The sequence below is a fragment of the Ferruginibacter yonginensis genome (assembly GCF_042651465.1).
Taxonomy (GTDB): Bacteria; Bacteroidota; Bacteroidia; order Chitinophagales; family Chitinophagaceae; genus Ferruginibacter; species Ferruginibacter yonginensis.
In genome coordinates this window covers 115,344-164,657 of record NZ_JBHSCZ010000003.1, presented here as the reverse complement: position 1 = coordinate 164,657, position 49,314 = coordinate 115,344, and the positions used below count along the sequence as shown (strand labels likewise).

Here is a 49,314-nt window from a genome sequence, read left to right as displayed (position 1 = left end):
CAACATAGCTATTGCTGCCATTGGGGCGGGACGGAATAACAATCATCGGCTGTACAAATCCAAGCAGCAGTTCGGGCGGACGGATTTCTCTTGAGCATCAGTTCTAATCATCAACTTAATTTTATAAATTTAACTTCATCACCAGGCAGGACGTCGGCAAACCCAACGACCAGCAATACCCGTCCGTTGCCTGCTATTTTAAATGACCAGTATTAATATGACAGAGAATAAAATCGAAATTTCACTAAGCAAAACCAAGCTGATAAAACTCTTAATTTTTAGTGTGTTGTTTTTACTTGGTGGACTTTGGATGATTATTACAAATCCTCAAACAAATAATTCTGTATTTAATAACTTAATTATAAAAACAATAGCTTCTTATGGCTCGACAATAATGGGACTTCTTGGAATTTATTTCTTTACCAAAAAATTGTTTGACAAAAAACCAGGACTTATTTTAAGTGAAGAAGGGATTTATGATAACACAAGTGCTTTCAATTTTGGACTTATTCCTTGGACTGACATTTCTGAAATTTACGAGAAATCAATACAAGCCTCTATTGCATCAAAGCAACATTTCGTGACTATTGGACTTGTAGACCCAGAAAAATATATCACAAGAGTGACAAACATTTTAAAGAGAAGATTATTAATGGTAAACTCAAAGAGTTATGGATCGCCTATTCATATTTCAACAAATGGCCTAAAGACAAACCACAAAGACTTATTCAAATTAGTGACAGAATATTTTAACAAGTATAAATCAGCGGTTTGACAAAACAGCAGGCAACAAAGCTATTGCTGCCATTGGGGTCGGACGGAATAACAATAATCGGCTGTACAAATCCAAGCAGCAGTTCAGGCGGAAGGATTTCTCTTGAGCATCAGTTCTAGTCATCAACATTATTCTATAAATTTAACTTCAGCACCGGGCAGGACGTCGGCAAACCCAACGGCCAGCAATACCCACCGTTGTACGGCATAATAGAACATCATGCTAAATCTAGTTTCTTTTGATAAATCCGATAGTAAGCGATTGGAAAACTCTTACAACGCACTTAATAAAAAAAACGAAATCTTAATAATTAATGAAGGAATAGAATTTGATACAATATATAGTCAAACCATAGAAAATATAAAAATACCAAATAACGCAATCTTCAAATTTCAAAATCTATTCAAACTAAAATCTGAAAGTGGATATTTTTATATTGCTCAATGCCTAGCAGATTTTGGATATCCACCAGGAACAAAAGGAGCCCAAACTTTTCAAAGAAAATATTCTTACCAGATTATTGGTATCGCAAATATTAAAATTGACTTAGGAATAACTCATCTTAGACCTAAAACTAAAATAGATAGATTAATTAATAAACTTCTAAAAAATTATATTGTTTTAAATGAACAAGAAAAATTCAATGAAAAGTATTACTTAAAATCAAACAAAGAAAATGAAGTAGTAAAATTCTTTGATAAAGTCTTCATAAATACAATTATGAAATATGACGATGTATTATTAAGAATTAATCAAAAACAAATCTATATATCAATTGCTCAAGAATTTAATACTAATCATACAAGAATTATTCAAGATATTTTGAGTCATATTAAATACTTACAAGATGAATAACGCCGTACAACATCGGTATTTGCTAAATCTGGGCTGGACGAATAGGTCATCGGCAGGAAAAGTGCTAATCAGCTGCGGTTCGGGCAGGACGTTATCTAATCAACATTATTTCTTAATTTCATCATCAACAAAAAATCAGCATCGGTCGGGCGGACGGAACTCCAAATTCCCAGTCTTCGCAAATACCCGGTCGTTAGCAGAAATTATATAGACAATGCGTATTCTAATAATATTATTATCATTTTCTTTTGCTGCGTGTGGACAACAACCAAAGAAATATGTAATGAAGCCGGAAGCCAAGATTTTAGCAGACAGTGCTTATAAATTTGTTGTACCAAAACAGGGAGACACTGTAAATTTTCAATCTGCCATCAATTTATTGAAGCAAGCCACTGAAATTGACAGCAACTATATTCTAGGGTTCCGAAACTTGTTATCTTATCAACAGGTAATGAAAGACTATAAAGGGGCTTTAGAAACAGCAAAAAGAATGTATGAATTAAGACCTCAAAATCCTGAATTTAGTTCCAGCCTGGGCATTATGTATGAACTCAATGCGGACACAATTTCTTCTAAACAGTATTTCCAGAAATCTCTTGATATTTATTCTAAGCTTCTTGACACTTTATCTGATCAAAATACAATTTTGCAAATTAAATCGGCTAAAGCTCTTAATTTGTTGTTCTTAAATCGTTATCAGGAGGGGCAGGAGATTTTAAATCAGATAATTAAAAGCAGCAATGACCCGATTGAAAAAGAAGGACTAAAAATCTATTTAAATAAAAGTGGACGAGAAATTATTATGATGATTTTAACTGGCGAGGAAAATCAAAGTGTTTCACCCTCACAACAATAACTTCTGCTAACAAAGCTATTGCTGCCATTGGAGCGGGACGGAATAACAATCAGCAGCTGTGCAAATCAAAGCAGCAGTTCGGGCGGACGGATTTCTCTTGAGCATCATCACTAATCATCAACTTTATTTTATAAATTTAACTTCAGCACCGGGCAGGACGTCGGCAAACCCAACGACCAGCAATACCCACCGTTAGCGGTTATTATACAAAGTCTCCGTAATCAGCATTCATCAGACATGATAAAAATATTATTCTTACTGCTTTTAATGGGACACGTTTCCTTTGGACAGACCACAATAAGAGGCATCACTACAATCTCGACAGACGGCTTCTCAGGTGACAGCTTGAATAAATCTCCAAACCTTGTTTTTAATGACAGAATAAGGCTTGATCAAATTGACAAATCTCCTGCAACGATTGACATAAGACTTTATCGACATCACTCTTTGAGCAACACAAAAACACTACACAGACTTTTTATGCTTGACACAACCTGGAATGCAGTTGAATATGAAGAAAGGAACAAGCCAATAAAAATTAAAAAATATAAATTGAGTGCTAAACCCAGCATTGACAGTATATTCCTGCGACTTCTTTCCTATAAAATTCTGACACTTCCAAATCAATCAGAATTGAAATGCAAAGTTCGTAAAGACGTTCAGTTGACTTCTGAAAGTGACACAAAGGGAAGAAAAATTCATATTATGGACGGAGAAATCTATACGATAGAAATTAAAATCGGAGATAAGTTCAGAGTTTATCAGTTTGACAATCCAGAGAGCTACTCAAAGCTTTGTGAGAGTATGACAGAATTAAAAGATTATTTAAATATTGTTCAAACCTTTGACAAACTATTATACCGAAAATAACAACCGCTAACAAAGCTATTGCTGGCATTGGGGCTGGACGGAATAACAATCAGCAGCTGTACAAATCCTAGCAGCAGCTCGGGCGGACGGATTTCTAATGAGCTGCATTTTTAATCATCAACAATATTTTATAAATTTAACTTTAGCACCAGGCTGGACGTCGGCAAACCCCAACGACCAGCAATACCCGGCCGTTAGCGACGATGATTAAATAATTCAAAAGTTTAAAATAACAATTTAAGAAAGTGCCATTCTTTAATCTGATAGCTTTTATTTATAGTACAGCGATTTTTTTCTGGATTAGGTACTTGTATAAATATTCACTAAAAAAAACGGTTGATAGAACTAACTTCTTTAAAAGTATTAAGGAAATCATTTTATTCATCCCTATAGGCCTTCAAGCCATCTTGTTATTTTGCTTTGCATTTGGACAAACCATTCCTCTTAGCGTTAAATTTTCAAATTTTATTGAGTTCATTTTCTTTGACCAAGGAGAAAGTGTTTTACCTGATTTTGAACCAATACGAATTATTTTTATAGGTTCTTTACTTGTTGTATTTCAATACTATTTACTAAAAAATAAATTATATTTAATAAAAGGAAGCAATAGGATATATCAGATTATCATATTTATAAGCAATATTTTCTTTTTAAATAATCTAATTTCAAACATTCGACATTCATTATTCTATTCGCTTCTTTCTAATTTGGTATTAAATTATAATAACTTTTACATTTGGATACTTTGCCTTTTATTAGTACTTATTTTTGGAAGCTTAAAAGGCAAATGGATACAAGAAAAACAGATAAATTCATTAAAATACTTATCAATTACTTCGAGAATACTACTTTTATACTCAATATTAATCATTATTGTAGCACTACCTTTAATTATTTTTAGTTTTTTATGATATGTTTAAAAGCACTATCGCTAATAAAGCTATTGCAGACATTGGTGCAGTTAAAATTACTTTGATCAATTTTACAAATCTAAGTAGCAGTTCAGAATACGGATTTCTAATGAGCTGCTGCTCTATTATTCAACTTTATTCTATAAATTTAACTTAAGCACCAAGTAGGACGTCGGCAAACCCTAACGACCATCAATACCTAGCCTTTATGCGATATTTTTTTCAACACCATCCTAAATGAAAGTCATTAAAAACAATTCAACTAATTTGAAGAATTCAAATAAACCAAACATCAATTTTCAAAAAAAGAAATTTATGGATTACTTTACTGAGGTAATTGGCTGGATTCAAATTGTTTTTGGTTGCCTTGTATCAGTTGCAATTATATCGCTTGTTTTATATCTTTTTATTCCGTCTACTTTAACTTTTATTATAGGTATAATTATTATTTTGATAAGCTTAGTAATAAGTATTTCGTACGCAATAAAATCATATCGAAACGAAGGAACAATGAATTTAGTAGGAAGATACAGGGCCTCTCCTGAGTTATATAACCTTGAACCACCAAACTAACATTGCACAACAAATCGATTACTAGCATTTGGGTACATAAGAATTTAAGTTTGTTCATTAGCAAGCAACAGTTTTGATAGACAAATTTCCATAGTGCAACTACTCAAATCCTAAATTTAATTTAATAAATTAATTTACTGCTTTAATGATAACTTCGGCAAACCGAATAATAAGCAATTAGCTGTCTTTTGATTGTAATTAAATAACGTCAGAGTATACGGCTTATTAAATAAATAAACATGAAAAGACTTTTTATATTAATATATATTTTGCCGATAACTTTTTCAAGTTTCGGACAAATAAATCATGATACAGAACTTTATGAAACTATACTTTTAAAAGACAGCTTACTTTTTAATAAAGGTTTCAATACTTGCGACATTAAACAATTCGAAAATTTATTAAGCGAAAAATTTGAGTTTTTCCACGACAAGGATAGTATTTCGAACAAAGCTACTTTTCTTTATAATATAAAAAATGGATTATGTGCTGCTCCCACAACGTATCAATCAAGAAGAGAACTTGTGAAGGAAAACACAGAAATTTATCCTTTATACAAAGGCAAAAATTTATATGGTGCTATTCAAATTGGCGTTCATAATTTTTATGAAACTATTGCAGGTAAGGCTGAACAATTTGCTGGTACAGCAAAGTTTACAGACGTTTGGCAGTTAGAAAATGGACAATGGAAATTAACCAAAAGTTTGAGTTTTGACCACCAAACTGAACGCAATAATAAATCTTCAATATTTGACAATGATGCAGCAATTGAAAATTGGTTAAAAGAAAACAAAGTACCAACACTTGGACTTGGCATAATAGAACAGGGAAAATTAAAGCAAATAAAAGTATTTGGTGAAATTGTAAATGGCATTTCAGCACCATACAATACAATTTTTAATGTAGCATCTTTAACCAAGCCCATTACCGCAATGGTAGCATTACGCTTAGTAAGTTTAGGGAAATGGAATATTGATGAGCCACTTTACAAATATTTTACAGACACAGACATTGCCAATGATCCAAGAAGTAAAAAAATAACTACAAGGCTAATTTTAAGCCACCAAACAGGTTTTCCTAATTGGCGGTGGATGAATGACAATAAAAAACTCAGTTTCTTATTTGACCCCGGGAAAGGTTATCAATATTCAGGTGAAGGGTTTGAATACTTACGAAAGGCTTTGGAACGAAAATATAAAAAATCGTTGCAACAATTAGCTAGCGAACTAATTTTTGTACCATTAAAAATGAATGACTCAAAATACATTTGGAACAACAATGTAGATACAACTAGGCTTGCATTAGGTTACAATTCTAACGGGGAAATTTATCAAACTGTAAAAAATAGAATACCAAACGCAGCTGATGATTTACTAACAACTATTGAAGATTATGGTAAATTTTTAGTGAGCGTAATCAATGGTGAGGGGCTTGCTAAAGATGTTTTTGAAGATATGACATCCAACCAAGTAGCAACTAAAAATGGAAAATATTTTGGACTTGGATTTGAAATTTACCGTTTCGCAGATGGTAATTTTGCATTGAGTCACGGTGGTGCAGACAAAGGAGTTCAAACAATTGTTTTCATTATTCCAAAAACAAAACAAGGGCTTTTAATTTTCACCAATGTAGACGATGGCTATAAAGTTTACGAAAAATTATTGTTGCATTACTTAGGTAATTACGGCAAACAAATTGTTGAAATTGAAACAAAATAAAAATAGGAACAATAAAGTTTCAAAAAATAATAACTACAAACATAACTACAGAGCAGTAAAAACAAAGAAAATTTTTTAATTATATAACAATACATTTTCAAGTATTGTTATAGTTACTATTGTAAATACAATATTGATAATAAAAATTAAAATTCCATACATTCATAATGAAACTACAATAGATATTGTATGCTCCATCTTATTATTGTTAAAGAATGTTTTTAAACTTAATTTTAGTGCTACATTTATTGTAATTTGTCACCATCAACATCATTTTCTGTGAAAGCTTTCACAAACACAATTGTTATTTTTCAAACTTAATTCACAAAATATTGCTCCCTTTATAAACTGCACTAAAAATCTTAACCTACAATAAAATAAATATTAAAATATTATCAGTTCTTATTTAATTAATTTCTAATATTTTTTAACAAAATTGTCTATTATTTTCAATGACTAATAATAGTAAAATGTAAAGCGTTTTCATATCAGATAAGGAAAATCAAGATATAATCACAATCTAAAAAATTTAAAAACCATAACATTTATCGGTATTTTTTCTTTATTTTTTTTAAATAGAAGAAAATCTTTTAAGTAGTTCTTATTGAATTTACGTACAGAAAAAATTAATATTATAAAAAAGGAAATTTAATATCAAGATGTATCTTATTTTTTAGCTAATCTGTTGTAAAAATTTATCCGATAACTTTTCAAAATACTATCATCACAAACCAACATTACAAAAACAAATCTAACAACACAAAAACAGCAAACACAACTGAGGCGATGCCATTTGCTGTCATAAATGCAATATTTACCCTGCTTAAATCATTGGGTTTTACAATGGCATGTTGATAAATAAGCATGCCTATAAATACTGCAACGCCCAACCAATACCACCAACCAAATGCACCATATACGCCAGCATACACTACAGCAGCTGCACTCACCACATGTAAAAAAGTAGATACTTGCAGAGCCTTTGCTTTACCCACCACAGCTGGTATAGAGTACAATGCTTGGCTCTTATCAAAAGCTTCATCTTGCAAAGCAAAAATAATATCGAAACCACTTACCCAACATACCACTGCAATTGAAAATAAAATGGGTAGCCAAGCAAATACACCTATAACGGCTAGGTACGCACCAATTGGTGCCAGGCTTAAGCCAATACCTAAAACCAAATGGCACAAATATGTAAACCGCTTAGTATAACTATAAAATAAAATAACAAACAAAGCTACTGGCGATAAATAAAAACAAATACGGTTGATAAAATAAGTACTCAACACAAACAACACACACATAGCTATTGTGAAATATAAAGCACTTTTTTCAGTGATGATACCAGCAGGTATTTCACGAATGGCCGTACGTGGATTTTTAGCATCAAAATGCCTATCGAGGTAGCGGTTAAAAGCCATAGCCGCCGATCGGGCTGTTATCATGCAAACCAATACTAATAAAAATATCCACCAATGCTCTTTAAAATATGATGCTGTGTTAGTAGTATAAGTTTCATTTGGTGATTGAACGTATCCGTATTGCTGCACTCCTAAAAAAAAGCCAATTATTGCAAAAGGCATTGCAAAAATGGTATGCGAAAACTTTATAAGCGATAAGTAATTTTTAACGGTAGACATAGCTAATATTTAATCGTTTACCCTTGTTCGTACAATTTCCCATAACACCACACCAGCTGCTGTAGCCACATTTAATGAATGTTTGGTGCCAAACTGTGGTATTTCAATGCAGCCATCGCATAGCTCAATGGTATTCACTTCTACCCCACTCACTTCATTACCCAATACCACCGCTACTTTTTCATCTTTTGCAAAACGTACTTCTTGTAACATCAAACTATCCACCACTTGCTCCACTGCATAAACTTTATAACCCTCAGCTTTTAAAGCAGCAATAGCCTCACCAGCTTGTGCAAAATGTTGCCAACGCACTGTTTCTTCAGCACCCAATGCAGTTTTCTTAATTTCTTTGTGTGGCGGTGTAGCCGTGTAACCTGTAATGTATATGGCTTCTAACAAAAAAGCATCGGCTGTTCTAAACGCACTACCTACATTGTAAGCGCTGCGAATATTTTCTAACACTACAATTACAGGCGTTTTTTGTGAACGCTTAAACTCTTCTTTGGTTTTGCGTTGCAACGCATCCATCGTTAACTTCTGCGTAGCCATATTAATTATTTGCAGTTTCTGCTTTGTGTTTTTGAAACGTTGCTTTTTCTTCCGCAAATGTTCGTGCTGCTTGTACAAAGCGTACAAATAACGGATGCGGATTTTCAACTGTACTCTTCAATTCAGGGTGGTATTGCACACCTATAAAATGTGGATGGTTATTAAGCTCAACAATTTCAACCAAACCTGTTGCAGGGTTTTTACCACTTGGTATTAAACCTGCTTTTTCAAAATCAGCTAAGTAATTATTATTAAACTCCCAACGATGGCGGTGGCGTTCGCTAATACTAGTAGCTTCATAAATTTTATGTGCCAATGAGCCGGGCACTATTTCACAAGGGTAAGCACCTAAACGCATGGTGCCGCCTTTTTTCTTTACTTTTTTCTGCTCTTCCATCAATGCAATTACGGGGTGTGAGGTAGCTGCATCCATTTCAGTAGAGTGTGCATTTTTCCAACCAATTACATTACGGGCATACTCAATAACTGCCATTTGCATACCCAAGCAAATACCGAAAAATGGCATTTTATTTTCCCTTGCATATTTCACCGCAGCAATTTTTCCTTCTACACCACGGGCACCAAAACCAGGCGCTACCAACAATCCATCTAAATCTTTTAACTTTTCTGCAATATTATCTTCTTGCAAAAACTCACTGTGCACATTTACAATTTGTACTTTACATTGGTTTACAGCACCAGCATGTATAAACGATTCTAGTATTGATTTATAAGCATCTTGCAACTCAATATACTTACCAATTAAGCCAATTTTAATGCGACTTTTGGGGTAATTTAATTTATCTAAAAAGCCCCTCCATTTATTCAACTCAGGTGCAGCATAGCCATTAATTTGTAACTGTTTCAACACAATTACATCTAACCCTTCTTGCAACATTTTTAATGGCACTTCGTATATGGTAGAGGCATCCATAGCCTCAATTACTGCATTGGGCTTTACGTTACAAAACAAACCAATTTTTCTTCTAATTTCATCAGACAATGGATGTTCTGTTCGGCATACAATTACATCGGGCTGCACTCCTTCTTGACTCAACAAACGTACACTGTGTTGCGTAGGTTTTGTTTTTAATTCTTTGGCTGCTTTTAAATAAGGTATCAATGTTAAATGCACTACCATACAATCTTCTTCTGGCATTTCCCATTGTAATTGACGTACCGCTTCTACAAAAGGTAAACTTTCAATATCACCCACAGTACCACCTAACTCAGTTATTACAATATCATAATTATCGCTTTCGCCCAATAACAACATACGGCGTTTAATTTCATCAGTAATATGAGGTACTACCTGTACCGTTTTACCAAGGTATTCGCCTTCTCTTTCTTTATTAATAACGGTTTGGTATATACGGCCCGTAGTTACGTTATTGGCTTGCGATGTTGGTATATTTAAAAAACGTTCGTAATGGCCTAAATCCAAATCAGTTTCTGCACCATCATCAGTAACATAACATTCGCCATGTTCATAAGGGTTAAGGGTGCCAGGGTCAACATTAATATATGGGTCAAACTTTTGAATGGTTACTTTTAAACCTCTACTTTGCAGCAATTTTGCCAGCGATGCTGCAATAATACCCTTTCCTAAGCTTGATGTAACACCACCGGTTACGAAAATAAATTTGGCCATTGTATGTATATTATAACAGTAAAAAACAACGTCTTAATTTAAACACTGTTTTCAACATGTATGTTTATGATAAAAATAAAAAAGTGTATTGTCCGAACTAAAACACAGCATTGAGCAACATCGTTGTGTCACTCACTTCAACAGTAAGTACTTTACTGAACTTTGTACATGTTTTACGGTAATACAGTTACGACCAGCAACCAATGTAGCGTAACTACAATTTAGAGGTCGTGCAAAGATAAAGCAAATGATTGGGAGGGTAAAATTAAGCTGCAAAAATATTTAATGCCTTCGTATTAATCGTCATCATCATCATCATCTTGCTTTGGATTCATTTTAATAAACGCTGCTCTTTTGGGGCCCGGAAAAGGCACCGCATCACCTTTAATAGCATACCAAAGTAATTGATTAAACTCTAAATCAGGTACAGCATCTTCCTTTGCAAAATTGTAACTGTCAGATAAGCGTTGCCATTGGTTTAGCACTGTATTTTTTTGGTTCAAATCAATGTTAGGTGTAATAGCAGTAAAATTTGCAGGCGTTGTTGTTGCTTGAAAACAACGCCACATAGGCATGGCAGCAGCATCATACTGCGTCATAGGTGGCATGCCTGTAATCAACTCAATAGTACGTAATACAGATGATGTTGAATACATAGTATGATCCACAAAATTTCTTTTCACCAACCCACCGGCAACGTAGGCAGTGCTTCTATGAGCATCCACATGGTCGGCTCCATTTTGTGCATCATCTTCTACAATAAAAACGGCTGTTTCGTTCCAAATAGGCGATTTACTAAGGTATTCAATAAACAACCCCACAGCATAATCATTATCAGCAATATGTGCAAATGGCGATGGTTTACCTTTTCGCAACCCTTCTGTATGGTCGTTACCAAATCGAACGGTACTGAGCTGTGGTACTTTATTTATGGCTAATAATGAATCAAAATCATGTTTCCATTGAGCAAAACGAGTTGTATCTTTTACATTCATATTATAACCTTCATATTGGGCACACATATTAAACTGCAACGCTGGTATGTTAGCTTTGCCATTATCAGCAAACTCACCATAAGTACGGTACGTAACATTATTACGTTTACAATGATCCCATATAAAACCTGCCTTATTGTTTGCGACTGATCGGTTACCTTCAGCATCGTAACGGCCGCCCCTGCCACCATAGTTGGTAGGCCATGTTTTTTCTAAATAATCGGTAGCGTAAGCACCCATACTCCAATTATGCCCATCAGCACTTACTTCAGCATCAACATAAAAATTATCAAGTAAAACAAAACTGGTAGCTAGTTGGTGTTGGTTAGGCGTATATTTTTCACCAAATAATACCAAACTACTATCGCCATTACCTTGTTTTAAATCGCCCAATATTTGGTCGTAGGTTCTATTTTCTTTGATAACATAAAACACATATTTGATGGGTGATGCTGCACCTACTTTCGTTGGTATAGGGTTACCGAACATACCATCAGCATTGGTTTCTTTCGCTTTACTGTACGGCGTATTTTCATACACGGCTTTGGAGTACGTAGCTAATTGAGCTGCATTGGGTGTATTAATAATACTCATGGTGCCTTTAAACAAACCAGCTATATACTGCACCCCAATTGGTTTTGCTGTATCGCCTTGCTGGTAAATAACTGCTTCTCTACTTCGTATAGGACTAGGACCATAAGGGTTAGCACTTGATGACAACCCTTTACCATTGGTAACCCATATTTTTTTACCTATTACTTTTACGTTGGTTGGGTACCAACCCACCGGTATAAACCCTTTCGAAAATGATTTACCAATTGTAGTAACATCAAACACTGCTAAACAATTATTATCAGCATTGGCAATGTACAATGTTTTTTCATCGGCACTTAATGCTACACCATTAGTAGTACTGCCACTCGGTGCATTAGGGTATAAAGCTGCGTTTAATACCTCTACAACTTTTTGTTGTTGTGTATTGATGATGGATACGCTGTTATCATTGGCATTTGCCACATACAACCATTTTCCGTTTTTTGATAGCAACATTTCATTAGGGTTATCACCAACGGGTATGGGTGATAATAATGTTTGTTGTTGCACATCAAATGGTAACACTTTATCGCAGCCCCAACAACTAATGTATAAAATAGTACGTTGTTTATTAAGCACACAAGCATAAGCTTCAGCAGGTAAACTTACCTTTTTAATAATTTGCTTAGTGGCAATGTTGATGATGTATAAACTATTATCTTCTTTGGTAACCACATACATGGTCTCCGACTTTTCATCAACCACCAAACCAGCAGGCGATACTAGTTCTTTTTTATTATTAGACAACAAAAAGCTGTCAGCCAATTGTAACTTGTTTTGAACAATCGCATATTTTAAAATACGATTATCATTACCAGCACTTACATACAACGATTGCTCATTTTGTGCAAACTGTAAACCATACCAACTTTTAGGAATCACTATTTCATCAATAACTTTTTGTTGCTGTACAGCAATTAATTGAATGGTTTGGGTGCTTTGCCCGTTATTAGTTACTGCCATTAATTTACCAGACTTACTCACTGCCATATTCAATGGCAAATCGCCCAAGGGTAATGATGTACCAACGGGTGTTAATGACCAGCCGTTTGGTAGTGTAATTCTACTTGCTTTTAAATCTGCTGCTGTTTGTGCCTGCGCTTTGCAACAAAAAAAAGTTATATAAAGTAAGATGATGTATTTCATTCAATATTTTTAAAAATTGGTATCAATAATAATTTTGCAAGGTAAATAACATGCAGGTGAACACTACATCAACAAAACGTTACTAAAGTAAAAACGCCTCTTTTAATGAGACGTTCTTTTACTAATTTAATTGATTGGTTATTTTGACATTAATGCTCCGATAGCATTGTTGTATTGTGTTTTCCAATCAGAAATATTACCCCAATCTTCATTTCCTATTTTAACGGCTTGGTCAACAACCGTTCCTAATTTTTCAAATGCTACACCTGCATGTTGTAAGGCATTTTCAACGGTGGCTTGTTGTGCCACAGTAACAGAAACCACTACCCTACTTTGTGCTTCGCCAAACCAATAAGCATCTGCCCTAATGCCTTCTTTTTGTTGCACCACCGTAAAACCTACATTATTTTGGAAACTACTTTCTAACAACGTAACAAATAACCCACCTTCACTTACATCATGTGCCGATTGTATGAGTGATTGCTTGATGAGTGTAGCAATGGTTTGTTGTAAATGAAATTCTTCTTCTAACTCAAAGTGTGGACATGGACTAAACGCTTCACCCACAATTTTATGTAAATATTCAGATGAGTTGATACAATTACGACTTTCACCAATCAAATAAATAACATCACCAGTTTGTTTAAAATTCATGGTCATTTTATCAGCCACACTATCTAACAAACCTACCATACCAATAGTTGGTGTAGGGTACACTGGCCCCTCAGGGGATTGATTGTAAAAACTTACATTGCCACCAGTTACAGGCGTATCAAATTTTACACAAGCTGCTCCCATACCCTTAATGGCATTGCTGAACTGCCAGTACACTTCTGGGTCGTAAGGGTTACCAAAATTTAAACAGTTGGTAACGCCCAATGGCGAACCACCGCTACATACTATATTTCTAGCAGCTTCTGCAACTGCGATCATTGCACCTTTATACGGGTCAGCAAATACATACCTGCTATTACAATCTGTAGTTAAAGCCAATGCTTTGTTGGTAGGCTTTGCAATAACCACTGCTGCATCTGAAACGCCATTGGTACTGGTATTACCTGCTCCTACCATGCTGTCATATTGCTCATACACCCAACGTTTGCTTGCAATGTTTGGTATGGTAATTAATTGTTGCGCTATCGCTTTTAAATCTGTAGGTACTGCTACGGTAGCTGCATTAAAGGATTGAATTTTTTGTATATAGGCAGGCTCTTTTATCTCACGGGTGTATTGTGGTGCACCACCACCTAATACCAATTCATCTGCAGGTAAAACTGCTTCTAATTGCCCATGCATAAAAAATTGTAACATACCATCATCCGTTACTTCGCCAATTTCGCTACATGGTAAATCCCATTTTTCAAATATTGAAAGTACGGCTGCCTCTTCACCTTTTTTTACCACCAATAACATGCGCTCTTGGCTTTCGCTTAATAACAATTCCCAAGCCTTCATGTTTTGTTGACGGGTAGGTACTTTCTCTAAATCAATACGCATACCGGCTTTGCCTTTAGCACTCATTTCGGCGGTAGAGCAAATGATACCTGCAGCGCCCATATCTTGCATACCAACTACAGCACCTGTTTGTATAACTTCTAAACAAGCTTCTAATAATTTTTTCTCTTGAAACGGATCACCTACTTGCACCGCTGGTAAATCAGCAGCACTATCTTCAGTTATTTCAGCACTGGCAAATGATGCACCGCCAATACCATCTTTACCTGTTGCACTTCCTACAAAAAATACAGGGTTACCCTTACCTTCAGCAGTAGCAGAAACAGTTTCACCATTTTTTAAAATACCAACACTCATAGCATTTACTAACGGGTTGGTGTGGTAACAATCTTCAAAATAAATTTCGCCGCCCACTGTAGGTACACCAAAACAATTTCCATAATGACCAATACCTTTTACAACACCTGCTAATAAATGTTGTGTTTTAGCATCTTTTAAATTACCAAAACGCAATGAATTAAGCGATGCAATTGGACGAGCACCCATGGTAAAAATATCTCTATTAATACCTCCTACTCCAGTTGCAGCCCCTTGAAAAGGCTCAATAGCACTTGGGTGGTTGTGCGATTCAATTTTAAATACCACACCATACCCATCGCCAATATCCATTAAACCGGCATTTTCTTCACCGGCTTTCACCAACATTTTTTTTCCTTCTCTTGGTAAGGTTTTTAATAATTTAATGGAGTTTTTATAACTACAATGTTCACTCCACATACCGCTAAAAGCACACAGTTCAGTAAAGTTGGGGGTGCGGCCTAATTTTGATTTTATTAATTCAAACTCCTCTGCAGTTATACGAAGTTGAGCGGCCGTGTGTGCTGTAATTTCCATAAAAATGTGTGTAGTATTTGTTGTAATGGTTGCAAATTTACCAATACAAACTGTTTATGCCACATAATTTAAAATCAATATTTTAACTATCTTCCCACATATTAAAAATTGGTACGTTGGCAATACTTTTATTTATAGTTTACTTTATACTATTGCTTTTTTGGGTTACAAAAATGCGTTTTGTAAAAAATAGTTTCCTACCCATACGCTTAATTGCTGGGTTATTTGCCGTTAAAATATTGGTAGGACTTTTAATTGGTTTCATTAATGGCTATTTTTTTAACCACCAAACCGATTACGATTCATATAACAATTTTGGTATTATTGAGTACGATAATTTACTACACCACCCCAACATTTTTTTTACTGATATTTTTAAATCAAACTATACTGAATACGGAGCGTTTTTTGGTTCAAAAGGTTCGTATTGGAATGATTTACGCACCAATATTTTATTCAAATTTTTAGGGTTTTGTAATATTTTAAGTGGTGGTAATTATTACATCAACAGTTTATTTTTTAATACCATTGCTTTTTTAGGACATGTAGCTTTATACAGGGTTTTCATACATGTGTACCCAACAAAAAGATGGTCGTGCTTGTTTGGTTGCTTTTTATTACCCTCAACTTTGTACTTTTCATCAGGTATACATAAAGATTTAATGGTATTTACTGCACTTGGTATTTTTTGCTATTGCTTGTATTTTATGGTGCAATACGGTATTTCAAACAAGAAGCTGATTTATTGTATAATATGCTTCCTTGGCATATTATTTATAAGAAATTTTATTGCTGTGTTAATTTTACCAATATCAATCGCCTACATTATTTCAATTAAAAAAAAATGGCAGCCTTGGTATGTTTTAGGTACATTAATAATAATGGCTTTTTTGCTGATTATATTTACACAACAATTCGTGCCATCGGCAAATCCTTTAGCAGTAGTAACATCAAAACAAGCAGCATTTTTAGATTTAGAAAGGGCCAATTCTCAATATAACGTTGCTTTGCTTAATGGCAGCTTAATGAGTTTTATTAAAGCAACACCAACAGCTGTAAGGCATGCTTTTTTTTCACCTTTACCCAATGAGTTTCCCGTAAAAATGTTAAATGGGTTTACCATTGAAATGATTATTTATTGGCTACTTATGCTTTTGTTAGTATGGCAAGGTAAAAAATACAACAACCCAAATACATTTGTGTTTTTTATGGTATGGTTTGCAGTTTTTGTGTTTTTATTTACTGGTTATATTAGTACAGCAGCAGGTGCTTTGGTGAGGTACCGGAGTATTTATTTGCCATTTTTTATAACGCCCATTTTATGTAATATTCAATGGCCAAATTTTTTGAATGATCATACCAATTTTTCAAGATAGCTTTTGAATAACTTACATATTATATTTTAAAATATATATTTTATTTTTAGATAAAATTCGATTTTTAACCATAAAATCATCGAAAATATTTGTTTTTAAAAATATAAAAGCGTTTTTTTGTGCTCAAATTAAAAAAAATGAGCTCAATAAGATTTAATGCCATTAACCAAATTGGCACACAAAATAACCCTTTAAAAGTTGAGGGTGCAGCTAGAATTACCGGAATTTTCAATGAAAACGTATTTACTTTAGCGGCAGCACGACAATATTTGAGTGATGATGCTTATAAAAGTTTACTAGCATCTACCCGTGGCGGTAAAAAAATTGACCGTGCCATGGGCAACCAAATTGCGAATGGCGTTAGGGCTTGGGCAGAAAGTAAAGGCGTTACGCATTTTACCCATTGGTTTCAACCATTAACGGGTTTATCTGCTGAAAAGCACGACTCATTTTTTACATTAAAAGGCGATGGTACTCCAATTGAAGAATTTGATGGCGGTGCTTTAATTCAACAAGAACCAGACGCATCATCATTCCCTAACGGTGGCTTAAGAGCTACTTTTGAAGCAAGAGGTTATACCGCATGGGACCCATCATCTCCTGCTTTTATTATGGAAATTGGTCAAGGTAAAACATTATGTATACCAACCATTTTCGTATCATACACAGGCGAATCATTAGATACAAAAACCCCTTTATTAAAAGCGTTGGTTGCTTTAGATAAAGCAGCGGTAGATGTTTGCCAATATTTCGACAAAAATATTTCAAAAGTAACGGCTACTTTAGGTTGGGAGCAAGAGTATTTTGTGGTTGATGCTGGCTTAGCCAATGCAAGACCCGATTTGTTATTAACTGGTAGAACCGTTTTTGGTCATGCCCCTGCAAAAGGCCAACAATTAGATGATCATTATTTTGGTGCTATACCTGAGCGTATTTATGCTTTTATGTTAGATTTTGAAAAAGAATCTTACAAATTAGGCATTCCTATCAGAACTCGTCATAATGAAGTAGCACCTTGTCAGTTTGAATGTGCACCTATTTTTGAAGAAACTAACTTAGCGGTTGATCACAATACTTTGTTGATGGATATTATGCTACGTGTAGCTAAACGCCATAACTTATTAGTATTGTTACACGAAAAACCATTTGCAGGCATTAATGGTAGCGGTAAGCATAACAACTGGAGTATGAGTACTGATACAGGCATTAATTTATTAGCACCAGGCAAAACACCCAAAACAAATTTGATGTTTTTAACCTTTTTTGTGAACACTATTAAAGCCGTTCATGATTATGCAGGGTTAATTAGAGCCTCTATTGCTAGCGCAGGTAATGATCACCGTTTAGGCGCTAACGAAGCACCGCCAGCTATCATTTCAATATTTATTGGTAAGTTTTTAACTGATGTATTAAAGCAAATTGAAGAAAGGGTTAGTGGTAATTTCGATGAAACAGACGAAGCTATTTTGAAGTTAGATATACATAAAAGTATACCTGAATTAATGTTGGATAATACGGATAGAAATCGTACTTCTCCATTTGCATTTACAGGTAACAAATTTGAGTTTAGAGCGGTAGGTTCATCAGCAAACTGTGCTGTACCAATGACCACTTTAAACACCGTTATGGCTGAAACCTTAAAAACTTTTAAAGTAGATGTTGATGCTTTAATTGAAAAAGGTGAAAAGAAAGAAGTGGCTTTATTACACACCATTAGAAAATACATTGTTGAAAGCAAAAAAGTATTATTTGAAGGTGATGGCTATAGTGAAGAGTGGGCTAACGAAGCAGCTAACAGAGGTTTAGAAAACGTAAAAACAACCCCATTAGCTTTAGATGCTTATACAACAGATAAAGCTCAAAAACTTTTTGCTAATAATAATATTTATACGCATTTAGAGTTAGAGGCACGCCACGAAATTATGTTAGAAGAGTACGTTAAAAAAGTACAAATTGAAGCAAGGGTTATGGGCGATTTAGCAAGTACCTACATTTTACCTGCTGCCATTAAATATCAAAATGTATTGTTACAAAATATTACACAATTGAAAGCTGCTGGCTTATCAAAAGATGCTTATGAAAGTCAATTAAGTATTGTAGAACAAATTAGCAATCATATCAACATCATCAGCAAAAAAACAGCTGAAATGATTGAAGCAAGAAAAAAAGCCAATGAATTAAGCAGCAGTAGAGATAAAGCCATAGCTTACTGCGATGAAGTAAAAGGTAAATACTTTGATGAAATTCGTTATCATGTTGATAAATTAGAATTAATGGTAGATGATAGCCATTGGTTATTACCTAAATACAGAGAAATTTTATTTTTAAGATAACAAACCAAAAGCCTCGTTTTATAACGGGGCTTTTTTATGCAATACAATATTGCACACCAGGCATTTCGTTGATAACGTATTTAAAATGTATGGCTTGCTTTCCTAATAAATCTGCAGCTGGCATTAATTGAAAACCAAGTGTTATGGCTGCATTATTGAGCGTTAAAATTTCATTAGCAAATACATGAATATGGGTCTGAAGTTGAAGTTGATAAGGTGCTTTCAAATAAGCTACATCATGTAAATGAATAGATGTTTCATAAATGTTTTTACTATGCTGTGCCCTCAATGCATTTTCCTTATTAAGCGTAATTATAGGGGCATGTGCATACGAATCTACATTGCTATCATAATCATCATTTCCCATTAATGCGGCTATACGTTTACTTGTATTTTCAAAAACAGGATATACATCTATTTGAGTGGGTAATAAAAAACCTGTTGGTTTTATAAAATGTACTAAGTGATGTGTAATTGCAACTTGTGGCTCTTTTTTTAGCGCCTGTTGCATAGTTTCTGTAAGTAGTATGTCAAATGTTTGTGTAGGAATATATTGGGTTGCATCTGCCACTATAAAATTTTTGAAAAAACTCCCAACGCCCAAAGCTTCAACAATTTTTTTTACTGATTGAATTGATGAATCAAAAATATCAATTAATGTAAACTGAACATCGGCTTCAGTTAAATAAGGTATTACCAATAATGACAATAAACCGTAAGGACCGCAACCTGCATACAACACTTCAATTGGTTGGTTTACCTGTAATGCTTTTTGTTGTTGAATGGCTTGTAATAAGCCCCTAGCGAATGTTCTTGTTCGAGCAATATCAAATAAACACAAAGCACCTTCTTGCGGACTCAACGCTTCGCCATTTGTAAGCAGTTTACGATTTATTGGTTGTTCATATGCATTAATAGCACCAATTTCAATAAACAGTTGGTGCAATTTTTCAGTAGCAGTTTTCAATGTACCATAGTTTAATGAATCATCAAAAATTGGTTTACAATATGCAGTAAATTGTTGAAAAAGCAGTTGTTGATTCATTTAGTTATTCAAAATACATTGTTTTTAAATTTAACATATCCGTTCATAAATGTACCTAATCAACACTTAATTTTATAAACGCTTAAATATCTTTTAATTTTAAGTACATTCATCAATAGTAAGAGCAAATCATTATTTTAAATAGCATCAATATATGAGCAAACTTTTTTGCACAATCGCCATTTTGTTAGGATGTAGCAGCGCCTTTGCCCAACATGAAAAATATAAAAAAGTAGATGAAACTATTGAAAAAATTGGCGCACTCAATAACATTAACGTAGCCGTAATTGCTGATACTATTACCGAACCCTTTAACGACAATGAGCAAAAAGCCAGGGCCATTTTTTATTGGATAAGCCATCATATAGCTATAGACCCTAAAGCCACCAAACAAAATGATACTAAAAATAATTTACCTGAAAATGTAATAGCTTTAAGAAGGGCTACTCCCTTAGGTTTTTCATTGTTGTTTCAAGAAATGTGTAGTACTGCAAAAATTAGGTGTTTAAGTGTTGATGGCTATGTTAAACATTTTGCAACAGATATAAATGAAGTACCTGATGAAATAAATTTTTCATGGAATGTAGTGCAGCTAGGACAAAGCCCTGATACATGGTTTTTAGTTGATGCTTGCAGTGCTAGCGGTTATTTAGATAAAAAATTAACCCTTTTTACTAAACAATTTACCAGCGAATATTTTTTTGCTGATAGAAAATTATTTAACCAAGCTTATTACCCTGATAATGATGCTTGGCAATTAGGTGGCGGTGTAAAAAGTTTAAAAGAATATTATAGCATGCCGGTTATTAACAGCAAAGCTTTTGAATTAGATATGGCGTTAAACAAAAACACACCCATTACTGGGTTTATTAAAACTAAAATTGGTGTACCTGTAACATTCAACTTTTCTATTAACCCCAACAAAAAAATTGAAACCATTGCTTTAATTATGGGTGATGATAAAAAGTTACCAAAACCCGAAGCCATGAATTTTGAAAATACAGGAGGAACAGTAACGTTTAGTTACAAGTTTAAAAAAGAAGAAACCTTCCCTGTAAAAATTATGATTGATGGTAGGGAAGCACTACAATATATGGTAGAAGTTGCTGAGTAAATTTTTGATGTACAACTACTAAAAAAGCCACCCATAAATAGGTGGCTTTTTTAAATGTATATAAGTTAGTATTATGCTCTTTGCTTTGCAGTAGCTTTTGCAGGTGCTTTAGCTTTAGCAGTAGGTGCTTTTTCTTTTGTGGCACTAACTTTTTCAGGCGCTTTAGCAGCTTTCGCTACAACTTTTGCAACTACTTTTTCTTCAACAATTGCAGCAGCTTTTGGGGCAGCTTTAGCAGCTGGCTTTTTACCTAATTTTTTTATAGCATCTTCAATACCTTTCTTAATATCTTCATAAGTAGCTTTTGCAATGCGCTCGCCATTTACAAAAAAAGTAGGTACTTCTTTTACGCCTCTATCAATTCCTTCTCTTAAATCGCCTTGTACTTGCCAACCATAAGTTGCATTTACTAAATCATCTAAAAAACGTTTATTGTTTACACCAGCCTCTTTACTATAAAGTTTCAAACTAGTGGTGCCCAAATTTTTTCTATTTGCAAATAAGATGTTGTGCATTTCCCAAAACTTACCATCTTGCGCTGTAGCAACCGCCGCTTCACCTGCTTTTAAACTGCGTTGGTGTACATTGGTTAACGGAAAATGTCTAAAATTAAAACGAATAACACCATCATATTCAACTAATAATCTCTTTACTATTTCATTTGCTTTGGCACAAACTTCACTTTCATACTCCCCAAACTCTTCTAATGTAATTGCTGCTTTTGCATTTCCTACGAAAACATCTTTTGGTTCAATTATTTCAACCACTTCTTTTTTAAATGCCATTGGTTATTCCTTTGTTTTTGATGTTGTTTAAAAAAATAAACAACGTTATGTATTGATTTATAAGGGATTAAAACAAATAAACCAACGAAAAATTATTTTTTTATGCTGATAAAGGTAACGCATTTTTTTCATATATTGTTCCTTTTTTATATTATAGTGCTTAATGTAAACATAACTCACTTATTATCATTAAGTTAAATATAAAATCGGTTAAAATATACTATTCTTTTTCGTTCGCCAACTCGTTTCTAAAAACAACCATACCATCAAACACATCAACCATTACTGGTGATGCTTTGCTTACTTCACCAGCCAAAATTTTCTTACTTAATTGATTTACAATTTGCTTTTGTATCAATCTTTTTAACGGTCTGGCACCAAATTGAGGATCGTACCCATTATCTACCAAATAATCAATAGCATAATCAGTAAATTTCAATTCGATATTGTTTTGTGCTACTAATTTTTTAAGATCGTTTAATTGAATGTTAATGATACCACGTATTTGTTTTTTGAGTAATGGTTGAAACATAATCACTTCATCAATTCTGTTTAAAAACTCCGGACGAATGGTTTGTTTTAACAACGCCATCACTTCATCTTTTGTTTTATCAACCACTTCATCTAAATTATGTTCAGTTACTTCCTCAAAGTTTTCTTGAATAATGTGGCTGCCCAAATTACTCGTCATAATAATGATGGTATTTTTAAAATTAACTACCCTGCCCTTATTATCTGTTAACCTACCATCATCTAACACTTGTAACAACACATTGTATACATCTGGGTGTGCTTTTTCAATTTCATCTAACAATACTACTGAATATGGTTTTCTTCTAACTGCTTCTGTTAATTGCCCACCTTCATCGTAACCAACATAGCCCGGAGGTGCACCAACCAAACGGCTCACACTATGTTTTTCTTGGTACTCACTCATATCTATCCTGGTCATCATACTATCATCATCAAACAAATAATCAGCCAAGGCTTTCGCTAACTCAGTTTTACCCACACCGGTTGTACCTAAAAATATAAATGAACCTATTGGCTTTTTAGCATCTTGTAAGCCAGCCCTGCTTCTGCGTATTGCATCTGAAACTGCTTCAATTGCTTCATTTTGCCCCACTACTCTTTTGTGTAATTCTTCTTCTAAATGCAGCAACTTATCACGTTCACTTTGCAACATTTTTTGTACAGGTATACCAGTGGCTTTCGCTACGCTTTCTGCAATATCTTCTGCATCAACTTCTTCTTTCAACAACCTACGTTCAGAAATGGCCAACAATTGTTCCGTTAAGGTTACAATGAGGGCTTCCTGATCTTTCATTTTACCATACCTAATTTCGGCTACCTTACCATAATCACCATCTCTTTCAGCTTGTTCGGCCTGCACTTTTAAATCTTCAATAGCTGATTTACCTGATTGTATTTGATCTACCAATTCTTTTTCTTCTTTCCATTTTGAACGATACGTATCTCTTTCTACGGAAAGGTTAGCAATTTCGGTATTGAGGGCTTTTAACTTTTCCTCATCTTTTTCTCTTTTAATGGCTTCTCTTTCAATTTCGAGTTGACGAATTTGGCGTTCAAGTTTATCCAATTCTTCTGGCATTGAATTCATTTCAATACGCAACTTTGCTGCACTTTCATCAATTAAATCAATGGCTTTATCTGGCAGAAAACGATCTGTCATGTATCGGTTTGATAATTCTACCGCCGCTATAATGGCTTCATCTTTTATACGTACATGGTGGTAAGTTTCGTAGCGATCTTTTAAGCCACGTAAAATCGATATAGCATCTTCCACCGTTGGCTCATCAATCAATACTTTTTGAAACCTACGTTCCAAGGCTTTATCTTTTTCAAAATATTTTTGATATTCAGATAAAGTGGTAGCACCCACTGCCCTCAATTCGCCCCTTGCCAAAGCAGGTTTTAAAATGTTTGCCGCATCCATAGCACCATCGCCGCCACCAGCACCTACGAGTGTGTGTATTTCATCAATAAACAATATAATTTCCCCCTCAGCAGCTGTTACTTCTTTTACAACAGATTTTAATCTTTCTTCAAATTCTCCTTTGTACTTGGCACCAGCTATAAGTTGGCCCATATCTAAGGCAAAAATGATTTTTGATTTGATATTTTCTGGTACATCACCGTTAACAATTCGTATTGCCAAACCTTCTGCAATAGCAGTTTTACCAACACCTGGCTCACCTACTAAAATGGGGTTATTTTTTGTACGTCTGCTTAAAATATGCAGGGTTCTGCGTATTTCTTCATCTCTCCCAATTACTGGGTCAAGCTTGCCCAAACGAGCCATTTCATTCAGGTTTTTAGCGTACTTATTTAAGGCATTAAAAGTAGTTTCTTGAGTGGCTGTATTAACGGTGTCGCCTTTACGAAGTTCTTTTATAGAAGTTATTAAGCCTTTTTCAGTTAAGCCAGCATCTTTTAACAATACGGCCGGTTCATCTTTCCCTTGTAATATTGATAATAATAAATGCTCTGGCGTAATAAATTGATCAGCAAATAGCTTTAAAACCGTATTTGCTCTTAACATTACGGTATTCATTTCCCTGCCAATGGTTTGAGCAGGTTCACCTGTAGTTGTAGGTAATTTTTTTATAAGTTCGTCTAACTTATGCTGCACCAAGTTAATGGTTACATTATTTTTACGTAACAAATAATCAACGGTTGAATCTTCAGTATTGATCAATGCTTTGAGTAAATGTTCATTTTCAATACTAACATTTTTTTGATCGAAAGCCAATTGCTGTGCTTGTTGTATGGCTTCGGTTGCTTTTATGGTGAAATTATTTTGATTCATTACTGTAATTTTTTTTGTTTTTGCACGACTCAATATCATTGCTAAAAAATCAACTTACTTTTATGTAAGGTGTCAATGATTTTAAACTTATCAATCAAATACTCATCCAAATAAAAAAATAGTTATTATGTCAGTTAAAACTATAAAAATATGCCGCTATTGCAGTACAGTATTGGTTTTTATGCTATTTTTTCATTTAGGATATGCCCAATATAATTTCAAAAAAACAACACAATGGCTACAATCAAATGCGCCTACTATGGGTGGCCGTGGTGCTATGGTCATTTTTAAAGATGGTAAAATAATTTATGAGTATGCAGTTAATAAGTTGAGTCGTAAACAAAAATTTGTAAGTAAAGTAGTCGCCAAAAAAACGGGTAAAGATGTAGATGAACTTACACAAAACATTGAGGTTGATACCAAAATACCGTTTGCAAGTTGCAGCAAGTGGCTCAGTGCAGCACTCATAATGACATTTATTGATGATGGTTCACTAAAATTAAGTGATACAGTGGGTACATTTTTACCCCAATTAACTGCTGCCCAAAAAGGCAATATTACCATTGAGCAATGCTTAAGCCATACCACCGGTATTAACCCCGGTACATTAAAAGAAAGCATTAAAGAAATAAGGGCCACATCAACTATGAATGAAGTCATCGCTGCCATTGCTACCCTACCTATGGAAACCGCACCAGGAGAGAGTTTTCATTATAGTAATGCTGGTTTACAAATAGCAGCAGCTGTAATTGAAAAAATGAGCGGTACTGATTTTAAAACCCTTTTTTACCAACGTATTGCCAAGCCTTGCGATATGGTTCAAACTGATTATGGCGAAACACCTGTGCCCTTAGCTGCTGGTGGCGTCAACAGTACTGCTATTGACTACATACATTTTTTAGCGATGATTTTAAACAACGGTAGCTATAATGGCAAACAAGTATTATCAAAAAACGCAGTAGCCTTAATGCAACGAAACTACAGTGCTGGTAAAATTATTAAAGGAAGTCCAGCAGAAGCAGGCAATTGGGGCTACGGCTTTGGTGAGTGGATTATGGATGGCACTACAGGCAATAACCGCTCAAATGAAGTAAGCAGCCCGGGCTTATTTGGTACTTTCCCGTGGGTAAATAATAAGTTAGGTTATGCGGCTATTATGGTAACCTTTAATTTAAATAACACAAACAGACACGAAAAATACAGTACCCTTAAACAAATTGTAAACGATGCTTTAAAAGAAAATAAATGATGCCGCTAAATTGTAGTAATTTTGCAATACACCATCAATATTGATAAGCTTTACAAGCCGAAATATTGATGCGTAAAATGAAATATTTACATGAAAAAGCTCATTTCTTCCATCATTTTTGTTACCCTTACACTTTTAGCAACAGCACAAAAAGGCAAATTATTTAAAGGCATGTATTTGCAATGGGGCTACAATAAGGAGTGGTATACTAAAAGTAATATTCGGTTTAAATTAAGTAACGGTGATAATTTTAAAATTTTAAAAGCTACCGCACATGATAAACCCGATTTAGATGCCGTGTATAAAAAACCTGCTGAGATTTCAATACCACAGTATAACTACCGCATTGGTTTTTATTTAAATGAAAGCAAAACAAAAGCGATTGAATTAAATTTTGACCATATTAAATATGTTGTAACCGACGGGCAAACAGCAAGAGTTAAAGGTACCATCAATGGCGTAAAGGTTGATGGTGATAGCGTTTTAAACCCTTCAACCTTTTTACATTTAGAACATACAGATGGTGGTAATTTATTACACATCAATTATGTACAACAAAATACATTATTGATGAACAAAGCCAACACCCGACCTTTAATAACCTTCTTATGGAAAGCAGGTGCAGGTATAAATATTCCACGTACAGATTTTACCTACAGGGGCGATCGGTTCAATAACGATTTTCATGTGGCTGGCTATAATTTTAGTGGCGAAGCCGGTGCTCGTTTTTATTTTACCAAACGTTTATTTTTGGAAGGTACCGGCAAAACAGGTTATGTTCGCTACCTCAATGCATTAGCAAATACCAATACCAGTAAGGGTAACAGGGTACGCCATGGCTTTGGCTATTTTGAATTAGTAGGTTTAATTGGCTACGATTTTAAATTTTAAAAGGTAAACCTTCAGCAATTGCTTGCACAACATTATACCAATATTGTAAAACAAACCGCTGCACAATTAGGTTTTGATTTTTGTGGTATTGCCAAAGCTGTTTTTTTGGAAGATGATGCACGAAGGCTAGAAGCATGGCTCAATAAGGGTTTACATGGTAACATGCAATACATGGAAAACCATTTTGACATGCGTACCGATCCTACGAAACTTGTACCAGGCGCAAAAAGTGTTATTACTTTATTGATTAATTATTTTCCTCAACAAACCCAACAAGAAGGCAACCCAAAAATTGCTAAATATGCTTACGGTAAAGATTACCATTTGAGCATTCGCCAACAACTACACCATTTTTTATTTTTATTACAACAACAAATTGGCGCTATTACAGGTAGAGGTTTTGTTGATAGTGCACCTGTACTTGAAAGAGCTTGGGCACAAAAAAGTGGTTTAGGATGGATTGGCAAAAACGGCAACCTCATCAACAAAAAAAAAGGTTCTTTCTTTTTTTTAGCTACGCTTATTGTTGATGTTGACTTAGTAGCAGACGATGCTGTTGCGAAAGATTATTGTGGTACCTGCACCCGATGTATTGATGCTTGCCCAACAGAAGCTATTTTACCCAACAAAGTGGTTGATGGCAGTAAATGCATTTCTTATTATACCATTGAACTGAAAGATGCTTTGCTACCGCAACACATGAAAAACCAATTTGATAATTGGATATTTGGCTGCGATGTTTGTCAAGATGTGTGCCCTTGGAACCGATTTGCACAACCACACCACAATAAAAATTTTGAACCAATTCCAGCAATTCTCAATTATTCCGCTGCAGATTGGGAGGCATTGACCGAAGAAAATTTCAAAATTATTTTTAAAGATTCGCCCCTCAAACGTACTAAATTTGGAGGCATTAAACGCAACCTCCAATTTATAAAAACGCATGAATAAAGGCATTGCTACATTATATGCTATTGCTCAAAAAAAAGAACGGATCCTTATAGGTTTAATGAGCGGCACTTCTTTGGATGGGCTAGATATTGCTTTGTGTAAATGCACTGGTAATGGTTATGAAACCGACATTGCATTACTGCAATTTGAAACAATGCCGTATGAAAATAGTTTTTTACAGCAATTACAAAAAAGCTGTTTTGTACCGAACATTTCGTTAGAACAATTAACACTTTTAAATAAACAAATTGCATTAGAGCATGCTGCGATGGTACAACAGTTTTTAGCAAAATATCATATCAATAAAACGAGGGTTGATGCTATTGCAAGTCATGGACAAACTATTTACCATGCGCCTGCAATTCAACATGAAAATAAAGTTGGTAATGCTACCTTACAACTTGGCGATGGTGATATTATTGCCGTTAAAACAGGTATGATCACCATCAGCGATTTCAGGCAAAAACATATTGCCGCAGGCGGTGCTGGTGCACCATTGGTTACCTATGGCGATATTTTATTAACTGGCCATATATTGGAAGATGTTATATTGTTGAACATTGGAGGCATTGCTAATTTTACATACATATCAGCCAATAAAAAAAATATTACTTTTTCTGATGCCGGCCCTGGCAATACGCTCATGAACCAATGGATGCAACAACATTATCATCAAAATTATGATGCCGATGGAGCAGTTGCTGCAAAGGGTATTGTGAATAAAAAACTACTTAACTATTGGCTACAACATTCATTTTTTGCAGCAGATTTTCCTAAAACAACCGGACCAGAAACTTTTAATTGCTCTTTTATTGAAGATGCTGTAAATGCACTACAACTTTACATCAGTAATGATGATGTAATGGCAACATTAAATTACTTGACCGCTAAAAGTATAGCAATTGCTGTAAACAATATAGCAAACCAAAAAGCTGCTAAAATATATGTGAGTGGTGGCGGTGTTCATAACCGTTTATTAATGCAACATCTACAAACAATAATGCCACAACATACCATTTTACCTAGCGATGAAATAGGCATTCATGCAGCTGCTAAAGAAGCTATGCTCTTTGCATTATTAGCCAATGAAACCTTAGCAGGTAACCCCAACATTTTTGAAAATATACACACCAATTTACCAGCTATAAGTATGGGTAAAATTAGTTTACCTTATTAGGTGTTTCAATGTATTTTTTGAGCGCATTCAGTGCATCTTCATAACCTGCCCCTGTAAGTTTTTCTACAAAAATACCACTGAATTTATCCCAAGGGTACCATTTTAAATGAGTAGTACTTTGCCATTGTACTTGATAATCGCCTTGCTCTTGTACAGGTGTAACACTTAAAATATTATCAATAGATTTTTCGCCTGATCGTTGTAATGAAAGTGAGACTATTGGGTAGGCAATTTTTTCAACCACCAATGTATTTTGTTTACCATTAGTTACCCAACTGATAGTACTACCTACTGTACCCGGCGTATTGCTGTAAGTGGCATTAATGGTAGCATCTGCAAATACTGGGTGCCAATTTTTCCACTGGATTACATCAGCTATTTGTTTAAATATTTGTGCAGAATCGCCTTTTATAGATACAGCCCTTGTAATGGCAATTTTACTTGGAATCAGTAATGAAATCAAAGTAATAAACACAAATAAACCAGCAAAAACCAATAATACCCCTTTTAATAGCTTCATACAATCAATAATTATTTTTAAAAACAAACCTTACTCCCACTTAAAAACTTTGGTGGCAATAATATAAACGGCTATTGCCCATAATACCAATATACCAATTTCAGCTTTTACTTGCCATAAACTTTGTCCTTCAAAAGCTACACTACGCATGGCCGTATTTAAATGAGTAAGTGGCATTGCTTTTGAAATTGGCTGCAACCATTTAGGGAATGCATCAGCAGAAAAAAAAGTACCCCCAAGTAAAAATTGAGGCAATGTTATCATATTGGCAAAAGGCGGTATGGTGCTCTCACTTTTAGCCAAACCACTTACAATAAAACCAAAACCCATAAATATATTCAGCCCAATAAAACTTAAAAACAACATTGCTAAAAAGGTAGTTACACCATTTATTAAGGTGAAATCAAAAAACAAATAACCTGCACCAATAATTACAATGGCTGTTATCATTTGAAAAATCACTCTACTCAAACCTTCTCCTAATACAATAAAAGTTCTGGTAACGGGTGTTGCAAAAAAACGCTTTAATATTAATTGATTACGAAGGTTAAAAAAAGTAAACGCTACACCAAATACACCGGCACTCAATAATGAAAAGCCTAACTGTCCGGGCAATATAAAATCAATGGTTTTATATTCTCTAATCACAGCAATATCTCTCTTATAATCAAAATCAAGCTGTGCAATGGCGGGCCTATTTTTAAAAGTACTATCACTTACCGCATTGATGGTGCTTATGAGCATAGAACGTAACTGAGGCCAACGATCATTACTAGCAGTAGTACTTTTTAATTCAATTTTATAAGGATAAGGACCTTCCGTGTTTTTCTTAATATTTACAATACCGGCAAAATTTCCTTTTGATTGAGCCTCTTTTAAAGCGGCATCGTTTTCAAATTTTATAATTCGAACCGTGTTGGTATTTTTTAAAGCAGTGTACAACACATTAGTGGTATCAGCCGAGGGATCCATTACTATTTTGATGCTTTGCATACCATTACCACCACCAATAAACCCAAATACAATAATAAATATAAAAGGAAATGCAAAGCTAAACACAATGGCAGATGGACTCCTAAATATTGATCGTAAGCTTGCTTTGGTAATGGCCAACATTGCCGTAATTTGGCTGTACTTCATATAAACTGTTTGTGGCGTAAAGCTATTAAAAATTAACAGATTATAGTTTTTTTACTTTCAAACAACCTACAACATAACTAAGTTACAACGTACATAATCATGTAAGTTTGCAACCAATTGAATTATTGTATGAATACGGTTTATCTTTTATTAGGTAGTAATTTAGGCAATCCACAACAGCAGTTGCTTGCAGCCACAAAAGCTATTGTACAACGTGTGGGTAACATCGCTTCAGCATCCTCTTTTTACAGTACGGCCGCTTGGGGCTTAACCGCACAACCCAACTTTATAAACCAAGTATTAGTGGTTACAACAAAATTAGATGCACTTACTACCCTGCATACCATTTTAGCTATTGAAAATGATTTGGGGCGTACCCGTTCGGTAAAATATGCTGCAAGGGTAATTGATATTGATATTTTATTTTTCAACAATCAAATCATTGATGTACCACAACTAAAAGTGCCGCATCCACAAATTCAAAATAGGCGTTTTGTACTGATTCCGCTTGCTGAATTAAATGAAAACTTAATACATCCTTCCTTACAAAAAAATATCAAAACACTTTTACAAACCTGTTCCGATACGTTAGATGTGCAAAAAATTTAATAACCTTTAAGGCGATTCCTTTTATTTTGCACTTTCATGAATTATAACTTTATAACCATAGAAGGTAATATTGGTGCTGGTAAAACAACCCTATCTCATTTATTGAGTAAACACTACAATGCCAGGCTCATTTTAGAGGAATTTGCTGAAAATCCCTTTTTACCTAAGTTTTACGAAAACCCTGAGCAGTTTGCATTTCCCTTAGAGTTATTTTTTATGGCAGAGCGGTACAAACAGTTGAAAGATTTATTGCAAACAAAAGATATGTTTCAAAACGTTACCATATCTGATTACTTGTTTACCAAATGCTTGTTATTCGCAAAAGTAAATTTACCCGATGAGGAGTTTAGGTTGTACCAAAAACTGTTCGATATCATTAACCCACAAATCATTCAACCCGATATTCTTATTTACTTACATACACCCGTAATTAAGTTACAAGAAAACATTAAAAAACGTAACAGAAAATACGAACAAAGTATTCCAAACGATTATCTTTTTAATTTACAAGAAACTTATACCCAATACATCAAACAACATCATATAAAAACATTGTTTGTTGATGCAAGTAATGCTGATTTTTTAGACAACCCCTTACACCTTCAAACCATTATTGATGCACTCGATAAAGAGTATGAAGAAGGGCAACATTTTATCACTTTACCTTAGTACATGGCCAACAAAAAACAAGCAGCTTTACCTACAGAGTTTTGGTATTTCATCGGTGCAAAATTATCGTATACACTTGGCGTACGTATGATTTCAACTATTGTTATTTACCAAGTATTTCATTTAGCCAACACTTATATGGTAGGGGTTGCAGGCTTAACCGAGTTTTTACCTGCTGTACTTACAGCTATGTATGCCGGTCATTATATTGATACGCATGATAAAAAAAAGGTACTCTCCACATCGTACATATTTTACCTATGTTGTGCAGTTGGTTTAGCCTTAACCAGCTTACCCTATTTTCAACTCAGTAATACAGCACAAATAAGTTGCATTTTATTGGTGGTATTTAGCACGGGCATTATACGATCGTTTGCCTCACCAGCCTCCAATAGTATGATTGCGGCTATTGTACCAAGAGATGCTTTACAAAAAGCCATTTCATTCAATTCATCAAGCTATTTAGTAGCTTCCATAACAGGCCATGCTACTGGCGGTTTATTTATTGCATTAGCCGGTATTTCAAATGCATATTTTATTAGTGCAGCCCTACTAATTATTGCAAGTATTTGTGCTATAAACATTAAAGCCAAGCCACCTGTATTTGTTGAAAAACGTGAGCCTGTATTAACATCTATCAAACAAGGTTTTCAATTTGTATACAATAATAAAACGATGTTAGGCGTAATATCGCTTGATTTGTTTGCAGTACTTTTTGGCGGCGCCGTTGCCTTTATTCCTGAAATTGCTGAGCATGTGCTCCATACAAATGCCATTGGTTACGGATTTTTAAATGCAGCTATGGATATAGGCGCCCTCATAAGTGTGTTGATTTTACTCGTAGTACCTATGCAAAAAAAGCAAGGCTTAAAAATGCTATTGGCCGTTGCTGGCTTCGGCATCTTCATCATTGTATTTGGCCTTTCTAAAGTATACTGGCTCAGTTTTGCCGCTTTAGCATTAGCTGGCATTTGCGATGGTATTAGCGTAGTAATTAGAGGTACCATTGCACAGTTGTATACGCCAGATGCGTTACGGGGTAGGGTTTCATCTATCAACATGATTTTTATTAACTCCTCTAACGAGTTAGGACAATTTGAAAGCGGTATTACCTCAAAAGTAATGGGTACTTTACCTGCAGTTGTATTTGGCGGTGCCATGTCTGTTGTAGTGGTAATAGGCACTTGGCTTGGCTTTCCGCATCTTAAAAAAATTGAATATTAATTTGGTTGGGGCTATGTACAGTTGTGCTAGTATCAACTAATAAGCGGCTATACGCTGTACCTTCTGCGCCGCAGCGCATTCGGTGCCGCTGCTATCCGCCAGCCTTTCATCATTTTATTATCTATCATCTTTTGATGTTGCAACATCTTTTTAACTAAAAGTTGTACCTTAAACTTTAAATAATATTTTATGCAACGCAGATCCTTCATAAAAAACGGCCTTACCTTAAGTGCATTAGCATTGTTAAGCAAAAGTACATTAGCCTCTTTTTTAAACGACCCTACTTACAACATAAAAATGTTGACAGATACCATCGGTGTTTTTACAGAGAAAGGCGGCACCATTTTGTTTATGATTGGTAAAACGGGCAATATTGTGGTAGATGCTCAGTTTCCTGATACGGCACAACATTGTATTGAAGCCTTAAAAACAAAAAACGATCAACCTTTTCAATTGCTCGTAAATACACACCACCATGGCGACCATACCGCTGGTAATATTGCTTTTAAAAATTTGGTAGCGCATGTAGTAGCACACGAAAACTCAAAGGCGAACCAAATAGCAGTAGCGCAAAAAAATAAAAATGAAGACAAACAACTTTTTCCCGATGAAACCTATACAAAAACGTGGAATAAAAAGTTTGATGATGAAACATTAGCATTACATTACTTTGGTCGTGGCCATACCAATGGCGATAGTTTTGTTCATTTTACAAAAGCCAATATTGTACATGTAGGCGATTTAGTGTTTAACCGCCGCCACCCATTTGTTGATGTAGCAGGTGGTGCCAATATTACCGAATGGATTCAAACACTCGATAAAGCCACCAAACATTTTAATGAACAAACCGTGTATGTGTGCGGACATGCAGGTAAAGGTTACGATATCATCATCAACAAAACAGATATTGTAGCGTTTAAAACCTACTTACAAAACGTACTTACAGTAACCAAAAAAGCCATTAAAGATGGCGTTTCAAAAGCTGATTTTTTAAAAAACACCACCACTATTGAAGGCTCACCAGAATGGACCGGCGATGGCATTAACCGCCCATTAGAAGCCGCTTGGACGGAGCTCAACCCACCGATACAACAAACTACTACAACCAACTAATAACAACACCTTAAACTAAAAAAAGCCAACGAAAATCGTTGGCTTTTTTTGACATATTAACTAAACAAATTCATCATTCTGCATTCATCACTCTTAATTCTGTATTCATCATTCTGCATTCATCATTCTGCATTCATCATTCTGCATTCATCATTCTGCATTCACCATTCATTTCTTCTCCATCAATTTCTCCAACACAAAATATACAGCTGGGCAAAAAGTAGCATTCTTTAAAGTAATTTCTTGTTGCTTAATAATAACATCTTCATCAGTATAAGGGAAACGAGCACAATCACTTGGCCTATCTTCATAAATACTACAAAAATTATCATCACCTAAAAACGGACAAGGTTGTGCATTTGCAACATAATCTCCATCAGCATCTAACAACAAATACGTTTCAATAAACACACCCTCTTTCATTTGCAATAATTTAGCAATACGTTTAATATCAGTGGTTTTAAAACGGGGCGAATAATTTTTACAACAATTAGCACAGGTTAAACAATTAATATGTTCAAATGCTTCTTCGTGTACGAACCAAATCAAGGTTATTTACAAAATTACTATCTGTTATTAAACCATTTAAATCATCTTTATCTGTCATATTAGTACCCCATTCTATTAAATAACCTGTAAGGCTGCTACTTGGTACAAGGTTTTCAAATAAAAAAGCTAATTCGCTACGGCTGGTTGTGTCAGTTTGTGCTTTTACTTGTGTAGCAGTAAAAAGGCAACATATTATCAAAAAATGTTTCATAGTATACAAATTTTTTATTTAAAATTTTTTATCAAATCTACCTTGAGTTATATGAATTGTATCACAAGAAATAGTGGAATCAAAAAGTGTAAATTCAAAAGTTCCTGAAATTATTTTATTTGTTAAATCATATCTTGTTATTTTTAAGCTACCTTTTCGAAAATTATTTTGAGAACTAACGAAGTAGCATACATTACTATTAATATCGTCAATATAATTTGGGAAAATATCTGAAAATGGTAAAATAAATATATCAGAGCTAAAAATATTAAAACAACTAAAGGATAAACTTGAAGTTTTTAAACCATCTTTTCTAAAAGTTCTGATATCTACATTACCGTTATTATTTGGATCTACAATCATATCAAAATTGGGCTTGTTTTGTTCAAATCCTTTAGGTGTGTATAATTTACCGTTAATAAGGCAACCAAAGGTATTAGCGCCTACCTGTGTAATGGGGGGTAGTTGATCTTCAATTATTTTACTTTTTTTGCAACTAAAAAAAATGAATGACGAACCGATAAAAATTATTACAAAATAATATTTTTTCATGTAGTACATTTTTAAATTCAAAATAATGTATGAATTTAAAACTACATTATGTATTATGTTGTGATTTAAATCACTATTATAAAATATTTGATATTAAATAAAATGCATAAATGTTTGTAATGTTATACTTAAATTTATAAAATATTACTCTTCTCTCCAACTCATAATTCCTCATTCCCTACTCATTTCTTCTCCATCAATTTCTCCAACACAAAATATACAGCTGGGCAAAAAGTAGCATTCTTCAAAGTAATTTCTTGTCGCTTAATAATAACATCTTCATCAGTGTAAGGAAAACGAGCACAATCACTTGGCCTATCTTCATAAATACTACAAAAATTATCATCACCTAAAAACGGACAAGGTTGTGCATTTGCAACATAATCACCATCAGCATCTAACAACAAATACGTTTCAATAAACACACCCTCTTTCATTTGCAATAATTTAGCAATACGTTTTATGTCAGTGGTTTTAAAACGGGGCGAATAATTTTTACAACAATTGGCACAGGTTAAACAATTAATATGTTCAAATGCTTCTTCGTGTAAGGCTGGCAAAGCCCTCAGGGTTGTTTTTTTATCTGCACGGTGTAAATGTTTTTTATACAACTTAGCCCTTTCAAGCGATTTTTTTTGCCAGTTGGTCAGTAATTTTTGATTGTCCATTAAGTAAATAGGTAAATGTTTTATTGAAGGCGTTTTTTTAATAAGGCTAGCATTGTTTCAAACTCAGTTGCTTCAAAACCTATTGAAGTGTAAATAATTATTCCGTTAGTATCTATTAAATAGTTACGTGGTATGTATTGGGTGGCAAACAAATTGTAAATCGGCTTACCCTTATCGGCATATAAAGGAAAAGGCAATTGTTTCTTTGCCTTAAAACTGCTCACTTCTTGCAGGGTATGGTCTCTCCCCACAACTAATAATACAAAGCGTTCATTATTTTTATAAGGTTGCCAAATTTTTTCTGTTATTAAAGGCAACTCCTGTAAACAAGGACCACACCATGTTGCAAAAAAATTAATCAACACCACTTTATTTTTTAAAGCACTACTTTTTACCAAAACGCCATTTTCATCAGTGTAGCTAAAAGCCGGCATAACATCACCAAACTTTACCTTTTCAACCTGAGCAATCGCTTTTAAACCAACCATTAAAATTACCAACCACAGTGTTATTTGTTTCATAAGCATACTTTTTTATAGGGCGTTTAAATGATGTTTTCACCATTTTAGGCTTTCTTTTCCACAAATCTAAATTAAATAAACTTGTTCCATGTATCGACAATTAATTTAGCCTCATTGCTGTAAATTTGCAACGCAAATCATTAAAAGTGACAGGTTTTATTTTAAAATTACCACTTACATGGTACAACTTACAACCATTTGCTTTTGTGATCCTCATCTTTTAAAAAATCATAATAAGCACCATGAATCTTTTTGAACAACAACAGCAAGAATTTGTACGCAGGCATATTGGCCCAGATGCGCAAGAAACGAGAGAAATGCTTGAAACCATTGGTGTTGCTAGCTTAGATACGCTCATTGAACAAACAGTACCAGCAGCTATTAGAGCTCAAGAGCCGCTACAAACAGGTAACCCAGTAAGCGAATACCAATACCTTACTGAACTTAAAAAAGTAGCAGCCCTTAATAAAGTATACAAAACTTACATGGGACAAGGCTATTATGGCACAATTGTACCATCAGTTATTTTGCGTACCGTTTTTGAAAACCCAGGTTGGTATACACAATACACCCCTTACCAAGCTGAAATTGCACAAGGCCGTTTAGAAAGTTTATTAAACTTTCAAACCATGGTGGCTGATTTAACGGGCTTGCCTATTGCCAATGCTAGTTTGTTAGATGAGGGTACTGCAGCAGCAGAAGCCATGGCCATGTTGCTCAACCATAAAAATAAAAATACAGATCATATTACGTCGCCAAAGTTTTTTGTTGACGAAAATATTTTTGCTCAAACAAAAGACATCTTAATTACAAGAGCCATCCCTATTGGTGTTGAACTGGTATTTGGTGATTATAAAACTGCAGTGTTAGATGATACTTATTTTGGTGCCATCGTTCAATACCCAAACCGCAATGGCTCTATTGAAGATTATAGAAACTTTGTAAATGCAGCACATGCAGTGAATGCTATGGTGATAATGGCAACCGATTTATTAGCCCTTACCCTATTAACTGCTCCTGGTGAATTAGGGGCTGATGTTGCTATTGGAAGTGCTCAACGCCTTGGTGTGCCAATGGGCTTTGGTGGACCACATGCTGCTTTTTTTGCCACAAAAGATGAATTTAAACGTAATATTCCAGGTCGTATTATCGGTGTTTCTATTGATGCACAAGGCAACCGTTGTTTGCGTATGGCATTGCAAACACGTGAGCAACATATTCGTCGTGAAAAAGCTACGAGTAATATTTGTACAGCGCAAGCGTTGTTATCAAACATGTCGGCCATGTATGCCGTATACCATGGTGCAGATGGTTTAAAAAATATTGCAAAAAGAGTAAGCTTACTTACCAAAACATTGAGTGATGAGCTTGCTGCTATGGGTTTCCACAACGAAAACCAATTTTACTTCGATACCATTTCAATTAAAACAGAAGCTATAGAAGCGGTACGAACACAAGCATTGGCAGCAGAGGTAAATTTCTTTTATACGCCAACCAACATCTTAATTAGTTTAGATGAAACTACTTCGCAAAACGATGTGCTTGATATTTTGCACATATTTGCAAAAGCCATTCATAAAGATACTGCTGAAGCTAGTTTTAGTAACGATACATTGTTAACCAACATCCCTACAGCCCTTACCCGTACATCAAGCTTTTTAACACACCCTGTATTTAATTCGCATAGAAGCGAAAGCCAAATGCTGCGTTACATTAAATCGCTTGAAAATAAAGATTTGAGTTTAAACACCTCAATGATTTCATTAGGTAGTTGTACCATGAAGTTAAATGCAGCAACAGAGCTTATTCCAGTAAGCTGGCCTGAGTTCAGCAATATACACCCGTTTGCACCGGCTGACCAATGGAAAGGTTACCAACAAATTTTAACTGAGCTCGAAAATTGGTTGAGCAATGTTACTGGCTTCACAGCAACATCCCTACAACCGAACAGCGGAGCTCAAGGTGAATACACAGGCTTGTTAACCATTAGGGCTTATCACGAACATAGAAATGAAAAACATAGAAACATTATTTTAATTCCTATTTCTGCACACGGCACCAACCCTGCAAGTGCTGTAATGGCTGGTTTTAAAGTGGTAGTAACCAAGTGTGATGATGCTGGTAATATAGATATGGCTGATATGCAAGCACAAGTTGAAAAACACAAGGATAACTTAGCAGGCTTAATGATCACCTACCCAAGTACACATGGCGTATTTGAAGAAACCATTAAAGATATTTGTGCACTTATTCACGATAATGGCGGTTTAGTTTATATGGATGGTGCTAATATGAATGCGCAGGTTGGGTTAACTAGCCCCGGATTAATTGGTGCAGATGTTTGTCACTTAAACTTACATAAAACTTTTGCAATACCGCATGGCGGCGGCGGTCCTGGCATGGGCCCTATTGGTGTAAACGACAAATTAAAACCGTTTTTGCCAGGCCATGTAATTAAAGGTGTTGCTAACACAGCTGCAACTGCCACACATGCGGTGAGTGCTGCTCCTTATGGTAGCGCCAGCATTTTATTAATTAGTTATGCCTATATAAAAATGTTGGGTGCAGATGGTTTAAAAAAGAGCACAGAATATGCTATTTTAAACGCTAACTACATGAAAGCCCGTTTGCAAAACGATTATAAAATTTTGTACACCGGTAAAAATGGTACTTGTGCCCATGAGTTTATTGTTGATTTACGTCCGTTTAAAACAAGCGCAGGTATTGAGGCTGAAGATGTTGCAAAACGTTTGATGGATTACAACTTCCATGCACCAACTTTATCATTCCCTGTTGCTGGCACTATTATGATTGAACCAACAGAAAGTGAAGACAAGGCGGAGCTTGATCGTTTTTGCGATGCCTTATTAAGTATTCGTAAAGAAATTGCTGCCATTGAAAATGGTGCAGCCGATAAAGCTGATAATGTGTTGAAACATGCACCACACACTCAATTTGTTGTAATGGCTAATGATTGGTCAAGACCTTACAGCAGAGAGCAAGCTGCTTTTCCTTTACCATATGTAAAAGAAAATAAATTTTGGCCAAGCATCAGCAGGGTAAACAATACCTACGGCGATAGAAATTTAATTTGTACATGTGAACCTGTAAGTGCTTATGCTGAAACAGCAACAGCCTAGTTTTCACAATTTATAACGTATAAAAAAACGACCTTAAAAAAAAGGTCGTTTTTATTTATTGATACTTACTACAACTAATAATAAAAAACTATATTGGTTTAATATACTATCAACCAACACGTTACAACATTTGAATTTGCTGTATTAAAAGCTTTAACAGCCTTTCGTTTTAAATACCCTATATTTGCGCTTTAATAATACAATACAAATAAACAAAATGGACAAAAATCAAGGAACCGTAAAGTTTTTCAACTCAGAAAAAGGATTCGGATTTATTAAGCACGACGATTCTGACAAAGAAACTTTCGTACACGTAAGTGGTTTGAACAACGAAATTAAGGAAGGTGATAAAGTAGAGTTCGAATTACAGAATGGTAAAAAAGGAATGAATGCTGTTAATGTAACAGTTATAGGATAATATCATTTTTATCAGTTTTAAAAGCCACCCATCAAGGTGGCTTTTTTTATATCGTAAAAGCCATTACTTTTGAATAAACAAAAAAACTGCAATGAAAAAAATTTTATTGATAGCTTCTTTAGTTGCTGTGTATACAACACAAGCACAAAACATTAAGTTAGAAGCTGGAAAAAAAATCACGGTTGTTACTACCAACAACATGGATATGGATATGAGTATGGCAGGTTCTATGAAATCAGAAGCTAGCGCAACAAGTGTAATTAATGTAGTGAGTGTAGATGGTGATAAATACAATATCACTTGCACCAATACTAAACTTAAAAGTAGTCAAGATGCTATGGGGCAAAGCATGAATTTTGACTCTGATAAAAAAGAAGATCTTGATTCTGAAATTGGAAAAGAACTAGGTAAAAACGTAAACAAAGCCATTGAACTGATACTAAATAAAAATAATGGTGTGGTTGTTAGTAAAAATAAAAATGATGAAGAAGATGGTAACCCTATGAAAGAAGTAATGGCTTCTGCAGGTGGTAACTCTGCTGAATCAATTGTAAGCAACACATTTTTTGTAATACCTGCTGGTAAAAAAGTAGGTGATTCATGGGTTGATTCTTCTAGCGAAGCAGGAATGAAAAGAATTAAAACCATTCAATATAAAAGCTTGAATGCTGATGTAGCTACGTTAAATGTAACTACAGTTGTAAAAGGTACTATGAGCAAAGAAACACAAGGCATGCAAATGGAAATTACTATTAATGGTACTACTGATGCAGCTATTGAAGTGAATACTACAAACAGTATAGTTAAAAAGAATACAAGCAAAGGTGAAGTAAATGGTTCTATTGATGTAATGGGGCAATCAGTGCCTATTACAATGAAAATTAATAATACCACTATTACTGAATAAAAATATTATCATATTAAAAAAAAGCCTTCAAATAATTGAAGGCTTTTTTTATGCAGATTTGTAACCTAATAACCAATAATAACCTGCCGCAGCAAACATGCAAAACAACGCCACCACAAACCATAAATTAACGAAACCAAAATGGTTGGCAAATAAAGCCCCTGTGCTGCTGCCTATTACTTGCGCTGCACTCCAAGCCATGGTGTACATGCCTGCATATTGCCCTCTTGTTTTTTGTGAACTTCTTTCAATGTAAAAGCTATTCATAAAGGGCATAGCAATCATTTCAGCAACTGTAATGGTAAGTACTGCCATGGTAGCCACTAAAAAACTATTTAAAAACGGAATATTAAGCATTAAAAATGATACGCTCATTAATACAGCTCCATAACTCATTAATAATAAATAAGGGCGTTTACCATTTAATTTAAACACAATTACCATTTCAAAAAGCGCTATTAATACCCCATTGGCAGACATAATTAAACCAATATCAAATTCGGAGAGATGTAAATCACTCTTAAAAAAAATAGGTACCGTTGTAAATATTTGAAAAAAGCAGGATGCGAAAAATAATTTAAACAATAAAAAATATAAAAATTTTGTATCCTTAAAAGGTGATGTTTGCTCTTTTGTGTGTTCATCATGAACGCCTACGGTTTGCTGTTGTTGAGCTTTTGACACAAAAGGTAAAATGAATAATAAAATTACAGCTGCTACTATATTGGTACATCCATCTACCCAAAATAATAAATGATAATTAATAGATGCTAGTAAACCTCCTAAAGCACTACCAATACCCCACCCTAAATTAATAGCCAGTCGTATTAATGAAAAAGATTGTGTTCTATTTTGGGCATTGCTATAATAAGCAATGGCTGTTGCATTGGCTGGCCTAAAACTTTCGTTCACCATACTCAACAAAAAAGTTACTATACAAATGGAGGTATAGGTTTTCATTTGTCCAAGCACTATAAACATTATACCACCCAACAATAATGCACCTACTTGCATGTAGTAAAATCCAATTTTATCACTTAATTTACCACCCACAAAGCCGCCTGTAATAGAACCAACGCCGTATATTGCTACCACTAAGCCGCCTTGCTGAACTGTAAATCCTAAATGGCTACAATACAAGGTCATAAAAGCCAATACCATCGTACCACACCTATTGATGAGCATCACAATACTGAGCAACCAAATTTTTTGGGTGAGCCCACTATAAGCATTTTTATATAAGTTGATGGTACGAGCCAGCATAAGAAATTACTTTAAATAATAGTAAACGTATCGGTTTTAGGCGCTTTGTCAAACATTGCTTGAACAATTGTTGGTGGTGCAGCTAATTTTCGAATAGCTGTATTCAACCATGCACCATCTATATTTATAATGGCTGATAAAGTGCTGTCATTTTTAAATATTTCATGCACCATCGACCATCGTCCAAAATCAGCAGTAAGTTTTTCAACTTTCATATTAATGGTTACTTTATCACCAAAAACCAATTCTCTTTTAAAAATACATTCTTCCCTAAACAGCACTGGGCCAATTTGTAGTTGCGCCATCATCATCGGGGTTAAACCATTTTCAATTAAAAAAGCAGTACGACAATAAGCCCCAAAATCGTAATATTTTGAATGTAATACATGAAAGTTAGGATCTAAATCAGCCCAACGTATTTCTACACTTTTTTCGAATATGTTCATGGTTTCGTTTTTTATATAATAAAAAAAATCCTTTTTACCGAAGCAAAAAGGATTTGTAAAAAATGCGTATTTGTTATTTACTTATACATTATTTCATAATACTCTTTCGCCATACGGTTGCTATCAAACTGCCAACGTACATCTCTCATTCCATTGATAACGATTTGACGCCATACATTTGGATTTTCGTAGTATAAAGGTAAAATTTGATTTTCTAATATGTCGTATAACTTTTCTAAATCGTAAGCATCTTGCTCTGGCGTACTCATATTTTCGTAATCAACAGGTGGCACTAAAAAACCATTGTTACCATGGTTAATGAATTCGCAGATCCAACCATCATGTGTACTAAAGTTTACAGAGCCGTTCATGGCGGCCGTCATACCACTTGTACCACTTGCTTCACGTGGCACCCGAGGGTTGTTCAACCAAATATCGCTTGCTTGCTTTAAACGCTTGCTTAAGCCCAACTCATAGCCTGTACAAACAGCAACATTCGGAAACTCTTTACTTAAGTTTACTAAAAAGTTGAAATCATTAATAGCAGGGTAATCAACCGGGTAAGGTTTACCAGCCCAAATAATTTGAACAGGGTATTTGGTATTGGCCATTAATGCACGGAAACGTTCTTTATCTCTTGTAATTAAATCAGCTCTTTTATAACCTGCAAACCTACGAGCCCACACAATGGTTAATACATTAGGATCAAATATTTTACCTGCTTGGTCGCTTACAATTTCAAAAGCCCTTTTCTTTAAATAATTTTTTCTATCAATAAAACCTGCTTCGTTATGGGTATCAGCAAAATTGTACAATTGCTTATCAGCCCAATAATGCCAGTTTTGTGCGTTGGTAATGGCTTTTATTTCACAAATACCTTCGTATTTATTCCACATTTTTCTACTTACTTCACCATGTAATTGACTTACCCCATTGGCCAACCTTGCAAAACGTAAGGCAGATAATGAATGGTCAAACTGATCACCAGTAGTACCTGTTAACTGGCGTACTTCTTCTAATGGCAAACCACAGAAATAGCCCATTTTGTAACATAAATCTAAATTATGCTTTTCGTTACCAGCCTCTTCAGGTGTATGTGTAGTAAATACCAACCTACGCTTTACTTCTTCTTTATTAAAACCAAATTTTCTATAAAGATAAAATGCTGCACTAAAACCATGTGCTTCGTTTAAATGATAAACATCAGGGTTAAAATTTAACTCATCAATCAACTTTGCACCACCTACCCCTAACAAAATAAATTGTGCCACTTTGGTAGCTACATTAGCATCATACAAACGATGGGTTATGGTTTGCGATACATAATCGTTTTCAGGTAAATCAGTACTCAATAAAAACAATGGTGCACTTTTAAACGTTTCAGGGTTTAAGTACAATGCTTTAACCCATACCGGGTGCCCATGAATTTCAATTTGAAACTTAATACCTGTATCTTCTAAAAAATTATATATTTTTTCGTTCCATTGCACATTTAATGTTTGATCAGGATTACGGGCTTGATCGTAATAGCCGTATTTCCACAGAATACCAATCCCAATTAAATTTTGACGCAATTCATATGCGCTGCGTAAATGTGAACCACTTAAATACCCCAAACCACCACTATAAATTTTTAATGGTTGATGTACTGCAAACTCCATTGAAAAGTAAGCCACTTTTTTAGCATAAGGTTCATCAATAGGAAACGGGACTTGAAATCTAGAAAAATTCATCCTTTAATTTTTTTGTTTGCTGCAATATAATTGAAAAATAGGGTTCAAAAAACCTGTAAACGATTGCGGTTAAGTATTTACACCTGAATTAATATTTGTTTTAACGAAAATAAAATATTAGGTTTGGCTAAGTTTATTATTCATTTTAATGAAGTTTGATGCGTTTGATATGAAAAAAGAACACCTAGATGATACATCGTTAAGTGAAGTACACCATAGTGTTGATACAACTACACCCAAAAAAAAATGGCGTAAACTATTTTCTTTTTTAGGGCCAGCTTATTTAGTGAGTGTGGGTTATATGGACCCTGGTAATTGGGCAACAGATATTGCTGGTGGTAGCAAATATGGCTATGCCTTAATTTGGGTGTTGCTCATGAGCAACCTGATGGCATTGCTGCTGCAAGGCCTTTCTGCAAGGTTAGGTATTGTACGAGGTAGAGATTTAGCACAAGCCAATAGAGAAACTTACCCAAAGTACATCAATTTTATTTTATACTTATTAGCTGAAATAGCCATAGCAGCCTGCGATTTAGCAGAAGTATTGGGTATGGCAATAGGCATTCAACTACTTACTGGCCTACCATTAATTTGGGGTGTAAGCATTACAGTGCTTGATACTTTTTTACTGTTATACTTACAAAAAGCTGGCATTAAAAAAATGGAAGCCTTTATTATAGCTTTAGTAGCCATCATCAGTTTAGCATTTTTAGCACAAATTATATTAGCCAAACCTGATGTAACTGAAGTGGTGAAAGGCTTTGTACCATCGCTACCAGATAAATACGCTTTATATATTGCCATTAGCATTATTGGTGCAACAGTAATGCCACACAACCTTTACTTACACTCCGCTTTAGTACAATCACGAAAAATTAGTAGAACCGATGCTGGTATTAAACAAGCATTGAAATTTAATAGGGTTGATACAACCATTGCTTTAAACTTAGCATTTTTTGTAAATGCTGGTATTTTAGTGCTGGCTGGCACCGTTTTTTATAATTCTGGAAATGCTGATGTGGCTGGCATTAAAGAAGCCCACCAATTATTACCTTCTTTTTTAGGAAACACCGCCCCTATACTATTTGCAATTGCATTAATTGCGGCCGGACAAAGCAGTACTGTTACAGGTACATTGGCCGGTCAAATTATTATGGAAGGATATTTAAGTTTACGCATTAACCCATGGTTACGTAGACTAATAACCAGACTTGTAGCTATTGCCCCTGCACTCATTGTGATATTATTGTATGGTGAAAGTAAAGTAGAATGGCTATTGCTATTGAGCCAAGTTATATTGAGTTTACAACTAGGGTTCGCCATTATACCACTTATATACTTTGTAAGCAATAAAGAAAAAATGGGCAAGTTCGCCATTAACAATACCACCAAGGTAGCCGCATGTTTAATAGCTACCGTATTGGTTTCATTAAATATTAAGTTACTGGCAGATGAGTTTTTACCATTTTTTAATGAGCCAGCTTTGCTACCTAAAATTTTGATAATTGCGGGGGCGCTATTTTTTGGATCGATATTGTTGTACATCATCATCTTCCCATTTTTAAAAATAAAACAAACACAACATACCTCTATTGAAATACACGATGCTGCTGTAGAATTACCCCCTTTACAAATACCTGTGTATAACAAAATAGTAGTGGCGCTTGATTTTAAAAAAGATGACCATAAAATTATTTCGTTTGCATTAGGACAAGCGAATAAAAGCACTACCATTATTTTAATTCACGTTGTAGAAAGTGCTTCGGCAAATTTACATGGCACAGATAGTGATGACCATGAAACGAAAAAAGATGCAGCACAATTGGCCCATTACCAACAACAATTACAAGCCCAAGGTTACAATGTTACAACTGACTTAGGTTTTAAAAATAGGGTGAAAGAAATTGTACGTTTGGTTGAATTAAATGATGCTGATTTATTGGTGATTGGTGCCCACGGTCATTCTGGTGTAAAAGATATTTTATATGGCGAAACAGTAAATGCAGTGCGACACGAACTAAAAATACCTGTATTGGTAGTTACTTTGTAACAAGGGCAATACGTTCATCAAAAAAACGATTCCACTTTTGTTGTTGCGTTTCATTTTGACCGTTCATGGTTTGTCCATCATAATCTTGTTGCAATTTGTTCATAGTATCACAACATTGTTTGTACAAACGCTTTAAGGCTTCGTTGAAATTATCACCATCTAAGTTCAGTGATTTTACTTTATCGATAAACATTTTAGCAGCTAAATAAGTAGCATCAAAATGATGTTGCTCATGGGTTAAAATATAAGTCGTCATTTTATTAGGGCGCACCCACGATTTACCTTTACTGAAATAACAATATACAGCTACGTTAATTTGCCCCTTACCATTAACTGATTTCATATCAGCCTTGTAACCAAAGCCAGAGGCGGTAATAGCAGCCACTTGGCTAGGTGGTGGTGGCGTACCTTTAAAATCGGGCCATTGCAGCGGCTTATTTTTACTGTAATAAATAACATCTTTACTATTCATATCGGTTTGCTCCGTCCAATAAACATTGGTGGTAAATTGTGCCATTACCATATTTGACAGCATCAACAAAAAAATAGTACAACACCTATACATTACTCTTTAAATTTAATACACAAAAAAACAGTATTTATGCATGAGCTACTGATAAAGCTTTTATAATTAGTATTCAATTAACAGTTGTAGCAACTACATGAAAAATCAGTTGCTTAAATTCCTTTTGTTGCAAGTTGACTTTTTATAAATGCATAGTTTTCATCATCAAAGCAAACAAATATTACTTCATTAATTAGTGAAGTATTTGAAATAAATTTATATACAGCATCTACAGCAATTTTTGCAGCTTCATCTTTTGGGAAACGGTAAACACCTGTGCTAATACTAGGGAAAGCAATGGTATTACAGTTATGAGCAACAGCTAGTTGTAGTGAGTTCATATAACAATTTGAAAGTTTTTCCCTTTCATTATTATTGCCTTTGTTCCAAACTGGACCAACTGTGTGTATAACAAAATTTGATGGAAGGTTTCCTGCTGTGGTAATAACTGCTTCTCCTACTTTACAACCACCTTGCTTTGCAATAATTTTTCTACATTCTTCTAATATAACAGATCCTCCTGCTCTATGAATAGCGCCATCAACACCTCCTCCTCCTAATAAAGAAGTATTAGCAGCATTAACAATGCAGTCTACTTTTATTTTAGTAATATCACCTTTAACAACTTGTATGTTAGTTGGAGAAACTTCTATAATCATTTTTGTAATATTTTTACAAACGCTCTTTTATTTTTTGTACCAGTTTACTTACTTCAATTTTTTCCATACAATTAAAATGCTCTTTAGGACATTTTTTTAAACCATATTTACTACAAGGTTGGCACGATAAATTAAGCACTATATTTTCATAAAAGGGTTTGGTTTGATGGCTCATAAAATTACTGCCATAGTAAGGCTCCACATCTAAATCAGGTGTAGTACCACCCCACAAAGCAATAACAGGGCGCTTTAATGCACATGCTATGTACTGCATACCTGTATCGTTACTCACTACCAACTTGGCTTTTTTAATAATATCAGCCGACTCACTAATATTAAATTTGCCACAAGCATTGTAAATTTTAATGGGGTCAGTTGCGGCAATAGTTGCACCACTTTCCGCATCTTCTTTACCTCCTAATAAAATGATAGGATGATCAATTTGTTGGCATACCTCAATTATTTTATGTTGCGGAAAACGTTTGGTAAAATAAGTAGCCCCAATTACAATGACCATATAGCCTGCTAAATGCCCTGTGGGCAAATCATCATCACTCACTTCATCTTTAGGGTCAATAAAGTAATCGAGTCCACCCCCATCATCATGCACACCTAAAGGCAATACGGTATCAATACTACGTTGTGTAATATGCCTGTTAGGCATAACATCAATATTGAGTTGGGTTAATAAAAATTTTTGTAAGGTTAATTTATTAATCGTGTAAGTGGTTGTTTTTAAAGAACGCTTTATTTTATTACTACGGATGTTATTATGCAAATCAATAACGTAATCATATTTTTCTAGTTTCAATACTCGTAGTAACTCAGCCATATTATCATCGTAATAAAAAAATTTATCAACGTATGGATTAGCAGCTGTTACAATTTTAAAAGATTGCTTGGTAAGAAAATGTACTTCGGCATCAGGTAATTGTTTTTTTACACAACGTAATACCGGACTAGCCAATACAATATCACCAATAGATGACATTCGTATAATTAAAATTTTCTTTTTCACTTTGTAAATTATGATTCCGTAAAATTTAAATCTTTACCAAAAGTTTCTTTCGTAAAATATGCTGCTATACAACTCACCACCATCACCAAAATGCCAGTGTACA

At 34.6% G+C, this 49,314-nt stretch carries 42 protein-coding genes (1 of these 42 cut by a window edge); 20 read left to right on the top strand and 22 right to left on the bottom strand.

The genetic code is table 11. The annotated features are described in order from the left end of the window. The first annotated feature begins 217 nt into the window (after window positions 1–217). The 5 genes from ACFOWM_RS12525 to ACFOWM_RS12505 all read left to right on the top strand — a co-directional run bounded on the left by ACFOWM_RS12525 (window position 218) and on the right by ACFOWM_RS12505 (window position 6,558). Complete coding sequence (locus tag ACFOWM_RS12525) at window positions 218–775, top strand: STM3941 family protein (protein WP_379710658.1); 558 nt, start codon at window positions 218–220, stop codon at window positions 773–775. Window positions 776–994: 219 nt separating this feature from the next. Further along, entirely contained in the window at window positions 995–1,630 is a 636-nt protein-coding gene (locus ACFOWM_RS12520; protein ID WP_379710656.1) for a hypothetical protein, read from the top strand. Window positions 1,631–1,844: 214 nt separating this feature from the next. Beyond that, window positions 1,845–2,486, top strand: coding sequence for a tetratricopeptide repeat protein (locus tag ACFOWM_RS12515; RefSeq protein WP_379710654.1), 642 nt, complete (start codon window positions 1,845–1,847; stop codon window positions 2,484–2,486). A gap of 237 nt (window positions 2,487–2,723) precedes the next feature. Next, the gene (locus tag ACFOWM_RS12510; protein WP_379710652.1) at window positions 2,724–3,356 is read left to right on the top strand and encodes a hypothetical protein; all 633 of its coding nucleotides are present in this window, start codon (window positions 2,724–2,726) and stop codon (window positions 3,354–3,356) included. Window positions 3,357–5,079: 1,723 nt separating this feature from the next. Continuing rightward, window positions 5,080–6,558: a serine hydrolase gene (locus ACFOWM_RS12505; RefSeq protein ID WP_379710650.1), complete on the top strand. Its 1,479-nt coding sequence runs from the start codon at window positions 5,080–5,082 to the stop codon at window positions 6,556–6,558. A gap of 737 nt (window positions 6,559–7,295) precedes the next feature. Here the strand turns inward: ACFOWM_RS12505 and ACFOWM_RS12500 are convergent. The 5 genes from ACFOWM_RS12500 to purL form a co-directional block, all read right to left on the bottom strand. Further along, on the bottom strand, window positions 7,296–8,201 hold the full coding sequence (locus ACFOWM_RS12500; protein ID WP_379710648.1) for a UbiA-like polyprenyltransferase: 906 nt from the start codon (window positions 8,199–8,201) through the stop codon (window positions 7,296–7,298). Window positions 8,202–8,210: 9 nt separating this feature from the next. After that, a complete protein-coding gene (locus ACFOWM_RS12495) occupies window positions 8,211–8,750 on the bottom strand; it encodes an RNA methyltransferase (RefSeq protein ID WP_379710646.1) in 540 nt (179 codons plus the stop codon). Window position 8,751: 1 nt separating this feature from the next. After that, window positions 8,752–10,401, bottom strand: coding sequence for a CTP synthase (locus ACFOWM_RS12490; protein WP_379710644.1), 1,650 nt, complete (start codon window positions 10,399–10,401; stop codon window positions 8,752–8,754). Window positions 10,402–10,697: 296 nt separating this feature from the next. Beyond that, a complete protein-coding gene (locus ACFOWM_RS12485; protein WP_379710642.1) occupies window positions 10,698–13,136 on the bottom strand; it encodes a bifunctional YncE family protein/alkaline phosphatase family protein in 2,439 nt (812 codons plus the stop codon). 138 nt (window positions 13,137–13,274) lie between these two features. After that, window positions 13,275–15,485, bottom strand: coding sequence for a phosphoribosylformylglycinamidine synthase subunit PurL (purL, locus tag ACFOWM_RS12480; RefSeq protein WP_379710640.1), 2,211 nt, complete (start codon window positions 15,483–15,485; stop codon window positions 13,275–13,277). Window positions 15,486–15,658: 173 nt separating this feature from the next. Here purL and ACFOWM_RS12475 point away from each other — a divergent pair, with 173 nt between their 5' ends. Next, the gene (locus ACFOWM_RS12475; RefSeq protein WP_379710638.1) at window positions 15,659–16,861 is read left to right on the top strand and encodes a hypothetical protein; all 1,203 of its coding nucleotides are present in this window, start codon (window positions 15,659–15,661) and stop codon (window positions 16,859–16,861) included. 137 nt (window positions 16,862–16,998) lie between these two features. Next, entirely contained in the window at window positions 16,999–19,194 is a 2,196-nt protein-coding gene (locus ACFOWM_RS12470; protein WP_379710636.1) for a glutamine synthetase III family protein, read from the top strand. A 34-nt stretch (window positions 19,195–19,228) separates the two neighbouring features. Here the strand turns inward: ACFOWM_RS12470 and ACFOWM_RS12465 are convergent, their stop codons facing one another. Beyond that, a complete protein-coding gene (locus ACFOWM_RS12465) occupies window positions 19,229–20,239 on the bottom strand; it encodes a hypothetical protein (protein ID WP_379710634.1) in 1,011 nt (336 codons plus the stop codon). A gap of 154 nt (window positions 20,240–20,393) precedes the next feature. Between ACFOWM_RS12465 and ACFOWM_RS12460 the strand changes: the two genes are divergently transcribed. Next, complete coding sequence (locus ACFOWM_RS12460) at window positions 20,394–21,353, top strand: transglutaminase domain-containing protein (protein ID WP_379710632.1); 960 nt, start codon at window positions 20,394–20,396, stop codon at window positions 21,351–21,353. Window positions 21,354–21,424: 71 nt separating this feature from the next. On the opposite strand, the gene ACFOWM_RS12455 is transcribed toward ACFOWM_RS12460, so the two are convergent. Both ACFOWM_RS12455 and clpB read right to left on the bottom strand, forming a co-directional pair. Continuing rightward, window positions 21,425–22,138 (bottom strand): DsbA family protein, encoded by a 714-nt coding sequence (locus ACFOWM_RS12455; RefSeq protein WP_379710630.1) that lies wholly within the window; start codon window positions 22,136–22,138, stop codon window positions 21,425–21,427. A 220-nt stretch (window positions 22,139–22,358) separates the two neighbouring features. Continuing rightward, window positions 22,359–24,968 (bottom strand): ATP-dependent chaperone ClpB, encoded by a 2,610-nt coding sequence (gene clpB / locus ACFOWM_RS12450; protein WP_379710628.1) that lies wholly within the window; start codon window positions 24,966–24,968, stop codon window positions 22,359–22,361. Window positions 24,969–25,095: 127 nt separating this feature from the next. Between clpB and ACFOWM_RS12445 the strand changes: the two genes are divergently transcribed. From ACFOWM_RS12445 to ACFOWM_RS12430, 4 genes are all read left to right on the top strand, one after another. Next, window positions 25,096–26,217 carry a serine hydrolase domain-containing protein gene (locus ACFOWM_RS12445; protein WP_379710626.1) on the top strand — a complete coding sequence of 374 codons (1,122 nt, stop codon included), beginning with the start codon at window positions 25,096–25,098 and terminating at the stop codon, window positions 26,215–26,217. Between the two features lie 90 nt (window positions 26,218–26,307). Next, window positions 26,308–27,108, top strand: coding sequence for a hypothetical protein (locus tag ACFOWM_RS12440; RefSeq protein ID WP_379710624.1), 801 nt, complete (start codon window positions 26,308–26,310; stop codon window positions 27,106–27,108). 18 nt (window positions 27,109–27,126) lie between these two features. Beyond that, a complete protein-coding gene (gene queG / locus ACFOWM_RS12435) occupies window positions 27,127–28,059 on the top strand; it encodes a tRNA epoxyqueuosine(34) reductase QueG (protein ID WP_379710622.1) in 933 nt (310 codons plus the stop codon). Then, window positions 28,052–29,236 (top strand): anhydro-N-acetylmuramic acid kinase, encoded by a 1,185-nt coding sequence (locus tag ACFOWM_RS12430; protein WP_379710620.1) that lies wholly within the window; start codon window positions 28,052–28,054, stop codon window positions 29,234–29,236. Before queG ends, ACFOWM_RS12430 begins: the two co-directional genes overlap by 8 nt. Here ACFOWM_RS12430 and ACFOWM_RS12425 read toward each other — a convergent pair. Together ACFOWM_RS12425 and ACFOWM_RS12420 are read right to left on the bottom strand one after the other, a co-directional pair. Beyond that, a complete protein-coding gene (locus ACFOWM_RS12425; RefSeq protein ID WP_379710618.1) occupies window positions 29,220–29,756 on the bottom strand; it encodes an SRPBCC family protein in 537 nt (178 codons plus the stop codon). The genes ACFOWM_RS12430 and ACFOWM_RS12425 overlap by 17 nt on opposite strands. 30 nt (window positions 29,757–29,786) lie before the next feature. Then, the gene (locus tag ACFOWM_RS12420; protein ID WP_379710616.1) at window positions 29,787–30,896 is read right to left on the bottom strand and encodes an ABC transporter permease; all 1,110 of its coding nucleotides are present in this window, start codon (window positions 30,894–30,896) and stop codon (window positions 29,787–29,789) included. 129 nt (window positions 30,897–31,025) lie between these two features. On the opposite strand from ACFOWM_RS12420, the gene folK reads away from it, so the two are divergent. The 4 genes from folK to ACFOWM_RS12400 all read left to right on the top strand — a co-directional run bounded on the left by folK (window position 31,026) and on the right by ACFOWM_RS12400 (window position 34,511). Then, a complete protein-coding gene (gene folK / locus ACFOWM_RS12415; protein ID WP_379710614.1) occupies window positions 31,026–31,505 on the top strand; it encodes a 2-amino-4-hydroxy-6-hydroxymethyldihydropteridine diphosphokinase in 480 nt (159 codons plus the stop codon). A 36-nt stretch (window positions 31,506–31,541) separates the two neighbouring features. Beyond that, window positions 31,542–32,174 (top strand): deoxynucleoside kinase, encoded by a 633-nt coding sequence (locus ACFOWM_RS12410; RefSeq protein WP_379710612.1) that lies wholly within the window; start codon window positions 31,542–31,544, stop codon window positions 32,172–32,174. A 3-nt stretch (window positions 32,175–32,177) separates the two neighbouring features. Next, a complete protein-coding gene (locus ACFOWM_RS12405) occupies window positions 32,178–33,398 on the top strand; it encodes an MFS transporter (RefSeq protein WP_379710610.1) in 1,221 nt (406 codons plus the stop codon). Window positions 33,399–33,587: 189 nt separating this feature from the next. Further along, window positions 33,588–34,511 carry an MBL fold metallo-hydrolase gene (locus tag ACFOWM_RS12400; protein ID WP_379710608.1) on the top strand — a complete coding sequence of 308 codons (924 nt, stop codon included), beginning with the start codon at window positions 33,588–33,590 and terminating at the stop codon, window positions 34,509–34,511. Between the two features lie 168 nt (window positions 34,512–34,679). Here the strand turns inward: ACFOWM_RS12400 and ACFOWM_RS12395 are convergent, their stop codons facing one another. From ACFOWM_RS12395 to ACFOWM_RS12375, 5 genes are all read right to left on the bottom strand, one after another. Next, window positions 34,680–35,060 carry a YkgJ family cysteine cluster protein gene (locus ACFOWM_RS12395; RefSeq protein ID WP_379710606.1) on the bottom strand — a complete coding sequence of 127 codons (381 nt, stop codon included), beginning with the start codon at window positions 35,058–35,060 and terminating at the stop codon, window positions 34,680–34,682. Continuing rightward, window positions 35,029–35,271: a hypothetical protein gene (locus ACFOWM_RS12390; RefSeq protein WP_379710604.1), complete on the bottom strand. Its 243-nt coding sequence runs from the start codon at window positions 35,269–35,271 to the stop codon at window positions 35,029–35,031. The genes ACFOWM_RS12395 and ACFOWM_RS12390 overlap by 32 nt, the downstream gene beginning before the upstream one ends. Window positions 35,272–35,289: 18 nt before the next feature. Continuing rightward, complete coding sequence (locus ACFOWM_RS12385; protein WP_379710602.1) at window positions 35,290–35,823, bottom strand: hypothetical protein; 534 nt, start codon at window positions 35,821–35,823, stop codon at window positions 35,290–35,292. 182 nt (window positions 35,824–36,005) lie between these two features. After that, the gene (locus tag ACFOWM_RS12380) at window positions 36,006–36,491 is read right to left on the bottom strand and encodes a YkgJ family cysteine cluster protein (RefSeq protein ID WP_379710600.1); all 486 of its coding nucleotides are present in this window, start codon (window positions 36,489–36,491) and stop codon (window positions 36,006–36,008) included. Between the two features lie 20 nt (window positions 36,492–36,511). Next, window positions 36,512–37,012, bottom strand: coding sequence for a TlpA family protein disulfide reductase (locus ACFOWM_RS12375; protein WP_379710598.1), 501 nt, complete (start codon window positions 37,010–37,012; stop codon window positions 36,512–36,514). A 242-nt stretch (window positions 37,013–37,254) separates the two neighbouring features. Between ACFOWM_RS12375 and gcvP the strand changes: the two genes are divergently transcribed. From gcvP to ACFOWM_RS12360, 3 genes are all read left to right on the top strand, one after another. Then, complete coding sequence (gcvP, locus tag ACFOWM_RS12370; RefSeq protein ID WP_379710596.1) at window positions 37,255–40,152, top strand: aminomethyl-transferring glycine dehydrogenase; 2,898 nt, start codon at window positions 37,255–37,257, stop codon at window positions 40,150–40,152. 217 nt (window positions 40,153–40,369) lie between these two features. Beyond that, a complete protein-coding gene (locus ACFOWM_RS12365; protein WP_379710595.1) occupies window positions 40,370–40,570 on the top strand; it encodes a cold-shock protein in 201 nt (66 codons plus the stop codon). 91 nt (window positions 40,571–40,661) lie between these two features. After that, entirely contained in the window at window positions 40,662–41,477 is an 816-nt protein-coding gene (locus ACFOWM_RS12360) for a DUF6263 family protein (RefSeq protein WP_379710594.1), read from the top strand. A 48-nt stretch (window positions 41,478–41,525) separates the two neighbouring features. Here the strand turns inward: ACFOWM_RS12360 and ACFOWM_RS12355 are convergent, their stop codons facing one another. From ACFOWM_RS12355 to glgP, 3 genes are all read right to left on the bottom strand, one after another. Then, window positions 41,526–42,740: an MFS transporter gene (locus ACFOWM_RS12355; RefSeq protein WP_379710592.1), complete on the bottom strand. Its 1,215-nt coding sequence runs from the start codon at window positions 42,738–42,740 to the stop codon at window positions 41,526–41,528. Between the two features lie 11 nt (window positions 42,741–42,751). Then, the gene (locus ACFOWM_RS12350; RefSeq protein WP_379710590.1) at window positions 42,752–43,186 is read right to left on the bottom strand and encodes an acyl-CoA thioesterase; all 435 of its coding nucleotides are present in this window, start codon (window positions 43,184–43,186) and stop codon (window positions 42,752–42,754) included. 77 nt (window positions 43,187–43,263) lie between these two features. Further along, on the bottom strand, window positions 43,264–44,919 hold the full coding sequence (glgP, locus tag ACFOWM_RS12345) for an alpha-glucan family phosphorylase (protein WP_379710588.1): 1,656 nt from the start codon (window positions 44,917–44,919) through the stop codon (window positions 43,264–43,266). Between the two features lie 169 nt (window positions 44,920–45,088). Here glgP and ACFOWM_RS12340 point away from each other — a divergent pair, with 169 nt between their 5' ends. After that, window positions 45,089–46,969 carry an Nramp family divalent metal transporter gene (locus ACFOWM_RS12340; RefSeq protein ID WP_379710586.1) on the top strand — a complete coding sequence of 627 codons (1,881 nt, stop codon included), beginning with the start codon at window positions 45,089–45,091 and terminating at the stop codon, window positions 46,967–46,969. Here the strand turns inward: ACFOWM_RS12340 and ACFOWM_RS12335 are convergent. The 4 genes from ACFOWM_RS12335 to ACFOWM_RS12320 all read right to left on the bottom strand — a co-directional run. After that, window positions 46,959–47,486 (bottom strand): DUF922 domain-containing protein, encoded by a 528-nt coding sequence (locus ACFOWM_RS12335; protein ID WP_379710584.1) that lies wholly within the window; start codon window positions 47,484–47,486, stop codon window positions 46,959–46,961. The genes ACFOWM_RS12340 and ACFOWM_RS12335 overlap by 11 nt on opposite strands. A 161-nt stretch (window positions 47,487–47,647) precedes the next feature. Continuing rightward, window positions 47,648–48,193 carry an O-acetyl-ADP-ribose deacetylase gene (locus ACFOWM_RS12330; RefSeq protein WP_379710582.1) on the bottom strand — a complete coding sequence of 182 codons (546 nt, stop codon included), beginning with the start codon at window positions 48,191–48,193 and terminating at the stop codon, window positions 47,648–47,650. A 13-nt stretch (window positions 48,194–48,206) separates the two neighbouring features. After that, a complete protein-coding gene (locus tag ACFOWM_RS12325; RefSeq protein WP_379710580.1) occupies window positions 48,207–49,211 on the bottom strand; it encodes a glycosyltransferase family 9 protein in 1,005 nt (334 codons plus the stop codon). Between the two features lie 8 nt (window positions 49,212–49,219). Then, on the bottom strand, window positions 49,220–49,314 hold the end of the coding sequence (locus ACFOWM_RS12320; protein ID WP_379710578.1) for an MFS transporter. It continues 1,135 nt past the right edge of the window; the window shows 95 of its 1,230 coding nt (coding positions 1,136–1,230); its start codon lies off the right edge, out of view; it ends in the stop codon at window positions 49,220–49,222.

What these genes read in the sequence shown, in the direction of transcription:
- ACFOWM_RS12525 (WP_379710658.1), top strand. Translation starts at nt 218, where the DNA reads ATGACAGAGAATAAAATCGAAATTTCACTAAGCAAAACCAAGCTGATA.
- ACFOWM_RS12520 (WP_379710656.1), top strand. Translation starts at nt 995, where the DNA reads ATGCTAAATCTAGTTTCTTTTGATAAATCCGATAGTAAGCGATTGGAA.
- ACFOWM_RS12515 (WP_379710654.1), top strand. Translation starts at nt 1,845, where the DNA reads ATGCGTATTCTAATAATATTATTATCATTTTCTTTTGCTGCGTGTGGA.
- ACFOWM_RS12510 (WP_379710652.1), top strand. Translation starts at nt 2,724, where the DNA reads ATGATAAAAATATTATTCTTACTGCTTTTAATGGGACACGTTTCCTTT.
- ACFOWM_RS12505 (WP_379710650.1), top strand. Translation starts at nt 5,080, where the DNA reads ATGAAAAGACTTTTTATATTAATATATATTTTGCCGATAACTTTTTCA.
- ACFOWM_RS12500 (WP_379710648.1), bottom strand. Translation starts at nt 8,201, where the DNA reads ATGTCTACCGTTAAAAATTACTTATCGCTTATAAAGTTTTCGCATACC.
- ACFOWM_RS12495 (WP_379710646.1), bottom strand. Translation starts at nt 8,750, where the DNA reads ATGGCTACGCAGAAGTTAACGATGGATGCGTTGCAACGCAAAACCAAA.
- ACFOWM_RS12490 (WP_379710644.1), bottom strand. Translation starts at nt 10,401, where the DNA reads ATGGCCAAATTTATTTTCGTAACCGGTGGTGTTACATCAAGCTTAGGA.
- ACFOWM_RS12485 (WP_379710642.1), bottom strand. Translation starts at nt 13,136, where the DNA reads ATGAAATACATCATCTTACTTTATATAACTTTTTTTTGTTGCAAAGCG.
- purL (WP_379710640.1), bottom strand. Translation starts at nt 15,485, where the DNA reads ATGGAAATTACAGCACACACGGCCGCTCAACTTCGTATAACTGCAGAG.
- ACFOWM_RS12475 (WP_379710638.1), top strand. Translation starts at nt 15,659, where the DNA reads ATGCGTTTTGTAAAAAATAGTTTCCTACCCATACGCTTAATTGCTGGG.
- ACFOWM_RS12470 (WP_379710636.1), top strand. Translation starts at nt 16,999, where the DNA reads ATGAGCTCAATAAGATTTAATGCCATTAACCAAATTGGCACACAAAAT.
- ACFOWM_RS12465 (WP_379710634.1), bottom strand. Translation starts at nt 20,239, where the DNA reads ATGAATCAACAACTGCTTTTTCAACAATTTACTGCATATTGTAAACCA.
- ACFOWM_RS12460 (WP_379710632.1), top strand. Translation starts at nt 20,394, where the DNA reads ATGAGCAAACTTTTTTGCACAATCGCCATTTTGTTAGGATGTAGCAGC.
- ACFOWM_RS12455 (WP_379710630.1), bottom strand. Translation starts at nt 22,138, where the DNA reads ATGGCATTTAAAAAAGAAGTGGTTGAAATAATTGAACCAAAAGATGTT.
- clpB (WP_379710628.1), bottom strand. Translation starts at nt 24,968, where the DNA reads ATGAATCAAAATAATTTCACCATAAAAGCAACCGAAGCCATACAACAA.
- ACFOWM_RS12445 (WP_379710626.1), top strand. Translation starts at nt 25,096, where the DNA reads ATGTCAGTTAAAACTATAAAAATATGCCGCTATTGCAGTACAGTATTG.
- ACFOWM_RS12440 (WP_379710624.1), top strand. Translation starts at nt 26,308, where the DNA reads ATGAAAAAGCTCATTTCTTCCATCATTTTTGTTACCCTTACACTTTTA.
- ACFOWM_RS12430 (WP_379710620.1), top strand. Translation starts at nt 28,052, where the DNA reads ATGAATAAAGGCATTGCTACATTATATGCTATTGCTCAAAAAAAAGAA.
- ACFOWM_RS12425 (WP_379710618.1), bottom strand. Translation starts at nt 29,756, where the DNA reads ATGAAGCTATTAAAAGGGGTATTATTGGTTTTTGCTGGTTTATTTGTG.
- ACFOWM_RS12420 (WP_379710616.1), bottom strand. Translation starts at nt 30,896, where the DNA reads ATGAAGTACAGCCAAATTACGGCAATGTTGGCCATTACCAAAGCAAGC.
- folK (WP_379710614.1), top strand. Translation starts at nt 31,026, where the DNA reads ATGAATACGGTTTATCTTTTATTAGGTAGTAATTTAGGCAATCCACAA.
- ACFOWM_RS12410 (WP_379710612.1), top strand. Translation starts at nt 31,542, where the DNA reads ATGAATTATAACTTTATAACCATAGAAGGTAATATTGGTGCTGGTAAA.
- ACFOWM_RS12405 (WP_379710610.1), top strand. Translation starts at nt 32,178, where the DNA reads ATGGCCAACAAAAAACAAGCAGCTTTACCTACAGAGTTTTGGTATTTC.
- ACFOWM_RS12400 (WP_379710608.1), top strand. Translation starts at nt 33,588, where the DNA reads ATGCAACGCAGATCCTTCATAAAAAACGGCCTTACCTTAAGTGCATTA.
- ACFOWM_RS12390 (WP_379710604.1), bottom strand. Translation starts at nt 35,271, where the DNA reads ATGAAACATTTTTTGATAATATGTTGCCTTTTTACTGCTACACAAGTA.
- ACFOWM_RS12385 (WP_379710602.1), bottom strand. Translation starts at nt 35,823, where the DNA reads ATGAAAAAATATTATTTTGTAATAATTTTTATCGGTTCGTCATTCATT.
- ACFOWM_RS12380 (WP_379710600.1), bottom strand. Translation starts at nt 36,491, where the DNA reads ATGGACAATCAAAAATTACTGACCAACTGGCAAAAAAAATCGCTTGAA.
- ACFOWM_RS12375 (WP_379710598.1), bottom strand. Translation starts at nt 37,012, where the DNA reads ATGAAACAAATAACACTGTGGTTGGTAATTTTAATGGTTGGTTTAAAA.
- gcvP (WP_379710596.1), top strand. Translation starts at nt 37,255, where the DNA reads ATGAATCTTTTTGAACAACAACAGCAAGAATTTGTACGCAGGCATATT.
- ACFOWM_RS12365 (WP_379710595.1), top strand. Translation starts at nt 40,370, where the DNA reads ATGGACAAAAATCAAGGAACCGTAAAGTTTTTCAACTCAGAAAAAGGA.
- ACFOWM_RS12360 (WP_379710594.1), top strand. Translation starts at nt 40,662, where the DNA reads ATGAAAAAAATTTTATTGATAGCTTCTTTAGTTGCTGTGTATACAACA.
- ACFOWM_RS12355 (WP_379710592.1), bottom strand. Translation starts at nt 42,740, where the DNA reads ATGCTGGCTCGTACCATCAACTTATATAAAAATGCTTATAGTGGGCTC.
- ACFOWM_RS12350 (WP_379710590.1), bottom strand. Translation starts at nt 43,186, where the DNA reads ATGAACATATTCGAAAAAAGTGTAGAAATACGTTGGGCTGATTTAGAT.
- glgP (WP_379710588.1), bottom strand. Translation starts at nt 44,919, where the DNA reads ATGAATTTTTCTAGATTTCAAGTCCCGTTTCCTATTGATGAACCTTAT.
- ACFOWM_RS12340 (WP_379710586.1), top strand. Translation starts at nt 45,089, where the DNA reads ATGAAAAAAGAACACCTAGATGATACATCGTTAAGTGAAGTACACCAT.
- ACFOWM_RS12335 (WP_379710584.1), bottom strand. Translation starts at nt 47,486, where the DNA reads ATGGCACAATTTACCACCAATGTTTATTGGACGGAGCAAACCGATATG.
- ACFOWM_RS12330 (WP_379710582.1), bottom strand. Translation starts at nt 48,193, where the DNA reads ATGATTATAGAAGTTTCTCCAACTAACATACAAGTTGTTAAAGGTGAT.